Source organism: Anabaena sp. WFMT (assembly GCF_051781005.1).
Lineage (GTDB): Bacteria > Cyanobacteriota > Cyanobacteriia > Cyanobacteriales > Nostocaceae > Anabaena.
In genome coordinates, this window is the sequence record NZ_JBPWOA010000037.1 from 115,343 (window position 1) to 173,013 (window position 57,671).

Sequence of the window (57,671 nt, forward strand, 5' to 3'; positions counted from 1 at the left end):
CCCTAAAATTTTATAAGCACGATCAATTCTATCTTTCTCTACTTGTGTCTTTGGTGGATTTTGTGCTTTTTGATTTGTATTTGTTTGTTGCTGTTTCCCTGGAGATTTCATATTAGCTTTCATTTGCGCTATTTCTTGATCAAGTTCCCAAGCACGAAATTTAGCCTCTGTTTCTGCGGGATTTGGTGGAGGTGTATAAACCTGCTGACGTGGTAGTTCTACTTTGACTTGAGGAGTATTTGGTTCAGGTGGAGTATAAACCTGTTGAGGGGGTGGTTCTACTTTCTTTTCTGTGTATGTATACTTGCTACTGTTTCCTTGAGGTGGTGTTTGAGTATTTGCAGGTTTAGGAGTTTCTTTATAAGGTTGATATTTAGTTTGAATATTTACTTTTTCTAATTCTGTCAATAACTGATTAAATCCATTTTGTAATTGTTTTATATCTTCACGTTTTTGACTAATTTCACGCGGTTCTTGACTAACTTGAAAGTTAATGACTTTCACAGCTTTTTGTTCATATTCAGCTAAAATAGATAAACCCTGACTGCTAAAACTAGATAAATAATTTTCAGCCGCAGCTATACAAATTGTCGCTACCTGTTGATGATAAGTTTCTTTAGCTGATTGTTCTTCAGCATTTTGAATATTTTGATTTAATAAATAAGAAATACTCCCAACTACAGCAGCACCTACAGGGCCACCTAATAGCCAACCAATACCACCACCTACAGCAATAGAACCAGGATCTGTTATATCATTGGTATTATTTTGTTTTGCAGGTAGAGTTATTTGGGGTGTAGTGGGAAATGGTATTTTTAAATCTTCTGGTCTTTCTGATTTGAAGAATTCATAAGCTTGATATAGCCATTTTATCACTGCTAACTGCAATTCGGTTAAGTCTTTTTTTAAAGTTCCTATTTGCCAAGATTGCAAATTATTTTCTGCTAATGCAACAGCAATATCACTTTGGTATTTAGCCAATAAATTTGGTAAATACAACCATTTTTTTAATTCATAAACACTAGTATTAAAACCTTGTTTAATTAGGTCTTTAGCTTTTTGTTTAATATCATTTTTAGCATTTTCTTTATCATCAAATGATTTAATTTCACTAGCAATTTTATCAATTTTATCTGCTAATAAAGGTTGAATTTGCGAGGTAATACCCTGAATTCTTGGTAAACGTACACCACCAGTATTTTGCTGTAAAATTCCGACTATATTTTGTAAAGCTGTTTCAAAAGCTGCTAAACCGCTACTATTTGCAAGCGCAACATCACCTTTCAATCTAGCGCGTAAAGCGGGTAAAGCATCAACTCGATATAAATTACTAAAACCGGCAGGTAATTCGGAACGAAAACTTTCTGCTACGAATAATAAGCGATTTTGGACTTGTTTTTGTTCTTCTGGTTCTAGTAAATTGAGGAAATTAGCCACAAAAATAACTGTTTTAATTCCTCTATCTAATAACCAATCACGTAGGTTTTCCCGTTCACCTAAAGTCATTAGTTTACGCGCATCTAATAATTGTATAACTAAGTCTGTTTCTAATAACTTATCTCGGACTAAATTATCTTGTGCTTCTCTGTCATTTGTTCCCGGTAAATCAACAAATTCTATTCCTGTTTCTAAGAAGGGATGAGGACAAAAAACTTCAACAGATGCAACATCTTTTCGCATCTGTCTATTACCGTCAAGAATCGCAAATTTTTGTAAAATATCTGTGCCACTGCGGTAGATTTCTGTACCATCTACTAACATAATCCGAGTTCTGACATCACTACCATATTTAACAGTAATTGCTGCACCTGTGGTGGGAATTAAATCAATTGGTAAAGTTCGATTTCCCAACATTGCATTTAACAAAGTTGATTTACCATGATTAAAGGGGCCAAATACCGCAATCTGAAAATTAGGATTAGCGAGATGATTGGAAATTGTAATGACATCTTGATAAAGCTTAGATTTTTGATCTAAATTTATTAATTTACAGGTAGATTTAAGAGAATTTGTTATTTCTTGGTAAAGTTCATATTGTTTTTGCATATTTGTCTAAAATAATTCGATTCGCTTGGTGTTAGAGTGAAAAATCTTTAGTTTTTGTGTAGGTTGAGTTAAGCGACAGCGCAACAAAGTTTTAATCATGTTGGGTTTCCTTGCGTCAACCCAACCTACAATTGTCTATTTACTAGCTATAATAAGCTAACAAATTGCTGTATGCAGCTTCGATTTTTTGCAGTTGTTCTATGACACCTTCTTGTAAATTTTTCAGACGTTTGAACTCACTTTCACGGTTAATTTCCCGCGTTTCTTTCTGTTTGAGTAAATTATCTAATTCCGATTTGCGAGAAGTGATATCATCATTAATGCGTTGATTTACTTCTTTTTCGTAAGCATCAAAACATTCTTTGACTGCATCATAAACAATTGGAGCTTGTTCTTGTGCTACTTGCGGTAAATATTTAACTAACTCTTTTTTGGCAGTTTTAACTAACTCTTTCCGCGCTTGATCTGCTTGTAAAATTCCTACCCCCAAACCTAACAAAGCGAAGCCAATTGGCCCCAGAAAAATACCTGTGACTGCGGTAATTATTCCACCAACACCAATAACAGTAAAGTAGTTTAAAAGGATATTTTTCCAATCAAAACCTGCACCAGCTAAAGCTACACCAGCTAAGTTACCTCTCGATAAAGATAACAAACCCATTGCCCATTTTGCCCATCCAGGAGAGTTATCTTCTTCTGTGGTATTATTGGCATTGACTTTAACTGGTTGTCCTGTTAATTTTTCGTTGATTTGATTGGTGACTTGACTATAAGAAGCACCGTATTGAGCAGCGGAGCGAGATAATTCTTTAAAGGCTGAATTCATGTCTTTTTCAGCAGTTAAAGTCCAAGCTGAAAACTTATCTGTGATGTATTGTTCAAATGCTTTTTGTAATGCGATACTAAAAGCATCCCGTTTACCACTACTCAGAAAATCCAACAAGTTTAATTCTGGTTGATAGCGCAAGAAATCATTTTCAAAGGTGTTACCTAAGTTTAAAACATAGCTGCGAAATGATTCAGATACTGTTCGGGCTTGATTATCTCTGGTGTTGATAATTTCCTTTTGAAATTGATCACGGATATTGGTGAGTTTATTAAATTCAGGTTCAACTGAATCAATGCGGCTTTTTAATTCATCAACATCTTTATCAAGTAAAGGAATACGTCTATCAATCGCTTCACGGGTGTGGTTTACAGCTTGTCTAGCTAAGGTTCTGACTTGACGTAATTCTGCGATCGCTCTTTCTCTAGTCAAAAAGGTGTTCAGCGCCCCCATGAACTCAGGAAAGCCAGTCTGACTTAAATCAGCTTGAGGGTTCTTTAACCTGCGTCTCAGTGCTTGAATGGATGAAATCTCAAATACCCTTTCATCGTAGATATCCTGTCCATCTACAGAACAATATTCGGCTAAATTGGCTTTAAAAACCTGTCTGAGTCTATCTTCTGCTGCTGTTAACTCTTCCACATCATCAGGATCAATTAATGATTCTTTCACCTGATCCCAAGCATTAACTAAGAAGAAAACTGATAAACCTCTACCTTTGATATAATTCTCTAAATAACGTCTTTCACCTAAAGTACAAGGCTGAGAAGCACGCATCACAAACAAGATTGCATGACAGTTATTTACATAACCTAAAGATAACTCATTTCGTGCTTCCGTATCATTTAAGCCTGGACTATCAACAATTTCAATACCCTTTTCTAACAAAGTTAAAGGATACTCAACAACCGCATAATCAACATCAGGAAAAGCTTGTTTTTGCTCCTGTTCTAACTTCTTTGCTTCAGCCGGATCAATAGTATATTTATATTTAAAACTTTGAAAATCTAGCTGTTGGGGACTTTTGCCATTATTAAAATGAATGGTAACTTTTTTTTCTGCCCCATAGCGTAAAATTGTTAATACTGCTGTACAAGGATTTACATCACTGGGTAATAAATTCTCACCAATTAAGGCATTAAGAAACGTGCTTTTTCCTCGTTTCATATCACCCAAAACCAAAAGGCGAAATACACCGTTATTGAGATTTTTACTAGCTACAGTAATATCTTCAATGTCTCTTGCTAAACTAAGTTTACCTGATGAACTATCTCCAGCTAATTCCGCTTGATTAATTGTATCAGCAATTTTGCTCAAACAAATAGCAATCTCTGAACGTACTTGAGCAACACGCTCTAAATCATTGATAAACTTGTCAGTTCCAACTTGATAATTCATGGTGATGACACTTTATTTAGAGTTATTAACTTTGGATTCCAAAAAAAGCTTGTAAGTGAGAAAAGCCAAAGCGCCAAAAATAACAATTCCAGCTAAAACTGAAGCCACTCGCACTGCAACTAAGGTTGCAACAGCGAATCCAAACAGCTTTGCACCGAGAATTACTTTTCTCATCCAAGGCTTTTGAGAATTTTCGGGTTGATGTTTAACGGTTTGATAAACAGGTGCTTCATGAGGATTAATTTGATTGTCTATTTCCCGCAGTCGCATTTCAACTTTGCGTTGAAGTTCTCGATTGCGTTCATCTTGAGATGCCATCTGTATCCACCCCTTCTGGTCAATTCCTCCGTATTTTAACTCACTCTAATAATTGCAACCAACTGTAAAATTACCGCGTCAGCGTCAATGACTTGAACAGACGACCGCGAAAGAGTTACAGTAAATTGCAGATAAATGAAGTAAAGAATCTAAATTCAAAGCCAGTTTTACTCCTGACTTCTGACTCCTGACTCTTGCTGTATATTGCTTCATTTACTGAGATTCAATATTTTTGGGTGACTTTTCGGAAATTGTGGGTAAATTTCTCACCTAAAGCATTGTAAGGCATTGAGAATAGATTCACTTATGCGCCAAAATTTTGATAGAAAAGAATTCAAGTAAATTCAACATGGATATCAAACAAGGATTTGTCGGCACTATTGGTAACACACCACTGATTCGCTTAAATAGCTTCAGTGAAGAAACAGGCTGCGAAATCCTCGCCAAAGCTGAATTTCTCAATCCTGGTGGTTCCGTCAAAGACCGCGCTGCACTTTATATTATCGAAGACGCGGAAAAAAAAGGTTTACTCAAACCTGGTGGGACGGTAGTGGAAGGAACGGCAGGTAATACTGGCATTGGACTCGCGCATATTTGCAATGCCAAAGGTTACAAATGTCTGATTATTATTCCCAATACCCAATCTCAAGAAAAGATAGATGCAATGACCACCTTGGGTGCAGAAGTCCGTCCTGTTCCTGCTGTACCTTACAAAGACCCTAATAATTACGTCAAGCTATCGGGTAGAATTGCGGCGGAAATGGAAAATGCCATTTGGGCAAATCAGTTTGATAATTTAGCTAATCGTCTCGCCCATTATGAAACCACAGGCCGGGAAATTTGGGAACAGACAGACGGTAAAGTAGATGGTTGGGTTGCAGCAACTGGTACTGGTGGTACTTATGCTGGTGTAGCGATGTATCTGAAAGAAAAAAATCCAGCAGTAAAATGTGTTGTAGCTGATCCTTTAGGTAGTGGTTTATACAGTTATATCAAAACTGGCGAAATCAAGATGGAAGGCAATTCTATCACCGAAGGTATCGGTAATAGTCGGATTACAGGCAATATGGAAGGCGCACCTACTGATGATGCTATCCAAATAAATGATGCAGAAGCTTTACGTGTTGTTTACCAGTTGCTACGAAAAGATGGGCTATTAATGGGTGGTTCCACTGGGATTAATGTTGGTGCTGCTGTTGCTTTAGCGAAACAGTTGGGGCCAGGACATACTATTGTAACTATTTTGTGTGACAGTGGTTCTCGTTATCAGTCAAGAATATTTAACCGTGAATGGTTAGCAAGTAAAGGGTTGGTTATTAGTTAGGAATTTTATTACCTACAGCGTTTCTTGGTCGAATGCAATACAATCGAGGGCGGGGTTTCCCCGCCCCTACAGGCTTGGTGATGATAAATATTTGTAGTCAAAATGGCAATGCATAAATGTCAAACTTCCCAACTCAGAATCAACCTGATACTCCCAAGTGCGTACAAGTGTGCCAATATCGTACCTGTAGAAAACAAGGTGCAGCAGAAGTTTTAGCTGCTTTTCGCGCTTTATCAATTCCTGATGTGACAGTTACAGCTAGTGGCTGCTTAGGACAATGTGGTAATGGACCGATGGTGCTAGTGTTACCAGATATGGTCTGGTATGGCAGAGTTCAACCTCAAGAAGTTACTCGAATAGTGGAACAACATTTATTAGGTGGTCAAAAAGTTAAACATATGCTTTATTATCGTTTTCATCCCCAGGGATAAAACTCATTAAAACTATACTGATTCTGCACTCTTGTTCACTGAAGTGAGGAAACTGATGGACATTCAGCAGCTACGTCAATCTTTAAAAATGAAGTGGCTAAATTACTGCCAGGAAAATCGTCCTTGGCTGGTTGAAATGCGAATTTGGCACTCCTATGATGGTGTCAGACGACCTTCATCTGGTTATATTTTGGCCACTCTGTCTGTTTTGGAACCGCAGTTAAAGGAAATACTCCCTTTTATTCTGGATTTAAATAATGATCCTGATCAAATAGTCGCGGCTTTAGGTCTTCATTTTAATCCTGATGAGGAGTTAGGTTTATTAAAATCAGAGGATTCTGTGGCTAAAAACGAGATTGTCAGTAAGCCTCCTATGAAGACGCAGGTTGCAGATACGCCAAGACAAAAGGAACACAAACAGGTGTTATTGAAAATTACTACAGGTGTTGAAGAAAAGCGCCAACCTGTTTCGGTGGGTGCAGTAGCTACACCAGTTAATCACCATTCTCCACCAAAGCTGCCTTCTGGAATGAGACGGGAAGAAACAGTCAAGGGAACTGACAAGCCAGCTGCGCGATCGCATTCTCCCACCCAGTCATCACTGACAATAACTACCGCAGTTCCTACTCAAACCAAAGCTTTACCTTCTGTCCCCAAAGTGACTGAACCCAATCACAACGCTAAATTTATGAACATCCCAGTGAAAAAAGTTTCCAGTATTTCACCTACTCAAACTAATGCCCGCAGTTTACCTTCTTGGATAGATGAGTCTTGTCAGGGTGTAAAATGGCAACATGATGAAACAATTAACCGCAAATTGTAAATCGAGATTTTTACGCAATCCTACTGAAAGGAACTCCAAAAAATAAATTATCCAATTCCACCGAATCAAAACGACTTTTCCTCAACCTGCACCCTGCCTCTTATGGGTACTCGTGAGAAACAAATGGGACTGCAACTACTTCTCCCTCGGTTGCACCAACTTGCACCTTTAAGCCCACACCACCTGCTTTACTGCGAATATAACCTAGTCCAAAGTGACCATCAGGCGTTTCCGTGTAACTGGTGAGTTTACCGACTTTTTCATCTCCAATTGTCATCACGGTTCCTGGTTCAGCAGCAGCATCAAGACGGATTCCCCACAGGTATTGTTTTACACCTTTATAAGTATTTAATCTAGCAATGGTTTCTTGTCCGATGTAGCAACCTTTGTTAAAGGAAACTGTTTGCCATAGCCCTACTTCTAGGGGATTATAATCATCAGTGAGTTCAAAATCTGGTGCTGGACGACCTTGTAAGATTCGCAAAGTTTCCCAAGCGCGATCGCTCAATTCTACCGCACCCAATTCTAAAATTCGCTCCCACCACTTTTGTTTTTCAGCGATCGGTAAAATTAGGGTATATCCAGGTTCAGCCAAGCCACTACCCACAGCAAATATCGCACCATCAACCAAGATGTGGTTCCCATAAGGTTGACCGATAAGCGCCCCAGCACCAAGCTTTTCAATAATGCCGTTACTTTGAGTCCCAATTAAGCTCAGGATAGCTGTTTCTTCCGTTACATCGGTTAATACTACCTTGTCAGCAAAGAAGATATAGCGATCTAACCATTGCATCAAGAACTCACGACGGTTAGCCGAAACCAACAATAAAACAGCATCATCGAGAACATAACCAGTCACCAAATCAATTGTGCGGGCTGTGGATGTTAAAAATACCGTATCACAGCCTTCTCCTGGTTTGAGGCGTTGGAAATCATTAGTACTTTGTCCGTGTAAAAAGCGGAGACGATCAGCGTCAGAAATACGGATGATTCCCAAATGAGAGCGATGGCTACGCCCGCCGCAGGCATCGCTTACAGCAACCCCTTCCCTCGCTGCCTGGATAGCGGCTGCGTCTTTACCGTCAATTGCAGATGTTGGCATAGTAATGAAAACTTGCCCTATTCTAATGTTTTTGCCTGAAAAATCTTAGCAAATAAGGGTTTGTTGCTTCAACTTATTTTGAGATATAGCGGTATGCATTTGAATGAAATACATTATAGCCCCCTCATCGCTTGCGGGGAGGGGGTTGGGGGTGGGGTTCTTGTATCTCACTCAACCAAGAACCGCTATAGTCATTTATTCACCGAAAAAACACAAAATCACATACTCTATATAATTTTTGTCATCTGTCAAATTTAAGATATACCATTTAAAGGTTTGTTGTGAAATCCCCAGGAAATAGGTCAAATTAAAGATGTAAAAATCGCTTTTTTGGTGTTAAATGTTGAGTATTGCTCAAATTTCTGGAATTAAATCAACAGAAACCATAACTCTGTTGTCGTCATGATTTGTGTAGGAGTGAATGTGAATACTATGTTTATGCGTAAAAATCTTTTTTGCTTACCAAGTTTAACTGCGATCGCCATTTTAGGTAGTAGTTTATCCGCAACTGCTCAGACAACTCAACCATTTGCCACTGTAATGCCTGACAATCAGGTAAGTACCGAATTCCAGCTGCAAACCAACTTTCCTACAGAGGTAATAACCTCTACCGAAACTGGGGAGAACCTAATGTCTGACAGCCAATTGAGTGCAGAACCCACTGCAACCAAATTTGCTGAAGTACAGCAGTTTCCCGACGTTGTTACAGAAAAAACTTCTAATCGGACAATCATCCCCGTACCCGGAACAGTCGCCACATCATCAATCATGTTGACAGATGAAGGGACAGAACCTACTTCCGAACCATCTGCGGCTCAAGTAGCACAGCCCAACCAAATAGCACAATCGGATATTGATGTAGGAAGATCAACCCGTGGTGGTAGTAGCTATGTTGGACTTGCAGGTAACATCGGGTTAAGCGGTGGTACTTCATCCCTAGCCGATGGTAACTTCACAGTAATCAGCAAAATCGGTTTTACACGGTCTTTATCTGTCAGACCAGCAGTGATATTAGGGGATAATACGACCTTTCTCATTCCCATCACTTACGATTTTTCATTCCAGCAAATAGGAGATCCCTTTACCGAACGTCTACCCATTGCTCCTTATGTAGGAGTCGGTGCAGCCATTCAAACTGGAGATAACTCTGAAACGGCTGTCCTAGTAACTGGTGGTATTGATGTACCTCTAAATAATAGATTTACCGCCACAGCCGCTGTCAATGCAGGATTTTTCGATCAAACCGATATCGGCCTCTTGGTAGGAGTTGGTTACAACTTTGGCGGATTTTAAATAGCAGGAGTCAGGAGTCAGCCCTTCGACTTGTCTTCGACACACTACGTGAACGCTCAGGGCAAGGAGTCAGGAGTCAGGAGGAAGATCAATAAATCCTCCTCATCTCCCCCAAATTATTTGGGACTAACTTTATCAATCACCTTTATTTTGCCATCATCTCCCACTGTCCAAACATCGTAGACTCCAATGACATCGCCATTAGCATCAACATCTACGTTGCCACTAGCTCCTTGATAGTTAATTTTTTTACCCTCTTTTAGCAACTTCAGACCTTCACAGACATCTGTTACTTCTGTACCTTCTCCACCAGCTACTTCCCGGATTTTGCCAGCAATACCAACACCTGTATTTTCTTTAGCCGCTTGTGCTGCCAATGTTAACAAAGCAGCAGCATCCCAAGCTTGGGGTGCGTATTCTCCTGGGGAACCGCCTTTTTTCTCTTGCCAAAGTTTTTTGAAAGCTGCTAATGCTTTACCATCAGAACCAGGGACTGTACCAATCGCACTGGATAGAAGATATTTTCCATCAGGACTTTTACCTACTTGCTCAGGAAAACTATCTGACTTCACTCCATCTGTCAGCATAATTTGTACTCCTTTGGCTAAACCTTGTTGATAGGCAGCTTTGAGGAATAAACTACCTGTTTCGGCGTACATCACAGCTAGTACTGCATCTGGTTTACCCGCAAAAGTAGCACCCGCTTCAGTATCAAATGTTTGAGCTTTAGGGTCGTAGCGGACAGGTTTATCTTTATTAACTACGGTTCCACCTAGTTTTTCAAAGGTTTGGACAAATGCTTTTTCAAAACCTACGCCATAATCGTTGTTGATGACGACTGTAGAAACTCTTTTAAAACCTTTTTTCTTCGCAAGTTGGGCTAAAGCCAGTGCTTGGTAGGTATCTGGGGGAGCCGTCCGCGCCCAATATCCTTTAAAGTCACCTTTTTGGGCTTTGTCTGTAAATACGGGGCTGGTGCTACCAGGAGAAACCAGCATAACTTTATTAGGAGTGGCAACGGAAATAGCCGCAGTAGAAACGCTACTAGCAAAGGAACCAACTACACCAGCTACTTTATCCACAGTTGCTAATTTAGTCATGCCGGCAGCACCAGCTTTGGGGTCGGTTTGGTCGTCTACTTCTACTAAGGTGACTTTTTCGCCATTGACTCCACCGCAAGCGTTGACTGTATCAACAAGCAAGGGAACAGAACCAACCATTTGCTGGCCTATGGAAGCTAAGTCACCAGTTGTTGGTAACAAGCTGCCAATTTTCAGCCCTTTGCTGCTGCCAGATGTGCTGGTTGAGTTAACTGCTGGGGTCGCACTAGTTTCGTTGGGGGTTGGGTTGGTTGTGGTGGTATTTTCACAAGCAGCCATGAAAAAGCCGCTGGCTATAGTAACTACACTTAAGGTCAGGGAAACACTAATTTTAGACATATATCACTTTCAATGTTAGTCACTTCGTCACTCGCCTTTGGGTGAGTTAGAAGCTTGTTTTGGATCAAGCTAAATAATAACACCCCTCTGAAGGAGTATAATTGCCTAAGGAATATTAATATTTGTAAACGCACAAATACTTGATGTGTGTTAGTTAAAAACGGAGAGGGAGGGATTCGAACCCTCGGATGGACCTTACGATTCCATCAACAGATTAGCAATCTGCCGCTTTCGACCACTCAGCCACCTCTCCTGGTCATGGATACTAATAGTAGCAGATGTTTTGAGTTAAGTCAATATTTTTTTTGACCTTAGGCAAAAACCTATTTTTTCTTATCTCAATTTAGTAGTTTTAACCATTGTACGGACGGAGTTACCGCCCGTATCAAGTGTTAAAGTACTTGCGATCGCATCCAAGCCGCTGGCAGAGTACGGAATTTTTGCCATTGGGGGACGTAAGCACGCTGACTGAATACTTCATAATCATTGCGCTCAATCACATCTAGAATTTGCCCATACAGCATGGAGGCTGCCCAAACTGGCCAACGGGCATCGGGTGCTAGGTAAGAAATTCCCTGATCTGCCTGGATATAAAATTCACGGGCGCGAGCAATTTCAAAGCGCATGAGGGAACGCCAACGGTCATCTACGACACCTTTAAAGAAGTCTTCTTCGGTGTAGTTGAATTTGGCGAAGTCTTCTAGGGGAATGTAGATTCGCCCCCGTTTTGCGTCCTCACCAACATCCCGAAGAATATTAGTGAGTTGATTGGCAATTCCTAGAGCGATCGCTTCTGCTGTGGGAACATAAGGCTGTTGGTTTTGATGCCAAGGTGCTGTATAGACACTTTGATCTATACCCATAATTGCCGTTGACATTAAGCCGACAGTACCAGCAACACGGTAGCAGTAGAGGTATAAATCCTCAAAGGTTTCATAACGACTACGATATAAATCCATGCGCTGACCAGCAATCATATCCCGGAAAGGTTGAATGTCGATGGCAAAGCGTTGGAGAGTATCCACTAAAGCTACATCGTAGTTGTCCAAGGGGCAGCCCGCAAAAATTGAGTCCAGCTGCTTTTCCCATAGGTCTAGGGTTTCTGGGGTGGTGAGAGCAGATGCGGGCCCATCTACTAATTCATCTGTACGGCGACACCAAGCGTATATTGCCCAAACAGATTGACGCTTTGCCGGACTCATCAGCAATGTACCCAGGTAAAATGTCTTGGCATACTTAGCAGTGAGTTCCTGACAAAGTTTGTAGGAATTGTCTACAGAGACCAGCGTTTTCATGCGCGGGGGGGAATCAGGCAGTTGCAGCATTCGTTGCGGGCGGTCGAGTTAGCGTTTGCAGGTGGGAAGAGTTTGCTACCGGTGGCGCTATGGCTCCTTTGTCGCCACGCGAGCTATCAAAGATCGCCTGCGCTGTTAGCTTACCAGAAAGTACGGCACCTTCCATACTGGCTAGGTAGCGTTGCATGGTGTAATCCCCAGTCAGATAGAAGTTAGAAATGGGGGTTTTCTGTGAGGGACGGTGCTGTTGACGACCTGGGGTGGCTTTGTAAACTGAACGTGGTGTTTTCACGACGTGATATTTCAGCAGCTTGGTTGGGTTGTCTACCCCAAAATGTTGAGGGAAGAGTTTTTCCAACTCGGTAATCGTGGCAGCGACAATCTCTTCTTCAGACTTGGAAATCCAATCTTTAGCCGGTGCTAGAACTAATTCCAGCATAGAACGGTCAGGATTGGCATATTCACGGCAGGTATTACTCATATCAGCATATACGCTGAGGAGGGGCGATCGCGAAAATAGCAGATGATCAATATCTGTTAATTTGCGGTCAAACCATAAATGTACATTAATGACTGGTACACCTTCCAACCCATTTAGCTGTTGGAAAAACTCCATTTGCTGCCAAGGTGTAGGCAAAATCACCTTTAACGGGTCAACAGGCATGGCAGATACATAGGCATCTGCTGTAAATATTTCATCTTCTGCCCCATCTAAGCCCCGCAGTAAGAATCCTTTTACTGTACCGTCTTCGTTAAGTAAAATCTCTTTCAAAGGCGCATTCAGCCGTACCTCACCACCACGTTCAGTGATGTAATCTATGATTGGCTGACACAATCTCTCTGTGGGTGAACCATCCAAGAAGGCCATTTTAGAGCCGTTTTTCTCTTGGAGAAAGCGATTCAGGGCTGTAAGGAGGACGGTGGCAGATATTTCATCGGGGTCAATGAAGTTCAACGCTTTTGACATGGCGATGAAAACTTCTTTTTCTACCCGTGGAGGAATATTTTGCTTTTGCAGCCACTCCCGCCATGAATATTTGTCCATTTCTTCAACATACTGTTGCCCTTTGAGGATGGCTGGGAGTAAACCAATTCCGAAACTGATTTTTTCCGGCCATGTCAGCATATCGTTGTTTCTCAAAATTGCCACTACACCATTGATAGGGGCTGGCAAGTCAGGGAAATCAAAGCGGCTGTAAGTACCTGGTGCATCCGGTTGGTTGAAGATCATTGTGTGTTCTTTCCACTGCAACCGATCTTCAATGTTCAGTTCTTTGAATAACTGCAACATATTGGGGTACGCCCCAAAGAAGATATGCAGACCCGTTTCGTACCAGTCGCCATCAGCATCTTTCCACGCTGCCACTTTGCCCCCTACTACATCTCGGCGTTCCAAGACAATGGGAGTGTGTCCTAAATCTGTGAGATATTTGGCGCAGGAAAGTCCTGCTAAACCAGCACCCGCGATAGCTACGCTGCACTTCGTGTTCGCTACTCGCATTTAAACCTACTGCTTTTCAATATTTCTTAACCGTTTTCTCGTTCTCATTATATGTTGCAATCCGTTACATTTGGCATCACTTCCTGAAAAGGCTGAGGAATTAGAGACCAAAAGATAAAGTAGAGAGGATTTAATTTTCTTTTGGTCAGCCGATTATGCACACATCTCAGCAGTCGCACAGCTTTGGTAATCACCTGATTCTCGGTATTTCTGGTACAATTCTCAGCGATGATGATAAGCGGGCGCTCAATGAGCTAAAACCAGTGGGAGTGATTTTTTTCGCCAAAAATTTTCTTGATGGTGTACCTTATCCGATTTGGTTAGAAAGCTTCCAGCAGTTAATTGACCAAGTTCGCCAATATACTGAACGTGACTTGATGTTTACTACATTAGACCATGAAGGCGGACGGGTTGTGCGGACACCTTCACCTATTACCCGTTTTCCTCATGCTTATTTATTACAAAGACGCGCATATGAAGTAGCAAAAGCCACGGCTATAGAACTTAAATCACTGGGAATTAATCTTTCTTGGTCTCCTGTTGCAGATATTTTCTCCAATCCTCACAACCCGATTATTGGATCTCGTGCTTTTGGGACTACCCCCGCAACTGCTAGTCAAGGTGCGCGGGAATATTACCGAGGATTGCGGGAGGAGGGCATTTTAGGTGCTGCTAAACACTTTCCTGGACATGGAGATACTAGTACAGATTCTCATCTAGAGTTACCAATATTAAATTTAAGTTTAGAAGATTTACAAAATCGGGAACTGATACCTTTTCAAACATTGATTCAGGAACAGGTTCCGTTAATTATGACAGCCCATATTTTGTTTCCTCAAATAGATCCTGATGTACCAGCAACATTATCCAAGACTATCTTAAATAATATTTTGCGGGATGAACTCGGTTTTCAAGGTGTGATTGTTTCTGATGATTTAGATATGAAAGCCGTTTCGGAAATGTTTATGCAGTCGGGAACTATAGTGCGTGCATTTAATGCTGGTTGTGATTTATTTATAGTTTCTCGAAATATTAATTCTTCTGCTTTAGCAAGAACATATAAAATGGCGGAAGACTTTACTAATTCGTTGCGTAATGGTAGCTTAGATACAAAAGTAGTAGAAATTTCTCGGCAGCGAGTTGATAATTTATTGAAATCAACTCCCCAATATTCAGTTTATCAACTTGATCAAGAAACTTTGGTCAAGAATGCAGAGTTAGCAATTAGTTGTAATTTTTAGAATCAACAGCAATCATAACTAGTTTTTGTTTTTCAGGGGAGTAAAGCTGATTCCTTTAAGAAATCAGCTTTATTATATTATGTTGGCACTTATTGCAAATGAATTAGATTAATATCTAAATTCATTATTTAGTGGTTGAATCTTGATAAGAAAAGCCAGATTTAAGTAACTAAATCACTTTGGCTATTTTTTCCAGCCTTGGTATTGAGCTAACATCGCTTCTTTGTCGGTTATTTCACCTATTCCTGGAGGAGCGAGATAAGCAAGACCTAATGCTTGGAGATATTTGCTTTGATTAAACTTAGTTTCACCGTTTTCATCGCTTTGTTCTTGCCCACCTTGATCTTGACCGCCTTTAATGTTAGCAGATGCTTCAGCACTAAGTTCAGTCAACAATTCTTGGATTTCGATTTTTTCGGAAAATAACATCAATTTTCTCCTAAATACACCTGGAGCATAACGTTAGTTGAGAACTAATTTGTAATTACTCAACTAATCACTTGCTTATTTGTATAGTAGAGTCCATTATTTTTGATTACCTCCGAATGCTCAGAATTGACTTAGGTAGTAATTGAGATATAGTTAATCTGTTTCAAGTTATTGACAATTAAATGATAATTCCCTGACATACCTAACGAAAATATCTAGTTTAGAGCAAACTCATACAAGCATATTTATCAATAAGCTAGTTAATCACAAATCAGTTGATAAATATAATTTAAAATCTTGAAACTGTTGTGTAGCAATGCTTTGCACACTTACGCTTAATCAAGCCATTTTTTCAGATATACGTAATAATCGTAAATAAAAAGTTATTTAATTAACGATTAGCTATAAAAAATATATCTTTCGTAATAGAATTAAGCATTGGTAAACAAAAAGATATTTGACAAGGATTTTCACTCTCTATAGTATTATTTTTCAGAAACATCTGAGCCTAAAGTATTACTTTCTAGGTTGTATTTACTCTGTTATAATGAAAATAAATGTACTATTATACTTAAATGTACTATTATACTTATTTAGTTACTGAACAATAAGACACGAAAGATGTTTGAACGTTATGAACAGCAAGAGAATATTATATTTCATGGTGATGCTGGCAGCATTTTATCAAATCATATTCCTTCAGAATCAGTAGATTTAATTTTTGTCGATCCTCCCTATAACATAGGTAAGAAATTTGGTAATTTCTATGATAAATGGGAATCTGAAGAAGAATATGTAAATTGGTCATACAAATGGCTGGATGATTGTATTCGCATCCTCAAACCAAATGGCACAATTTATGTAATGACAAGTACACAAGCAATGCCTTATTTTGATCTTTACTTGAGAAAGAAATTAACTATTCTCAGTCGGATAATATGGCATTATGATAGTTCTGGAGTTCAAGCCACAAAATACTTTGGTTCAATGTATGAACCCATCCTTTATTGTGTTAAAGACAAAAATAACTATATTTTTAATGCAGATGATATCAAAATAGAAGCTAAAACAGGCGCACAACGTAAATTAATTGATTACAGAAAATCAGTCCCAACTCCGTATAAAACTGAAAAAGTCCCTGGGAATGCTTGGTATTTTCCTCGTGTGAGATATCGTATGGAGGAATACGAAAATCACCCTTCACAAAAACCAGAATCATTGTTAGAAAGAATAATTTTAGCAAGTAGTCATGAAGGAGGTGTAATACTTGATCCTTTTGCTGGAACTTTTACAACTGCTTCTGTTGCTAAACGATTAGGCAGAAAATCTATAAGTATTGAACTACAAGAAGAATATCTAAAAATTGGTTTAAGGCGGGTTTTAGGAATGCAAGAATATAAAGGAGAAAGACTTTTTCAACCACAAAAAAAACATCATATCAAAAACAAAAATGGTAAAAAACTAGATTTAGAGTTTATATAGAGAAATATTTTTTTGATAAAGTCAGGACTGATGCAAGATGTGACCGAAAACCTGATTCTTACTCTCAGTTGCTCTGATAACATTGGCTAAAATGAGCCAAACTAGGCAATGTTTGGAAGACATAAATTGTTAAAACATCCTCTAAGAGTAAGCCACAAAATAAATGATCCTGTTTTGTCATGCTGAGTGTAGCAAAGCGAAACGAAGCATCTCGGAGGATTCTTCACTACACTTCGTTCCGTATGGCTAACGCCACACTTCGTGAACAGAATGACATTGGGCATTTCTTTTTGTGGAGTTCTCTAAAAATACTTCAAATACCGTGACTTTTGCCAATTACCCAATTGCGCCGGAAAAATCTTGCTAATGCAGATTCTTCCAATGATAAATAAATCGGTCTACCATGTGGACAGGTACGGGGATTACGTGTACGTTGCCAATCATTTAGTAATGTTTGCATTTCTGCTAAACTCATGGGTGTGCCGTTACGAATAGCACTACGACAAGCGACTGCAACTTGGGCTGTTTGTAAATCACCTCCCCAACTTAGTTCTAAAAGTGCTTCGGCGCTGTCTTCACGTTGTTGTAACATTGCGGGAATGTTGCGAACTGCCCAAATTTGTTCTCCAAATGGTTCAATATCTAAATTAATGCGTTGTAATTGGGAAACTTGTGTGGGAGATAATTGATAAAGAATTATTGGGGTTTCAACTGGTAAAATTTGCCAGTTATCACATAATTGCTCATATAAAACTCGTTCATGGGCAATGTGTTGTTCGACTAACCACATTCCGCCTGAATGTTCGGCGACAATATAAGTATTGCTGACTTGGGCAACTGCTTTTAAATAGTGCTGATTATTCTCTTGATTTTGATTTTTAGATTGAAAATTGTAATCGCCTTTTGTTTCTGCAACTTTAAGTAATTTACTAACTCTTGTAGTGTGAATAGATTCTTTGATATTAGCTTCAGAAATATGTAAGGCTTGATTGATTGCTTGGGTAATTTGTTCTTGCCAATAACTGAGTTCGTTGAGGTAAATTTCTGATTTAGCGGGGTTGCGGTTCCAGTTGATTTGGTCAGGAGAGATGGCCAGATGCAAAAAACAAACGGGATAGCGATCGCGCGGTAATGTCTTGTGAAATGCTGAAAGTATGGTTTGCTCTAGTTCTGGTGACTTAATCAGTCTGCCATTAATCGCTACTTTTACCCAATCAGGACGATGACGATGACACCTATCTGGTAAACCGATTACTAATGTAGAGGCAGGGGAATTTTGACTGGGGAGAGGGAAATGGATTTCTTCTAAATCACCTTGTCGCACTTGGGGGAGAATTTGCGGTATTAATTGCCCAACAGTTGCAGCAGGACACAGAGTAAACCATTCCCGGTCATTTTGCCAGACTTGGTAAGTGACATGAGGATGACAGAGGGCGATTTGTTGAATTACACTCTGCACGGCTTTCATTTGCTGTGCTGGGTTGGGTAAACCTTGACGACGGGGGAGACACTTAGCAAATAAATTATCAACTGTCACCACTGTACCAGGTGCGATCGCAGTTACTTCTACTTTGACAACTTCTCCTCCATTCCCATAACTCACCCTCCAGCCTTCTGTTCCCCCCAGAGGACGACTGAGAATTTCCAAATCTGCCAGAGTTGTTAAGCTATGTAACGCTTCACCACGAAACCCTAAACTAGTAATTTTCCACAAATCTGCCGGTGAATATATCTTACTGGTGCTGTGGGCTGTTGCTGCTTGTTGCAAATCATCTAGGTTCATACCCCAACCATTATCTGCTACACGCACTCGCCATTGCTGCGGCCATAGAGAAACCACAATCCTTGTAGCACCAGCATCTAAGGAATTTTCCACCAATTCCCGCACCACAGAGGTTAAAGAGTCAATTACCTCTCCAGCCGTGATTAAATATACAACTTCTGTTGGTAAGGCTTGAATAGTAGATGCCATAAACTCTAGTTTAGCCCCGCAGTCAATCATTCAATAGATTAAAAGAATTTTGTTAATATCTCAAAAGAAATTTTGATTAATTGTAAAGAAAACCCATTATCAGCAAGATATTTGATAGATTGCTGATGAGGTGATAAGCGGAACCAGCTTATGAGTATTTTAGTTGCTGATGTTCATGATTTAAAGTCACGTCTAGAATGGGGTCAACCTGGATTGACAATTATAGATGTGCGCGATCGCAATACCTACAATCACGGCCATATCACTGGGGCAATATCAATACCCCTAGATGACTTGGCATCTCGTGCTAAATCTGCGCTACATACACAACGCCAAATCTATGTTTATGGCGAACATGACGCTCATGCAGCCCATGCAGCCCAAACATTACGAACGGCTGGCTTTACTGATGTATCTGAACTCCAAGGTGGTCTGACAGCTTGGATGACAGTTGGTGGCGCTACAGAAGGGGTGTAAAACTAAGACCTAACACCCAGAACAATAGACATCTGGTGAAAATTAAATATGCGTCTTCCAGAACCCTTGTCAAAAAATTCCATCGGTAGGGATTCTCATATCTACATTCTTTTCCACCAGATGTCTAATTACAGATTATTCTCAACGGGGACGCACAGCGCTAAAAAAATGCGTTCAAATCCCAAATCCTTCACTTTGTTCAGGACGCTTCACGTTTTAAATCAACACATCTGAAAACTATTGACATACTGCTTCGAGTCAACCAAACTAGCAACCGCAGAAACTAACTCATCTAAATTAACTGGCTTGGAAAGGTGTTTCTGAAAACCAGCCTTCAATGTATATTCTTGATCTTCGGCTGAAGCCCAACCTGTCATAGCAATAGCTGGAAACCACCTTCCTTGTAATGCCTCTAAATTTCTAACTTTAGGTAGTAACGAATAGCCATTTTCATCTGGTAGAGAGATGTCGCTAATGAAGATGTCAGGTTTGAATTTGGATATTATTTCTATAGCCTCATGGGCAGAAGCAACAGATATAATTTCTGCCCCTTCCAATTCAAATAATAAAGTCAGTATTTGCCTGGTATCACTGTCATCATCAACAACCAGTAGTCGTAAGTTATCAAGATGGATAGATTGGTTATACATGAATTTACCTATATTTATTTTTAACAGCTTGATTTGTAAAAATAAAGAGACAAAAAAGTATTTACTCCTTTATCTTATGCAAGCTAAATATTAGCTGTCTGTCCGGTTTCGTACATAGAAGCTGAAAATATTCAATCGCAATTATGTTGAGGTAAATTGCCTAGTAACCGCGCATACTCATTTTTGATTACTTGATAACACTCACAGGAACTCGCCTCTAAAGCTTCTCGGTTGAGGATCTTAATATTACCACGATGGTAATTAATCATTCCTGCTTTACTAAGGGTATGGGCTGCCACTGTCACACCAGACCGACGGACACCTAACATCTGAGAGATAAATTCTTGAGTTAGAGGAAATTCATCTAAATTTAGACGGTCAGAAACGGTTAATAACCATCGAGAAAGTCTCTCTTCTAAAGTATGTAGTCGGTTACAAGCCGCACACTGTGCAACTTCAAGGTAGACAGTTTTTACATAGCGTAATAGTAGTTCTTGAATTGCTCCTCCACGATCAAATTCGATTTTAACTATATCTGCATCAATTCGCAACGCATTACCTGGAACTTGGACAATTGCGTTGAGATTTGTGATGTTATCTCCCAAAATTACGGGTATACCCACCATCCCTTCACGACTGACTAAACCAACTTCTACTGATGAGCCATTGTCCATAACACAAAGTATAGAAATAATAGCGCTGTCAGGAAAATAGACGTATTTAATTTGTTCTTCTGCTTCGTAAATAATTTGCCCAGATGAGAGCGAAACAAGTTCTAAATGTGGAGCAAGAAGCTCAAAATTAGAGCGAGGTAAAGCATCAAGCAGCTTATTTTTTGACTTTAGGGAATTATAATCTAATAACATGATATAGCGTTTCCCAGTCTAATGAAGTACACTGATTAAGATAAGGCTGTGCATCTACTTAATGGTAAAAATGAAAGCATATTCTCTCGACTTTCGCCAAAAAATATTTGATACATACTTAGAAAGTGGAATATCACAACGTCAATTAGCAAAAAGATTTCGTGTAAGTTTAAGTTTTGTGGAGAAATTACTAAAGCAATATAGAGAAACACAAAGTATTGCTCCTAAACTGAGGACAGAACAAACTCCTACAAAGCTAAATTCTGAACAACTTAATATTCTCCAAGAAATAGTTGAAGCCAAGAATGATGCTACTTTATCAGAAATTCGCTTAATTATTCAAGAAAGAACAGGAATAACAATTGGTATATCTACAGTAGACCGGATGTTACAGAAGATGGAAATTAGCTTAAAAAAAAACATTGCACGCCTCGGAGAAAGAGACTGAAAGAGTTCAATCGTTAAGAGTACAATTCTGGCTTCAACTTCAGGGTATACCTGCTGAAAACCTTATATTTCTTGATGAATCGGGAGCTAATCTATCTTTAATAAGACACTCGGCTCGTGCTAAGAAAGGTAAAAGAGCGCATGGTTCACGACCTCAAAAACGTTGCAAAAATGTCTCTATAATTGGTGCGATTGCTCTCAAAGGTGTGATTAGTCAATACAGTATTTTAGGTGCAACTGATGGACTGACATTTGAGGCTTATATTTCTCAAAAATTAGTTCCAAATCTGTGGGAAGGTGCTTACGTAATCATGGATAATTGTTCAATTCATAAAGGTGAAGAGATTGAAAAATTAATCAAATCTGCTGGAGCTAAATTGATTTATTTGCCTCCATATTCTCCTGATTTTTCTCCAATAGAGAATTGTTGGTCAAAAATTAAAAATCTACTACGTTCTCTCGGTGCTAGAAGTTATCCAGACTTAGCAAAAGCAATTGAAACTGCTTTTAGTCAAATCTCATTAAATGATATTTATAATTGGTTTACCCACTGTTGCTACTGTACCTCACTAGACTGAGAAAGGCTATAATTCTCCTTATTTTAGCTGTCTTTAGAAAAGGCAACCCAAGGCATAAAGAGAGAAAATCCGCATTTAGCCCTAATGTCAAAAGATGTATTCTCTAAAGTGATCTTTTTAACGGAAATCTTTCACACCAACATATTACCTATCTTTATTATAGATAATCTAGTTGACAAATTGCTGATTTCATCAAATATAGCTTAAATCAAAGAAATTTATACCTTCAATGTTCAAAACTTCTATTTATCTCTTGTCGTTCTATTGATAGATTTATTTTAATCAGGAATTATGTCTTTTTTAATTTCAAATTTCTGCTTTTTAAGCAAGCAATACATCCTTTTATTTTTACGAATTAATCAGGATTGGGATATATAAATTATAACATTTATAACTAAGTCACTTATAATGGATAAAACAAAGAAAAACAGTGGATATGCCCAAATAAAAATCCCCCGCATTCAAGAAGAGGATAATCAAAAGTTGTAATATTCAAATAGAGTCTTACATTGCCAACATCTTATCTGCTTCAGGTTTCAACAACCTATTTAATAAAGATGCCGGACGTTGAGTATAAGGCCAAGCAAATGCATGACGAAAAGCTGCATCTTGACAAGCTTGTAATTGAGCAAAATTGATAATGTCGTAAGTCAAGAGATTTTCATACTCAAACGGTAGTCGCATATTGTGCAAACCAGCATTATCTGTACATATGGCAATATCTACACCTGCTTCAAAACAACGGTCAAAAACTAACTTCAGTTGCCGGATATCCTGTAAAGTTCCTGTTTTCAGGTAAGTTGTGGGACAAACTTCTAAACATTGTCCCTGTTGAGCTACATCTTTAAGTAATTCTGGATATAGTAGGGGAATTTGGATACCGTGACCAATTCGCATTAAATAGGGTAAAAGTACTGGATAGCAACCATCTGTAGTTTCATAAAGATGTCCTGTGGTCTTGATATCCAGAGAATGGGCGTAATTATATAAACTAATCCATTCTTCCATGCGTTCAGCATAATAGCGATCGCCCCCCGCGACATCTATCGCACAGACATATTCTCGATTTTGCGCTGCTAAATCCACAATTGCCTTATTTACTTCATAAGGTAAACGGGAGTGCATACAAAGAATTTGACTAGTGACAATGGGATATTCAGGTAAATGGCTAGATTTGCCCACAATATCTACAATTTCAGTCATTTTATCAATTCTTGCCGCTTGATTTAGATGCTCAGGTGTCCGCAAGTAGGGAGTATAACGCAGTTCTAAATAAGCCAAGTTTTCAAAGATATAAGCACCGCGCAGCAAGCGATAGATAAAGTAAGGTAAAGTCTCTACAGTTTGCACACTTTCTACTAAGGTGTGTAATTCGAGATATTCATCTAAAGTGTTGCGGGGACGTGTGTAAAATTCTTCAAATTCTGGATATTCAGCAAAACGAGAAATTAAATCTTTAGCATGGCGCTCAAAGTACCGCCACAACACACGGGGAACGACTGAACCCCCCAAGTGTCTATGTAACTCAGCGTATAAGGCCATAGTGGTAATTTTTAGATAAAAATTTCATTAATTGTAACAAAATTTATAAATAAAAAAATTTATGTCTAAAGCAGAAGCAGATATTGCTGGGCTAAAGAAGCAACTGTTTTCACTGATAAATTAATAGCTAGAGGAATAGCGATCGCGCCCTTGTTGTTTAGAATTGTATAAAGCTTTGTCTGCTAAGGCAATTAATGTATCCGGCTTCACTTCCATACTGGGTATCAGTGCCGCAATTCCCAAACTGACTGTGACGATATCCTTGATATCAGACTTGACATGAGGAATAGCCAGATCATGAATTATTTGCTGAATTCTAGATGCTACCTTTATCCCTCCCTCTAAATCCGTCTTGGGTAGAAGTACCGTAAATTCCTCTCCACCGTAACGAGCTACCAAGTCTGAAGGACGATTTACATCAAAATGACGAACTAATTGATACACCGATTGGGCAATTTGTAACAAGCAATCATCACCTGCAAGATGCCCATAATAGTCATTGTAGTATTTGAAGTAATCAATATCGAAAATAATCAGGGAAAGTGGCTGCTGTACTTGTGCTAGTTCTTCCCATTCCTGTAGCAACCGATCATTAAAACAACGACGGTTAGCCACCTGAGTTAAACCATCCAAATTTGCCAGTATTTCCAGTCTTTGATTTGCCTGTTGAAGAGCAAGTTCAATTTCTTTTCGCGTAGTGATATCGCGGATAGTAATAGCAAAACCATCACCTAATTTTACAGCCACAAAGTGAAACCAGGAAGACTCACCTGATGGATAGTAAAAATCTCTTTCTAGAGGCTCTGCTGTTTCTACAATCTCAACAAATTGATCAAAGAGTTCTGGCTCAATATGATTGAGAAATTTCCTTAATACCAATTTACCAATTAAATCTTCCCGACTACGTTCAAAGACTCTAGCAATAACAGGATTTACAACCAAACAGCGAAAATCCTCAATATCTCCTGTAGCGGGATTCCGAACAGCTTGCATAGCTGCAATACCATCCAGAGAACTATTTAAAATACTAGCTAATAAAGCCCGAGAATGATGAAGCACCTCTTCTGCTTCTCTGCGGTTATTAACTTCTTTTTGTAACAGGCGTTGCTGACGTTGAATAATTAATTGGTTTTCCAAGCGTGCGACTACTTCTTCAATTTGAAAAGGTTTTGTAATGTAATCTATACCACCTGAGTTAAAAGCAATGACTTTATCAAAAACATCATCTAAAGCACTAATAAAAATGACGGGAATATGCCGTAAATCTTCATCAGCTTTTAGACATTGACATACTTGATAGCCATCCATTTCTGGCATTTTAATATCTAGTAAGATGACATCTGGTTGCTTTATTTTCACCGTCTTTAGTGCCATTCGCCCACTAGTGACGCTGCGAACAGTGTAGCCGAGTTTCACCAGTAAATCGCTGAGTAATTGTAAGTTCTCTGGAATGTCATCGACTAGGAGAATGTTACCTTTGTTTTCAGGTTGAGAATCAAGATTCATTGGTTATCAAGGGTTCGGCTAAATCAACCAACTGTTCAAATTTAAATTTACCGGTGAGTTTTGTTAGTAATTGTGCTAACTGAACTTCTGTTTTTGGAATTTCTCCTACAAGTTGCAAAACGAGGTTAGTATTGGCCTCAAGTGCAGCATCATATAGTTGGTTAATCCATTTTCCAGGCATACAGGTTAAATTTTCCGATGTTAAGGGGCTTTCTGTGTAATCTTCTGGATTAGCAAACAAACTTTCTGCAAAGATGTATCTTACACCAAGATGTTTAGCAAGAGCGTCAAAAGTTGTATTTTCAGCAAAAGGTGTGGGGAAAAGTCATCAAAACCAGCTGAGAGCGCGCTTTCTCTTCTTATAAAACACCTGCTGTGAAAGCTATCACAGGGGTAGCATTACCTTTGGTAGTGGATTTGATGTACTTGGTTTCGTCACCGTCCATAACAGGCATTTTCATATCCATCCAAATTACGTGGGGGTTCAGCGCTAGGATTTTGAAGCTAGGCTGGGAGCAATTTCCATCCAGCGTTGTTCTCCTTCTGCACTATTAGTAATCACGCTTTCACCCAATTTCGTCTGAAATATAAAATTAGTAGGGTGCGTCAGATTCAAGGATAGATTGATTAATCATCTCTAAATCATCGGGGTGAAAAATCTGAAAAATGGGTGTTGCGTCTTCTTTCACTTCTTCTGGAGTAATCCCATAAATCTCTTTCATAGCATTACTAGAATATGGAAAAAATTTGTGAGATTTGCCTACGTCACTATTCATGATTTATTAAAGGCTCAACTAAATCAGCTAATTTTTCAAATTCAAATATCCGAGCAAGTTTTGTTAAAGATTGAATTAAAAAAGTTTCTGTAATCGGAAGTTCCTTAGTTAATTCTATGACATGGTTGGTATTTGCTTCTAAAACAGCTTCATAGAATTTATTAATCCACTCTTGATCCATACACTTGAGATGATCAGATGTTAAATGATTTTCCTCTATATGTTCTGAATTTTCAGAATTAGTTTCAGCAAATATATATTTGACACCCAGATGTTTAGCAAGTGCTTCAAAAATTGTATGTTCTGAAAAAGGTTTACGCAGAAAATCATCACAACCAGCAGACAGTACTATAGCTTTCTCTTCTTCTAAAACGCTGGCTGTGAGGGCAATTACGGCTGTAGCATTGCCTTTGGTTGTGGATTTGATGTGTTTTGTGGCTTCGTACCCGTCCATAATTGGCATCCTCATATCCATCCAAATTAAATGAGGTTCCCATTCATCCCAAATTGCGATCGCTTCTTGTCCGTTACTAGCTTCTTTGATCTCAAATCCCAAAGGACTAAGAAGTTTAAACAACAGTTGTCGATTAATAGGCTTATCATCAACTGTGAGAATTCTGTATGTAGGCTGTCCAGGAGCAATATCTAGCACACGCTGCCGCCCTTCTGTACTATGGCTGATTGTTTCTTGACCCAATTTTGCCTGAATATAAAATTGGAAAGTTGTACCTTTTCCTAATTGACTTTCAACGGAAATATCCCCCCCCATCAGTTGTACAAATTTCCGACTGATTGCTAAACCTAAACCAGTTCCTTCTTGCATCTCTCGCCCTGCCTGTGCTTGAATAAAGGCATCAAAGAGTTTTGGTAGTTCCGTCCGTGCAATACCTACACCAGTATCACGAAGGCGGAAATTGAGGGTAATAACATCTTCTGTGTCTTCATCATCTTTATTCTCTTTATCTACACTCAAGACAATTGATCCATGGAGAGTGAATTTGATGGCATTAGAGAGTAAATTAATTAAAACCTGACGTAGTTTAACTTCATCGGTGCAGATATAGTGGGGGACATTTTGAGTCCGCTCGAATATTAGTTCTAATCCAGCATCGCTTGCTCGCAAATGCAACATATCTTCTAAATCATCGAGCAAGCGATAAAAGTTAAAGTCGTGTAAATTTAGGGTTGCTTTACCAGCTTCGATTTTTGATAAATCGAGAATATGATTAATGAGAGTTAGTAAGTAGTCACCACTCCGATAAATAATACCTGCATTTTCATACTGGTCAGGGGGGAGATTATTAGCCCGTAACATCAATTGCGAAAACCCAATAACTGCATTGAGGGGTGTTCGCAATTCATGACTCATATTGGCAATAAATGCACTTTTTGCCTGATTAGCAGCTTCGGCTTTGGTAGCTAGTTCCTGTGCTTTAGCTTCGCTTTCTTGTAGATCCCTGGTGCGTTCAAAAACTCGGTTTTCTAGATCGGAGTTGGCGTTTTGCAAGCGAATTTCTGCACAGCGATTTTCTGCAACAATTGCCAGTACAGCCATGATAGTCATAGCAATCACGCCAATGAATATTTGTAGTAACAATAGAGAATTACTTTGTACGGCTACTTTGTAAAAAACCCCCATTTTGTAGCCGGTAGTAATGGCAGCAATCATGGCGATGATGGTCACTAGTAAAGTGGTTATTTTCGCGCCAAAACGAAAGGCAGACCAAAGTAATGGAGGCAAGAGGAGATATTCTACAGGTTGGCTTTTAACCAGGGCTAGATAGGCAACAATTGTCAAGCTGGTTATGGCAATTAACACCTCCCGGTATTGGCAAAATTTGACTCTCGAATCTCGTAATGAGCGCCCCCAAGCCAACACTAGGGGAGTAAAGACCAAAATTCCTACTACATCGCCAATCCACCAATTAGAGAAAACTTGCAACCAATCACTCCAAGCTTTGAACCCACCCAAACAAACTACGAATACACCGATCAGTGATTGAACAATTGACCCGGTAAACAGGGTACAAACGATGAAAATCACTACATGATTGACTTGTTTAAGGGGATAGCTTGTACCAGTCAAGCGTAGGATCAGTGTCACGGAGATCAGTGAGCCGATGGTTGTGCCAATCGCCGACCAGGGAGACAATAAGTTGAAATCAACATTGATATAGTTACTACATAATGCCCCTAAAAATATACCTAACCAGCGCGATCGCCCCCAAATTAACAAAAACCCAACTGCTAATCCCGCAGCAGGCCACACGGGCGAACCGTACAGAGACATAGGTATCTTGTTAATTACCACCCAAGAACTTAGATGATAGGTAATTGCAATGACCAAAATCTGAGCCAACCAACGGGTACTTTTAATGTCAAGTCCTAGATAATTAAGAGTTCGGGATAACCTTACAGACATTTCAATAATTCGTAAATTGGAAATAGTAGGCAGACAGTAATTCATTTTTCCCATCTTCCCATCACCAAATACCAAATACCAGTTACCAAATACCAATTAACCAATTTCTTGACAAAAGGCATCAAATCTGTTAACAATTATAGTTTGTGGAAACTTTACCATTTAATATAATCTCTTGGCTAACGTCATTGTCATAGGCGCTCAATGGGGCGACGAAGGAAAAGGTAAAATAACTGACTTACTCAGCCGCTCCGCAGATGTGGTGGTACGTTACCAAGGGGGAGTTAACGCTGGACACACAATCGTAGTCCAAGGTCAGACGTTTAAGCTGCACTTAATTCCCTCTGGTATTCTGTATCCAGATACTGAGTGTATTATCGGCTGTGGGACAGTCATAGATCCACAGGTGCTGATAAAGGAACTAGAACAACTAGAAAAACTCAATATTTCCACTGCTAATCTGCTGATATCTCAGACTGCTCACGTTACCATGCCTTACCATCGGTTGATTGACCAGGCATCGGAGGAGCGACGGGGAACTCATAAAATCGGCACTACTGGGAGAGGAATTGGTCCAACCTACGCTGATAAATCTGAGCGGACAGGTATCAGGGTTTTGGATTTGATGAACCCAGATGAACTCCGTGAGCAGTTGGAGTGGACGATCAATTATAAAAACGTCATTTTAGAAAAGCTGTATAATCTGCCACCTTTAGATCCTCAAGCAGTAATTGCGGATTATTTAGGGTATGCAGAACGCTTGCGTCCTTATGTTGTCGATACTTCGCTGAAAATATACGATGCGATTCTTCGACGACGCAATATTTTGTTTGAAGGCGCACAAGGTACACTGCTCGATTTAGATCATGGAACTTATCCTTATGTCACTTCCTCTAATCCCGTAGCGGGGGGAGCCTGCGTTGGTACTGGAGTAGGGCCAACAATGATAGATCGGGTAATTGGGGTGTCAAAAGCCTATACAACACGAGTTGGTGAAGGGCCTTTTCCCACCGAACTGCACGGAGCAATGGGAGAATTGTTGTGCGATCGCGGTGCGGAATTTGGGACAACAACAGGCAGAAAGCGCCGCTGTGGTTGGTTTGATGCGGTCATTGGTCGCTATGCAGTCCGTATTAATGGGATGGATTGTATCGCTATTACCAAACTTGATGTTCTCGATGAATTAGAGGAAATCAATGTTTGTGTTGCCTATGATATAGATGGTGAACGGTGTGAACACTTCCCCACCAGCGCTCGTCAGTTCGCCCGTTGTCGTCCCATCTACAAAACCTTACCAGGATGGCAAGTGTCAACAACTGAGTGCCGTTCTTTGGAAGAATTGCCAAAGCAAGCACTAGACTATCTTAAATTCTTAGCTGAATTAATGGAAGTCCCCATTGCGATCGTCTCCTTAGGAGCCAGCCGCGATCAAACCATAATTGTAGAAGACCCAATCCACGGACCAAAACGCGCTCTATTACAACCAGATGGAACACCAGTTTCTTTACCTTAGTACTGAGTACCGAGTACCGAGTACCGAGTACCGAGTATTGAGTATTGAGTACTGAGTGCTGAGTTGACAACTAACCACTAACAACTAACAACTACTATGGCTATTACAGTCGAATCTAAAAAGCGTCCAGAAGGTAGCAAACCAAAGGCTTTGCGTCGTTCGGGCTTAATACCAGCTAATTTGTACGGTCACAACGGTATTGAATCAATTTCTCTAGTACTTGATGCTAAGGTCGTTGAACGCCTGCTCAAACAAGCTGCTCCTAATAAAACCGAAATTGAACTCAGCATCCCAGAATTGGAGTGGAATGGTAAAACCGTGCTTCGTGAAGTTCAGATTCACCCAGCTAAGGGTACACCATACCACTTGAGTTTTTTTGTTGCTAAAAACTAAAGCTTAGGTGTCAATTCTTGCTTTTATATCACTGATTTTTTTTCATAATTGCTGATTAAACCAGGTTAACCCCTGGTTTTTTTGTTAAGCTATCAGCGTCAATATCTAAGTCCAAAATTACCACTGCGGATGCTTGTATGCATTTAGCTATATTTGTCTGCGGTTAAAAATTAAACATCATGTTATGCAAAATGAAGATAGGTTGTATTATTTACAGTAAATTAAACAGCCTCATACCAATTTTGGATTTGAGATTTTGGCTGAACCTAGAGTTTAACAGCCGTTAACCTTTACTGTTCCCGGAATCTCTTCCAACTTAACTTGGTATAATTATTTTTCCCAATTCAAGATCCAACATCCAATACTGATATCAATCCTATGACAGAAGCCACTCTGCCAGCTTTAATTCAACAAATGTTACAACCAGGATTTTATCCCCATGCGGTGACAGAACCCATTCAACTGATTCAAACTCATGTTTCTTATGTGTTGCTAACTGGTGATTATGCCTACAAGCTCAAGAAACCAGTAAATTTTGGTTTTTTAGATTACTCAACCTTAGAAAAGCGATCGCACTTTTGTCAGGAAGAATTGCGGTTAAATCAACGGGGAGCAGGTGAATTATATTTAGAAGTTGTACCTATCGCTTTGGTAAGTGAGCAATATCATCTTGGAGATACAGGAGAAACTGTTGAATATGCGCTAAAGATGCGTCAGTTTCCCCAAGAATCTCTGTTTAGTGAGCTTTTTGCCCAAGGTAAGTTAAATGAGATGCACTTGGAAGAATTGGGACGGGTAGTAGCCCAATACCATTCTCAAGCTCAAACGAATGATTACATTCGCAGTTTTGGAGAAGTCTCACAAGTGCAGTTGTCTATTAATGAGAATTACACACAAACTCAAAATTATATTGGTGGCCCTCAAACCCAAGAACAGTTTGCACAAACAAAAGAATATACTGATAACTTTTTTGCCCAACGTCCAGAATTATTTACTAGCAGAATTGCCAATAACTACATACGCGAATGTCATGGTGATTTGCATCTGAGAAATATTGCTCTGTGGCATGACAAAATTATGTTGTTTGACTGCATCGAGTTTAATGAGCCGTTTCGCTTCGTTGATGTCATGTATGATGTGGCGTTTACAGTCATGGATATAGAAGCACGAGGACGTAAAGATTTAGGTAATGCTTTCTTGAATGCTTATGCTGAACAAACTGGAGATTGGGAAGGTTTGCAAGTATTACCTTTGTATTTAAGCCGTCAAGCTTATGTCCGGGCTAAAGTGACATCTTTTTTATTAGATGATTCAAGTGTACCTGCAACTGTGAAAGAAGAAGCTGCAAATACAGCATCTGCATATTATCGGCAAGCTTGGGAATATACTAAACCTAAGCAGGGAAAAGTAATTTTGATGTCGGGTTTATCAGGTTCTGGCAAAAGTACGACAGCTAGATATTTAGCCCGTCAACTGGGAGCAGTTCATCTGCGTTCTGATGCTGTACGGAAACATTTGGCAGGAATTCCTTTGTTAGAACGTGGTGGTGATGAAATATATACACCCGAAATGACTGAGCAGACTTATGATAGGTTGTTGATACTGGGGATTATATTGGCTAATCAAGGTTGGAGTGTGATTTTAGATGCCAAATATGACCGCCAGCATTTACGAGAAAATGCGATCGCACAAACCCAACAATATCAATTACCTCTACAAATTATCCACTGCACAGCACCTCTAGAAGTATTGCAAGAGCGTCTTGTTAACCGCACTGGTGATATAGCTGATGCAACTGCTGATTTATTGGTATCCCAACTTAACCAAGCTGAACCCTTTACAGACAAAGAACAACCCTATATTAAAATATTGGATACAACTCAATCTCAAGAGGCACAATTACAAGCAATAATTCGTAATTCGTAATTCGTAATTAGGGAATAGATAAAAAGTGATTCTCCTCTATTCCCTGCTGTATCAATTACAAATTACTTTGACAGTTTAAACTTTGAGTTTTGAATTTATCTCGTTTTATCTCGTTCCTAGTCTCTGAATAGGAATGCTATCACAGAGGCTCTGCCTCTACTCTCATTGATAGCGACGCTATCAGCAAACCCTAAGAGGTTGTTTTAAAAGTTTTTGGCTGTGACTTTAGGAACTTATTGATCCCTCCTAACCCCATTTTTAAGGGGGACTTAGGAGGATATAAAATTCTTTGATACATTACTAAGAACTTTTCAAGCATCCTCTAAATTGACACCAATGAGTATTGCACTTTACTGACTTCTTCTGTATCAATTACTTTGACACTTTAAGTTTTGAATTTTAAATTTTTGCGCTATGGCACCTAACAAAAATATCCTCAGCGAAATATTATCATCTTCGCCAAATTTCTTTTCTCAACTGGTATTTGGTTTCATTTTAACTATTATTGCCAATTTTGCAGGAGCTTCTCTCATCCTGAGTTTGTTCATAGGGATTATGGGCGGCGTTACTTTAGGATGGTTCACAACAGTAAACGAAAATAACCCCCAGATACCAGATGTAGCTTCTAATGATGGCATAGATGCAGCTTTAAAATACTGGTTATTTTTTATGTTTAGCTGTTTATTTTTGGGTTATTCAGCACCAATCAGTATCTTATTTGGAGGAATTGCTGCTTTAGGTGGCGGTTGGATTATTGCTTGGTGGAGAAGTAAGGAAACAACTAGAACTCAGCTATTAGATGATATTTTAGAAACAAAAGAAGAAGATATTCAACAACCCAGTCAGAGGACAATTAAAAGGAATAAAAGATTATCTACTCGCCGTTATCGTCGCACTAGTGGAAGTTTCAATTTTCGGTTTTGGCAAAGAAGGTAATTAGAGACAGGGAGGATGAGGGAGATGGGGAGGTTAATAACAAATTACCAATTACCCAATTACGAATTACGAATTACGAATTATGAATTATGTTTTTATATCTTTCTAAACTACTGCCACTGTTTTTTTATCCTTTAGGATTAGCTAGTATAAGCTTGATAGTGGCTTTGGTGACTTTATGGAAACGTCCACGTATTGCAGCGATCGCAATAAGTCTATCTTTAATTTTATTACTCCTGTGCAGTAATGCCTGGGTTGCTAAGTCTTTGGTGCGATCGCTAGAATGGCAAAATATCCCCCTTGCTCAAATACCCAACGCCCAAGCTATCGTGGTACTAGGTGGTGCGACAAAATCAGGTGTGTGGCCTCGTCCAACTGTGGATTTAAGTGAATCTGGAGATAGGGTCATTTATGCGGCTCAACTCTATCGGCAAAAAAAAGCGCCTACAATTATCTTAAGTGGCGGTCGCATTGATTGGCGCGGTAGTGGTTCCCCAGAGTCAACAGATATGGCAACTATCCTGACATCTATTGGCATACCAGCCGAAGTAATAATTCAAGAACCAGATTCTTTAAATACTTATGAAAATGCTGTAAATGTCCGTAAAATCCTGGAATCTCGTGACATCAAGCAGGTATTATTAATAACTTCTGCAATGCATATGCCGCGATCGCTCAAAATCTTTCAACGTCAAGGCATTGATGTAATTCCTGCACCAACCGACTTTCTAGTTAGCAAAGGCGAATTTCAAGAACTCACCAACACTCCCAAAGCTGCCATACTAAATTTATTACCTGATACCAATAATTTGCACCAATTTACCAACGCCTTAAAAGAATATATTGGTAGTTTTATCTACCGTTTACGAGGCTGGATATAGATGCTTACTTAGTGAAAACAAATCAATTCAAAAATTAATTACCAATTACCAATTACCCATTACCAATGAGTAAAGAATTACCATTTATTGTCCCATCACCTCAATCAGAAGTTGACGAAACCTTTAGCAGCTACCAAACAACCCACCAGTTTTATCATGAAGTTCAAACACGTTCTGAATTTGAGCTTCATTGCCAATGGTATTACAAAACCGCAGCCCAAAATCGCCGAGACTTAGAAAAAATGCGCGGCGAACTGAATATTATGCAGTGGTTTTGTCGCCGCTAAAGAATTACAGTATATTGCCAATAAATGAGGCTTCGCCGTGAGCGTCAGCGGCTCGAGTGAGCCTTCGCCGAACTCCGATAGCTTGCGTGGCGTAGCCATACGGTAAAAACTGAAAATCAAAAGCCAAACCTCAAGCGGATTTCACTCCTGACTCCTCCCGGATTTAAATAACTTCTAATTCATCCTCGCGTAAATGAGCTTTAAATTTTTTACTAAACTGGACTAAAAGCGGAAAATTAGCACTCACAGGTCTACCTTGCCATTGGGTGACAATCTTCTCAATTTCGCCTTCTGTACCTTTGAGATCAAAAGCCTGGCTGCGATGCTCAGGGTGATGATAAACTATAACCGACTCTTTAACGCGGACGCGATCGCCAACTTTCATAACATTATTTATACCTAGCTTTTGCTCTTCCACAACTATCTCCACAGCCATGACTCATTGTATCTATTGAAGGTAGACGATTACTGTTACCAAGAGTCAGATGGCCATCTTCAGCGCCAAGCGGACTCAATGACTAAAATTGCCTCGCCTGGTTGATTTTACCATATCTCGGCAATGGCGAAATATTTAGCTTATTTGCGTTCAGGGCAGATTGTTTGTACATTTTGGGGAAGTTGCCGACAAATCTGCCCAAAAGATTGGGGATGTAGTTGCAACCAAGCAAATAAACCCAGACCTGTACACCCTAGCAGCACAGCCAATAACCCTCCCAACATCACCAGACGCTTACCCACATTTGTTTGTTTGACTGGAGTGGGTGTTGATTCTTCAGTCAGATCCAAATTCAACAAAGCTTGTGAACTGTCTGCCAATTCTACTTCTGGAACTTCTATTTCTGAAGTTTCAATTTCTGGTGCTGTTATTTCTAATTCCTCTGTTTCTACAGGTTCTAAAACCATTGGTGCAGGTGTAATTGGCACCAAATATGCTTGGGAGATCCGGCAAAGAGTCAGCACAACTGATGTATTATCTTGACCATTTTTTTCATTTGCCAGCTTTACCCATTTCTGGGCAGCATCTTCCACAGACAGCCTACCTGTTAATACTGGAGTAGCGTAATCACGCCAAGATTTTTCTACCCAATTATGATCACTTAAACCATCGGAACAAAGTAACAAAATTCCATCTTCTTCTAAAATAAATCGCTGGATGGAAAAGTGCAGAGATTCGGCTTCTTTAGTTCCTAATGCTTGGGTAAGGGCATTAGCATTGGGTGTTTGAATTGCTTGACGATATAAACTCTGTCCAAGCTGGACTTCCCGCGTTGCCAAATCATCATCTATTGTTAATAATTGGCAATAGTTGGGAGTTATCCAATAAGCACGACTATCACCAACATTAGCTAAATAAAGTTCATGGGTATTGTCTGATTCCCACCCAGCATTTGTAACAATTCGTTGCGGTAATTGTATCGCCATGACTAAAGTCGTCGCCATGCGTTCTCTACCTTGGCGGTTTTGTTCGTCATTGCGTGACCAAATCATATTATTCACTACTCGCAAGCTGGCTTCTAGTTGTTGCTGCAACAAATCAGGTGAAATTACTTCTTTTTGTTCTGCTACATCTTTTAGCCAAGCACGGATTTGCAACTTCAGTGATTGCACTGCCAATTGACTCGCAACTTCGCCACCTTCATGTCCGTCAATGCCATCACAAACAATTGATAATTTGGCCTGTAAATATTTATCTACATCACTAGAATTACTGGGGTAGCAGGCATCCTCATTATGTTTCATAATAGGGCCTGTATTTGTCACTCCTGCGATTGTTTGCATTAATGGCAATTCTGCTGCTGATGCTAACAACAGTTCATTGAGTTGATTGCTAATTGTTGCTAAATCTACCTGACTGTGGCACATTTTTTGGATGATGTTGCCTAAGCCTGTAGCAATTTCTGCTTTTGCCACTAATACCCATGACAGCCAAGATTCACCCAAATCTTGTAAAGTTAGTTTTTCTGATGTTTGGTGCAGTTCTAAAAGGCGTACACACCAACCTTGCACAAGTAAGTTTTTTGGTGATAGCAAGCTTGCGGCTACTCCCAATTCTGATAAAGGTGTCCACAGTTGGAGAATTTGCCATAGCCAGTACAGTTGTCTAACTGCCTTTGCTTCTTCCCAAACTTCGGTAATGATGGGGTAGAGATTTCCTATTTCATCTATAGGTGCATTTTCTAACAACAGAATATCATGGGTGTCTTCTGTTGAAGAACTAGTAAAGCCGTAGGGTTGAGGGATGTGTAAGCGTTGTGAATATAATTTTAGGTAGGGAATAACTTCTGGGGGTAATTCTGAGGGTATTTCTGGTGGTAGTGCCGGTTGAGTATCTAGCCAAATCTGCTGTGTAATTACTTCATATCTATCTGCAATCTTGGTGTGAGGGAGTGTTTTTGCGGTTACTGGGCCAGTTGCCCAAACATAGCGGTAAGTTAGAGGAGTTAGACAACTGGCACAAACTTTATCTCCCACAGAGTTAATCGGTTGATTACAGTCTGGATTTGGACAATGAATGATTTGTTGAGTAGAAAGCATAATGTATAAATTATAAAGAATAAATTTACGTTAAATTAATGTGTTAATGGACGGAACGCTAGAATAGACTATATTTTATAACCTCGGTTATGGCTTGTTACTTAAATTTAATCAAAAATTGGTTGTTCGAGATAGCAAGTTTTGATTTCGGTAAATTGTCAGTGTCTGATTGTATCTAACTTTAGATATAGCGGTTCTCGGTTGAGTGAGATACAAGAACCCCACCCCCAACCCCCTCCCCGCAAGCGATGAGGGGGCTATGATGTATTTCATTCAAATGCATACCGCCATATGGATTTGTTAATTGAATGAGGTGTCTAGGATGACGCTATGCCAACTTTTACTGTAATTTGGCTACTGGCAGGATCGGTTCTGTGTTTAATGGAACTTTTTCTACCTACAGCTTTTGTGGAATTCATGATGGGAATTAGTGCCTTTGTCGTGGCGCTATTGTCTTACTTGGGTTTGGGGAATGTATGGCTGCAAGTTGTTATTTGGCTGTTGTTTTCTAGTCTGCTGGTTGTTTTTTCCCGCAGGTTTCTGCAACCACAGCGACTCAAGTCAAAAATTACTGATGCAGTGATAGGAGAAACTCTAACAGAAATTCCGGTGGGACAAACAGGTCGGGTACTATACGAGGGAAATTCTTGGCGAGCAAGATGTGATGATGACAAACTCAGCGTACCACCATATCAAAGAGTTTATGTCGTTAGACGAGAAGGGACAACGTTGATTGTGATGCCAGAAAATATTTTGCATTCGTAGTTCTGAATTTACTCACTACTCAGGAGAGTTATCAAAATGAATGAGTTTTTATTGTTACTTGCTTTAACGTTTGGTGGCGGTACTGTGATATTCAAGTCGGTGAGGGTGATTAATCAGGGTGATGAAGTCTTGGTGCAAAGTTTGGGTCGTTATAAGGAGAAACTGGGACCTGGCTTAAAATTTATTAATCCTTTTTTAGATAGCATTGTTTACAAACAAACTATTAGAGAAAAGGTTTTAGATATTCCGCCACAACAATGTATTACTCGTGACAATGTTTCTATCAGTGTTGATGCGGTTGTTTACTGGAGAATTGTTGATTTGGAGAAAGCTTACTATAAGGTAGAGAATCTCCAGGCGGCAATGGTGAACTTGGTGCTGACGCAAATTCGCTCGGAAATGGGACAATTGGAGTTGGATCAAACTTTTACTGCCCGCACCCAAATTAATGAATTGTTGTTAAGGGAATTAGATATTTCTACTGATCCTTGGGGTGTTAAAGTTACGCGGGTGGAATTGAGAGATATTGTCCCGTCTAAGGCAGTGCAAGAATCAATGGAGATGCAAATGACGGCGGAAAGGCGGAAACGTGCCTTAATTTTAACTTCTGAGGGCGATCGCGAATCTGCTGTTAATAGTGCGAGAGGTAAGGCTGATGCCCAGCTTTTAGATGCAGAAGCCCGTCAAAAATCGGTGGTTTTGCAAGCGGAAGCAGAACAAAAGGCGATTGTATTAAAGGCGCAAGCGGAACGCCAACAACAGGTTCTCAGGGCGCAAGCGATCGCAGAATCAGCAGAAATCATTTCCCAGAAAATCAAAAACAATCCAGATGCATACAAAGCGGTGGAAGTGATGTTTGCTTTAGGTTATCTGGATATGGGCGCAACAATTGGTAAAAGCGATAGTAGCAAGGTGATGTTTATTGATCCGCGCACTATTCCCGCTGCTTTTGAGGGTATGCGCTCTATTGTCTCCGATGTACCCACTGACTCTAATCCCCTATTTGGTAGAGAAATTCCCAGAGATAATAACCGCGCCAGTTAAAAGAGGGAACGGGGGAGATGAGGGAGATCAGGAGGTTAATAACCCAATTACGAATTACGTAGCTTGCTTCCGCGTAGCGGTATTACGAATTACGAATTATCAATTTCTTGATTTATCTGGCATTGGTTACACAAGCCAAAAAATTCTAGGGTGTGGTAAAACACTTTAAATTTATGGCTGGACTGTAATTCGATTTCTAGTTCATGGACGGGACATTGATGAATTGGTATGGAGATACCGCATTGTAGGCAAGTTAGGTGATGTTTATCTTGCTGGGTTAGGCTGTAGAGGGCTTCACCGTTAGCTAAAGTCCGTACTTGTACTTTACCTTCAAGTTTGAGGGCTTCCAGTGAACGGTATACCGTTGCTAAACCCATGTTTTGACTACGGTTACGTAGTTCTATGTACATATCTTGTGCGGAAATACCTTGTTTAATGTTTTTTAGCAGGGTTAAAATCCGGTCTTGACTGCGGGTGCGTATGGCTCTCATACCAATTTTATTTTAGATTTTAGATTGGGAATATATTGGTATCATAGATAGCTATGAAAAACTAGCATCTGTGATCACACGTTTTTTATTGACTAACTGATAGATTAACTCTAGCGGCTGTGTGATTATATTTTCACCCAGTGGGGGCAAAAAGTTATAGTATAGCGATCGCAGCATTCAGCAAAAAGCCTAATGCAAAGGAAGTATCTAGCTAAAGTTTTCGTAACGCTTCGTCCTTCGGTCTTAGACCCCGCTGGTGTGGCTGTACAATCTGGCCTGAAGCAAATGGGATTCGACAACGTTGAACAAGTGCGTATTGGCAAGTACATGGAAGTCACTATTATCTCACCTGATGAGACGAAAGCGCGTCAAGACATGAATCAAATATGTGACCAAATGTTAGCAAATCCAGTGATAGAAAATTATCGCTTTGATTTGATTGAAGTTGAATCACAAACCGGAGTGTTCTGAAGTAGGTAATGGGTAATAGGTAATTGGTAATGGGTAATAGGTAAAAACTTTTGCCTTCTCTAATTTCCTGTTCCCTGTTCCCTGCGATGCACTGAGCTTGTCGAAGTGTTCCCTGTACCCTGTTCCCTTATAACCAATGAAATTCGGTGTTTTAGTTTTTCCAGGGTCTAATTGCGATCGCGACGTTGCTTATGTCACTAGAGACTTGCTAGGACAGCCAACGCGTATGATTTGGCATCAAGATACTGATATTAGTGATATAGATGTGGTGATTGTCCCTGGTGGCTTTAGCTATGGGGATTATTTGCGTTGTGGTGCGATCGCTCGTTTTTCGCCTGTGATGCAACAAGTGATTGAACACGCGCAAAAAGGTAAGTTTGTCTTGGGTATCTGCAACGGTTTTCAGGTATTAACTGAGGCTGGATTATTACCTGGGGCATTAGCTAGAAATCAAGATTTGCATTTTATCTGCGATCGTTCTCCCCTCAAAGTTGAGCGTAATAATTTACCTTGGACTCAAGGTTATGCAGAGGGTGAAATTATCACTTTACCCATTGCTCACGGAGAAGGGAGATTTTATGCTGATAAAAAGACTTTAGCAGAAATTGAAGATAACGGGCAAGTTTTATTTCGCTACCACGGGGAAAATCCCAATGGTTCATTAAACAGCATTGCCGGGATTTGTAATCTTCAAGGTAATGTTTTAGGAATGATGCCACATCCAGAAAGAGCAGCAGATAAAGCGTTAGGTAATAGCGATGGTTTGCGGTTGTTTCAGGGTTTGTTGGAGAAAGTTGCAGCTTTGGTGTAACTTTATATATTTTCAAAAGCGTAGGGTGGGTAATTCTCACCCTATTTAATAAATATTCAAATTTATATATTAGGTTTTGTGATTTCAACCCAATAAATACCATTAATGAATAATCAAACTATCTTTATTCATTTCTAAAAAATCGTAAGTCCTGAATAACTCAACTATTTGGGAAATATTTTGTAAAAAAAGTTGTTCAATTTGCTTATTATTAATATTACCTGTTGTTACTAAAAGTAGTTTATAAGGTTCTTGTTTGATTAAGAAAGAATCTAAAAAATCCTTATCTTTTGTAATCACAATTCTCTGTTCTAAAATTGATAAGTTATTAATTTCCGAATCAGGAGTAGAATTTTTTAAAGGCAGATTTTTTGTATGCATAACATCATATCCCAAGTTTTCTAATAAATTGGCGATGCGGATTGGTAATTGAGCATCAATTAAGAATTTAATGAAATTAATTGCACAATACTTTTAACTTGAGTTAGTTGAGTTGCAAAAGAGAGAACTGCTAAAATGTCTTCATACTCTAAATCATCATAATCTTCTAAAATCTCATCAGTGGTCATTCCTGAACTCAACAGTTCTAAAATCATTTCTACGGGGTAGCGTAATCCCCGAATGCAAGGTTTACCATGACAAATATCATTGTTAATTGTTATTCTATCTAATGCTGATTTATTCATAATATTTAGATATAGGAATCCTACTAAACTAACTATACATTATTTTGTTGGGTTAGGTTGTTAGAAATTATGGGTTTCATACAATACTTCAATACTTTCAAGAAACTTACCTGAGATATCTAATGTCCCGCAAACCACGCAACCTCAAGCCAGAATATTGCTACCACATCACAACTCGCTGTAATAACCGTGAATTTCGTCTCACTCGTAATGAATGCCGAGAGGTGTTTATTTACGCTATCAAAAAAGCTTTAGATAAGTTTGGGTTTAAGCTTTATGCGTTGTGCATTATGAGTAATCATGTTCATTACATGATAGAACCGAAAAAGTCTGAAGACCTGCCTAAAATTATGCACTGGTTAAATTGGTACACTGCTATGTGTTTTAACCGAATGCTAAACCGTACAGGACATTTTTGGGAAAAGCGATATCACAGTAGCGAGTTTGAGAAGACTGATCACAAAAGAGCGAGGTATCGGAAACCTAACCTCGTAGGAAAGTAGGTAAAAAGAAATGTTTATGATTGGCTGAAAGCTTTATAGGTTACAATTTACAAGTCTCTGTGCGAGATAAGAGTACCCCTCTTCCTCACTTTTCACACTTCCCTTCTCGTTTCCAATCAACGCTACAAAACCAAAAATATTTTTTTGGAATTTTTTGTAGGTGGTTGGAGTTGGTAAATATTTGGTAGGTAAGGTAAAAGGTAGGTGTCCCACAGGGGCTTTTATACTATAATTTTCGCTTGACCACTCTAATGCCCGTTCCATTTTTCCCCAGTCTTTCCCTTGTGCTTCATAGATACGCTTTTGGACACTAAAACCAAAGCGACCGTCACTATATTGTACCCAAAGTTGGTCAATCGTACGGAGATCAGAACAGGGAAATTTCTCAATATCTTCAATACTTAAGTAACCTTGACTTTCTCGGTTAGCTACCTTGAGCATCATTTTAGCTGTTTCTTCATCCGCCTCGCGCCAATTTCCAGCAGCTAAGTGTTCTAATAGTTGTCTGTATTGTTGTGGACATTGGTCTTTGACAATTCTAATTCCTTCTCCATTATTTCTGTTTTCCTGAGTCCAGCAAGTGAGATGTTTTTCATCTCGTGCTGGATACTGTTTCGCTTCTGCTTCTGTTGGTAATCTATAACGAATAAAATTGTTGTCAAAATTAGAATTTAAACTCAACCAAGCACAAAACCGATTAGCAGCTTGAAAACTCATTCCAGTCACAGATTGAGTAAGAGAAAGACTTGTTGAATTAGTTGGTAAAAAGTCTTGCTCAATAGTATTTGTACCAAAAGTATCTTTGATAAACTGCTGATACTCTGCCCAAGTAAGATAACTTTGATCTATTTCTTGAGTTTCATTAATTCGCAATAGGCTATTTAACCTTCTAGCTAACTTAACCTGTGCTGCTATTTGAGCAATTTTTGGATCTTGAGATGTTAATCCAGCTTCGAGAATATTTTCAAGTTGATTCTGTGTTTGTGGAGTTATTTTCTTACTTTCTTTCAAACAATCATAAGCCAAAGTTAAAGAGGCAACAGTTTGATTTTGTAAAGCTGCTTGAATCAAATTTGTGGCATCACTTTGAGCAGCATAAAGGCGAATTGTTTCCGCCCACCAAGAATTACAAAAGTTATCAATTAATATTTTTTCTTGCTGCAACTCTTTGACTTCAGCAGCAGCTAAATATTCCTGAAAACTCAAATGAGCAAATTCAAGTTTGCCTTGTTCTTTTTCGACTATTAAACCACTAACATCTTTAACTTGTTCTAAAAATTCTGCTGGCGTTAACGTAATATTAGCTATTTTTTGTAGTTCACTAGCAATTAAATTCTCAACTTCTGCTGGTTCAAAAGTGCGAGTTTCCCTTTTCATCAAATCCAGTGCTAAAACTTGTAATACTGATTTATTTTGTTCAGATGTCAGAGGCGCTTTAATTTTCTTAGCTGCTTGTCGCGTTCCCAAAAGTAAATCACAAATTTTCTGATACAGTTCCACCCTACGTCCTGGTAATGCACTGCCGCTATAATGAACAGTAGCAATCATTGTCACCAAAAGCGGATTTGTTGCCATATCAGCAATAGCACGATTATTAATAATTCGCTCAATTAAATCTTCTGCATTTTTCTTAGCTTCTGCCTTTACTGCTTGATTATTTTTGCCGGCGCGACTTCTAATTTCAGTTTGCAGATACCAGCTATTAATAAATAGCTTCATTTGTTCTAAAGAGAAAGGTAGAACTTTAAGAATAATTTCTACTTCATCTACAGGCGCACTGCTATAACCATAAGGACGAGAAGTAATGATAAAAGCTGTCTTTAGATAGCTTTCCATTTGCTTATTTACCCATTTACTTACCTGCGAACGTTCATTACTATCAGCAACTTCATCCAGTCCATCCAACATCACTAAACATTTGCCATTTTTTAACTGTTGATTAAACCAGTCTGTTTGTGGGTTGAGTTCAGCAAAAGCAGGTTGAGTTTTCAGGTGATTGGTAATTAATTCTGGCAGAGTAGGAGGTTGTGGACTAGTAATTTCTTCGCGGATATCGCGCAGGTACAATAATACTGGTAAGAATTTGGGTGATTTATATTTGCCATGACTATTTTTTGCATCTGCTAGACTCAAAGGAAAATATTTATATAAATACGGTTAAATACGTATTTACAAAAGAATATACACTAACCTATACATGAAAATGGTAATTTTTCGGTTTTATTCAGAAATGACTGATTAAATTCAAAACAGTCTAAACTCTTCCTAATTCCTTCTTCCCTCTTCCTTCGCGTTCTTCGCTTCTTCGCGGTTCATTTAATCCGTATTCTTAGTGGGAAGGGACTAAAAATCAGTTTTTGGGTTTACAAGCGAAGCGGAAGTATACCGCAGATGCAGAGGCAGAGAAACTTATTTGCGATCGCTATCTGGGTTAATATATAAGAAACGTCTTAATTTTTCATAAAGTTTAATAATCTATCACTGGCAAAACAAACGATGGCAGCAGACTATCCAAACATTGATATTGCGCCATTTATCGATCACTCCCTCCTGTTACCAACTACTACCCCAGAACAGGTTGAGCAATGGTGTGAAGAAGCATACAGGTTTAACTTTGCGACAGTTTGCATACAACCCTGTTATGTTAGGCAAGCAGTTGAACTCCTCCACAACAAAAACCCCAAAGTCTGTACAGTCATAGGCTTTCCGACAGGTTCGACAACTTCAGCAGTTAAGTTCTATGAAGCTCAAGAAGCATTGGAAAATGGTGCATCTGAGTTAGATGTCATGATTAACTTGGGCTGGTTGAAAGCTGGAAAAACCGAAGAAGTTCACCGGGAAATTGCTACAATTTGTGAAGTAGCTGGGCAATGTGTCAAGGTAATTTTAGAAACTAGCCTACTCACAGACCCGGAGAAAAGAATAGCAGCAGAACTAGCTATGGATGCCGGTGCGGCTTTCTTGAAAACTAGTACAGGTTGGAATGGTGGTGCAACTGTGGCTGATGTGCAAATGTTGAAAGAAATCGCAAAGGATCGGGTAGGAATTAAAGCATCAGGGGGTATTCGCACCCACAACGATGCCCTCGACTTAATCATGGCAGGTGCTACAAGATTAGGCACATCTCGCGGTATAGATTTGCTCCGCCAGCGTAATCACGTAGAAAAGGGAAAAAGTGAGTAGTCAGACAATTTTGGATTTTAGATTTTGGATTTTGGATTAATTCCACAGATAAATCCCCAGGCTTGTACCATCAAGTAATCACTGGTCATTAGAATTGTCAATTGTCATTTATTTTGCTAATGACTAAATAAATAATGAGTAGAACCTACAAAGCAACTGGCATTAATCTCAAAACCCAAGCACTGGGAGAGTCAGATAAGATAGTGACAATTTTAACCAAGGAATTTGGGTTAATTCGGGCGGTTGCTCCTGGGGCGCGTAAACATAACTCCAGCTTGGGTGGGAGAATTGGGATTTTTGTAGTTAATGAATTACTGATTTCCCAAGGAAAAAGCCTAGGAAATGCTACGCCAACACTCGATAAAATTACTCAAGCGCAAACTATAAAAACTTATCCAGGTCTAACTAAAGACTTGGGAAAATTAGCTGCTAGTCAATATTTAGCTGAAATTGTCCTCTGTCAGGCTTTAAGCGAACTACCCCAAACAGAACTTTATGAGTTACTAGATGAACATCTCCAGCGATTAGAAGCCTTACCCAAGAGCCAAGGATTCGCTGTTGTCGCACATTTGGCGCATGGAGTCTTTCAATTTTTAGCTTTAGCAGGACTCACACCTCAAGTCCAAGTTTGTTGCTTAACTCAGCTTCCTGTCACCCCAGACTGGACAAATCCCAACTGGCAGGTAGGATTTAGTGTGCCGACAGGAGGGATAATTAGCTTAGAGGCTTGGAAAAGCTTACGCTCAGAAAGGGAAAAAGGAAAACGGGAAGATGGAGAGAAAGGGAAGAGAAGTTTTTCCAATCCCCAAACCCCAGGCTATGAAACGGTTGTCCATCAACAAGACATCCCCACAATTTCTAATCGTCTGAATGCGAAAGAACTGTTTATGCTTCAATATTTGTCGCAAACAGAGATAATGCAAATAGAGGCAGCCTCAGATTATGGCTGGTTATCTATTGAGCAGATTTTGCGACAGTACACTCAGTATCATTTGGGTCGTCCTATTCGCTCTGCTACCTTGATTGATTCTTATTTTGCCGCCAACCATGATGCAATCGTCTGATTTGGATAAAAAAATCCTGCCTCTGTCACCCAGTCAAGCTAAAAACAATAGGGTATCAGAGAAGACAACACCCAATCAGCCAAGTGCTGTTTCCCAACCTGACCTTAATTCAATCAATAGCCAAGAAATATCCCGAACAGATGTTTCTCAGGACAAAGATGGAAATGTAGAAGTTTCATCTACTAATGTACCTACACCATTAGAACCACAAGTTCAAACCAATGGCAAAGGTAATTCTACCCAAGAAACTCTAAAAGTAGTAACCCAACCAGAAACAGAAACATCACAATTGAATGGATCTGGTTTAGATGGGGGGAATACATCAAGTACTATTCAAAAACAAGGGTTTTTTCCTGTATTAAAAAACCCGAATTTCCTCGCACTTTGGGGTGGGCAAGTTTTTTGTCAGCTGGCTGATAAAGTATATCTGGTGCTGATGATTGCTTTGATTAATACCCAGTTTCAAAAGGGTGATCAGAGTATCAGTGGTTGGGTATCGGCGTTAATGATGGTTTTTACCATTCCCGCAGTCCTGTTTGGTTCTGTGGCTGGTGTGTTTGTAGACCGCTGGTCGAAAAAAGTTGTCTTGGTAGCAACTAATGTTTGGCGGGGTATTCTCGTGTTGGCAATTCCCTTGCTGTTGTGGTTAACCCATGATTGGCAACCTGTGGGAGTTCTGCCTGTGGGGTTTTTGATTATCTTGGGTGTGACTTTTTTAGTTTCTACGTTGACACAGTTTTTTGCACCAGCAGAACAAGCAGCAATTCCTTTGGTGGTGGCAGAAGAGCATTTACTTTCGGCTAATTCTCTGTACACAACCACGATGATGGCATCGCTAATTATCGGGTTTGCTGTGGGGGAACCGCTGTTGGCATTAGCTGATGGACTGTGGCTAAAACTGGTAGGTAGTGGTGGAATGGGTAAAGAAATTTTAGTCGGTGGCAGTTATGCGATCGCAGGATTAATTTTACTCCTACTCAACACTAAAGAAATACCCCATCCCCCAGAAACTGAATTTCCTCACGTTTTCTCTGACTTGCGAGACGGTTTCCTTTACCTCAAAGAAAATCATCACATCCGTAATGCTCTCATACAACTCGTTATCCTATTTTCTGTCTTTGCAGCTTTAACAGTTATCGCTGTTCGCATGGCAGAAATTATCCCCAACATGAAAGCCTCACAATTCGGCTTTTTACTCGCATCAGGGGGCGTTGGCATTGCTGCTGGGGCGACAATTATCGGTCAATTTGGTCAACGCTTTTCCTATAGGCAACTTAGCCTTTGGGGTTGTCTAGGTATGGCAGCATCTTTGATTGGTTTGGGAGTATTCACAACTCAACTATGGATAGTGTTGTTTTTATTGTCTCTTGTCGGTCTCTTTGGGGCTTTGGTAGGTATCCCCATGCAAACTGCTATTCAAACAGAAACCCCTCCAGAAATGCGTGGCAAAGTGTTTGGCCTGCAAAATAATGTCATTAACATTGCCCTTTCTCTACCCTTAGCATTAGCTGGCGTAGCTGAAACCTTTTTTGGCTTACAGGCAGTCTTTTTAGGATTAGCTGTAATTGTCTTTTCAGGAGGTATATTAACTTGGTATAACTCCCGTGATTAGTTATCAGGCTGAAAATCATCTATAACTTAGTGAAACAGTTGGTTTTCGTGCTAAACTTAATCCAGCGAAAATTCATGTAATACTTGCTGGGAATTACCCAAGATTATCCTGATTAAGTTGTTATCAATTTAGCTAATTAACAACTTGCAAGCAGCATTGAATAAAGCCATAAAATCATTTGTTTGTTGGCTTAAATATAAGCTTTTAAACGATGCTATGGCTGCTATTCATCATGATATAGCAGGGAAAAGAAACAGATTTGAAAGACCCTTGGTGTCTGTAGCGTAGCGTAAGCCATATTTAATGATAACGGTATGTTCTCATTCAACTGACAACCGCTATAAAATCTTCAGCAAGGATTACAGAATAAAACAGCTAAGTATAAAAAACAAATAATTTAAACTAAACCCGCTTTTATTCACAGCTAATCAAAGAATGCGTATAGCCTGGATTGGAAAAAAAACGCCCTTTTGCGGCAATGTCACTTACAGTCGAGAAATTACCAATGCTTTGCTAGATAGGGGACATCAAGTTAGCTTTCTTCACTTTGCCCAAGAAGAATCTCAACCCCAAAACTGGCCTAATTGTCAAGAAGTTTCCTTACCCTTCATTTATAAGTCTCAAGTTTATACTATTCCCACTTTTAAAGCGACTAAGGTTTTAACTGAGTCATTGCGGGAAATCAAGCCAGATATAGTTCATGCTTCTTTAACTCTGTCAACACTAGATTTTGTTTTACCAGAAATTTGCCAAGAATTAAACTTGCCTTTAGTTGCTACTTTCCACACTCCATTCGCTGGCAAAGGGGCAAAATTAATATCCGGCACACAAATTTTAGCTTATCAGCTATACGCACCTTTTTTAGATCACTATGATCGGGTAATTGTTTTTTCCCAAATTCAACGGGAATTATTAGCACGTATGGGAGTCAGGGAAGAAAAACTGGCTGTGATTCCCAACGGTGTTGATACTGTTAAGTATTCTCCAGGTATTTCTAAAATCAAAGCAGAATTTGGGGCTGAACGCCTGTTTGTGTATCAAGGGCGTATCGCAACGGAGAAAAATGTTGAACCCCTGCTACGTGCTTGGAAGCAGTCGGATATGGGAGTTAATAGTAAATTATTGATTGTGGGCGATGGCCCGTTAAAACCTTCCTTAGAGCCATTTTATGGACAGGAAGATGGCATCATCTGGTTAGGATTTATCGCAGATGAAAATCGGCGCATTGAAATCTTAAGGGGTGCTGATGTATTTATTTTGCCCTCTTTGGTAGAGGGTTTGTCTTTATCTCTGCTGGAGGCCATGTCCTGTGGTTTAGCTTGTTTAGCTACGGATGTAGGTGCAGATGGGGAAGTATTGGAAAAGGGTGCAGGTGTCATTATTAGCACTAAAACAGTGCGATCGCAACTCAGAACTCTTTTACCACTGTTCCAAGATCATCCGGAGTTAACAACTTTATTAGGCCAAAAAGCGAGAAATCGAGTATTAGAGCGTTATACTCTCAGTGATAATATCACCCGTTTAGAAGAACTTTATACTAAAATATTGGCACAGCAACCTTTAACAATCAGTTGGGGTACTTAAAAATAAAAACTTTTCAATCTTTATCTTCCCAACAAGGGAAGGCACTTCAATTTGTGTAAGTAGCGCAACCATTCCCCTAGCAACTTTTTTATTTTTGACTTCACGGCAGGACTAACGACATTTTGGCAGAAATGAATTATGCAGATACGAATATTCACTAATATAACTAAGAAATGTAAATTAAATAAAGTACAACTTTTAATTTATGTAATCTAATGTTGGGTTACACTTTCGCCTTACCCAACCTAATAAATAATTGTAAGTTAATATATCCACGTTCCTAAAGGTCGTAGTACATCATGAAAATAATGCTAATGGGATATTATGGTTATAGAAATATAGGTGATGATCTATTCGTCAAACATTTAACTAATTTTTTTAGCAAAAAAGAAGTTGTTGAAAGAGTATTTTTAATTTGTAATGACAACTATTATCAAATCACCAGCAAAAAGATTTCTCTTTTTCGTCATTTCCAATTATCAAAAATTAAAAGATTATTTCTTTTATGGCAAAGTGACTGCGTAGTCTGGGGAGGTGGTACTTTAGGATTAAGCAGTGTACCCAAAAATTTATCGACTCTGCAAACTTTAGCTAAATTATTAGGTAAGCGGTTTTGTTTTCTAGGCATAGGCTTAGAAAGTATGAATGCAGGAGAAAAGCAGGATGTAACTAATTTTTTCAAACAAGCAGATTTGTTATATGTTAGAGATAATAATTCCTATGAATTGGTAAAAGAAAAGCTGAAATTTACTAATTCTTTTTGTCTAGGTGGTGACTTAGCATTTTTAGATTTAAGTTATTATGAAGAATTTATTCATCGAAATAAAACGGCAAATTCTTTAAGTAATATATCCTTCTCTGGCAAACATTGGTGGGGTGATAGTAGAGCCGAATTTTATGCCCAGCAATTAATCCCACTAATCGAAAAATACAACTCTGTGATCCATTTACTACCAGGACATATGGGTAGTGAACAGAATGATAATAAATTCCATGAATTACTGAAAAAACATTTACCTGTCCAAAATTGCCAACTACATTCATGGGATAAACCAGAAGATTTTTTGCAAATTCTGAGTCAAATGGATTTTCACTTTGGCAATCGTCTTCATTCTATAATACTGGCAGATATATTAGGAGTTCCTAATATAGGAATATCTGCTGATCCTTCCAAAATCAGTAACTATATAAATAAAACAGAAATGTTATCTAAAGAAAGAATAGCAGATTTTATGGAGCCATTAACCATAGAACGTATTGAAAAGATATTTCAAGAATACAAAAGACCGGAAGAATTTATTATCAACGAATCAAAAACATCTCAAGAAAGTTTAGAAAGAATTTTTCATATCTAAAGTACAGTTATCATTGAGCCTAAATACCCCGTCTCTTTTGAGCGAGGTATTTGTCATTTCTGTACCCTAGCTATGCGATTAGCTAATAGGTTTATTTGATTCTTCCCCTTGCACCTATAAGCCTATTTCCGCTTTCCAGATGCTTTCGCTGCTTTTTTCGCTGCTTTTTCTGCTTCTATAGCTGCTAATTTAGCTTGTTCTTTCTCTTCAGCAATTTTGTTGAGATAGTAATGGTAATCACCCAAATAAACGCGGAATTCACCATCACGAATTTCGACAATTTTGTTAGCTACCTGAGAGATAAAATAACGGTCGTGGGATACTACAATTGCTGTCCCATCATAGTTTTGCAAAGATTCTTCCAACATTTCTTTAGCTGGAATGTCTAAGTGGTTTGTCGGCTCATCCAGAATAAGTAAATTCGCTGGACGTAAAAGCATTTTTGCCAATGCTAAACGAGCTTTTTCTCCCCCACTTAAAGCTGCAACTTTCTTAAATACTGTGTCACCAGCAAACAAAAAGCGTCCTAACAGTGTACGGACTTCTTCGTTTGTCCAGTCGGGAACTTCATCATGGATAGTTTCCATGACGGTTTTATTTAAGTCTAAGGCTTCGGCTTGGTTTTGTTCAAAGTAACCAGGAATAACGTTGTGATCACCTAATTTGACGATTCCTTCTGTGGGTGGTTCTGCACCCATAATAATTTTCAACAGGGTGGATTTGCCTGCACCGTTGGGACCGAGAAAGGCAATTCTATCTCCCCTTTCAATTAGAAGATTTGCTGCCAAAAATAAAATTTTATCTCCATAGATATGGGTTAAATCTTTAATTTCTACCACTTCCCGTCCGCTGCGGGGTGCAGGGGGAAATCGGAAATGTAAAGTTCTCACACCGGCAATAGGTGCTTCGATGCGTTCAATTTTATCTAGTTGTTTTTCCCGGCTTTTGGCTTGGGTACTGCGGGTTGCACTAGCGCGGAATCTATCTACAAAGGTTTGCTGTTTTTCTATTTCTTTCTGCTGACGTTCAAAGGCGCTCAGTTGTGCTGATTGATTTTCAGCTTTTTGCTGCAAGTAGGATGAGTAATTACCGAGATAAGTGGAAGAAACACCGCGTTCAGTTTCCACGATTTGGGTGCAGAGACGATCAAGAAATTCCCGGTCATGGGAAACTATGACCATTGGCGTAATCAGCCCTCTGAGGTAATTTTCTAACCACTCGATGGTTTCTAAGTCTAAGTGGTTTGTCGGTTCATCCAGTAGTAATAAGTCTGGCTTTTGCAACAGGATTTTACCTAAACTCATTCGCATTTGCCAACCACCTGAGAAAGCGCTGACTAAGCGATCGCTATCTTCAACCTGAAAACCCATTTCTGGCAAGATTTTACCAATGCGTGCGTCTAAGTTATAGCCATCCAATGCTTCAAACTGTCTCTGCAAGCGATCTAACTTGTGGATTAGTTCATCCAATTCCTCTGGATTAGCTGTTTCCATCTCTTGCGGTACATGAGCTAAAGCCATCTGGACATCGTTGGCTTCTTGGAACACAGTCCAAAATTCTTCTCTAACTGTACGGGTAGGATCTACTTCAAACTCTTGATTGAGATAAGCTATGTGTAAGCTGTTAGGACGAATGATTTCGCCGCTGGTGGGTTCTATTTCCCCAGAGATGATTTTCAGTTGAGTCGATTTTCCCGCACCGTTAACGCCTACTAAGCCAATGCGATCGCCTGGTTTGACTTCCCAGTTGATATCTTTAAGAACTTCGCCTGTAGGATAAATTTTACTAATATGTTCAAGTCGCAGCATGAAATGTCTCTCAGGTAGGGGATAGGTAGTTGGGGAGGAAAAGCTAACGCCGTATTGTATTTAATCTTAACAAAATTTAACTACAAATTTACATACCAGATTCTTCTTAATTCCTGAGCATCGAGGGAAAAGTTTTGCTTGTTATTAATCATACAGCAGAATTCAGCAGTTCAGAAGTAAAACAAGCTGTTTCTTAGGTGTTTAACCCGGATTCTGCATTCCATTTATCGTTAGCATTCAGCACACAGCAGTCAACAACCGGAGAAAACTCAATCAGTCGATAACAATGAGCGCTCTCATCAAGGCTGATGGTTTATTAGAATTAATTATCCTCAATATTGGACTTTAAGAAAACATAATTTACCATCTTTTATGGGTTATTATGGTGAATTTCGTAATTATTACTACCCTCATGCCATAATCATTAGTATCTAGTTTGTTACAGTGTAAAACTATCTATAAATACCTACCTCTGCCGAGACAAACAGAATATCAAATTATTCCTCATTTGCAAATCAACCCTTAAATTACCAATTAATCTTGCTGAGATTGAATTATTGACTGTTTCTACCAAATACTATATGCACAACCTAAATTTAATGGAAATTTAACTTCTATTCGTGATATTTAAGCTTAATGCTTCTCAAAATTCCCTAAAAAGACTCAGAAACTGTTTACCTTAAGATAGCTAACGCATAAGTTATCTTGCGATTAAAAATGTAATTAAACACCATGCTTTTTTAGTGCTGATATAAGGTCAGCAACAATAATTAACATTACAAATGAATAGAAATGCACCTGTATTGTCTCTAACAAGGTTGACATTTTGCCGTCATTTAAAGAATCATCTTAGGGAACCCGGATAGTCTGTTGAGAGGAAACTATGCACACAGTTATTCTAGTCCTGGTTGAGGTGCTAATTGTGATTGGAATGTCACGGTTAGTAGGATTGGCATTTCGATCAATTAAGCAGCCATTGGTAATTGGCGAGATTATCGCCGGAATTATGCTCGGACCATCTTTATTTGGTTTAATTGCACCCCATATAGCAGCTACCCTGTTTCCACCAGAAACCATTCCTTTTCTGAATGTTTTATCTCAGATAGGACTGATATTTTTCATGTTTTTGATTGGTTTGGAGCTAAATCCAAAATATCTCAGCGGTAACTTAAAAGCCGCCATTCTGATTTCTAATATCAGCATTATTGTTCCTTTTTCTCTGGCAGCGATTTTATCTTTGCTGCTTTATCCTCTAGTTGCCAACGAGGCTGTCTCATTTACTGCTTTTACCTTATTTTTAGGTGCAACTATGTCGATTACAGCTTTTCCTGTATTGGCAAGAATTATTACTGAGAACAATTTACAGCAAACACGTTTGGGGACATTAGCCTTAACTTGTGCCGCAGTTGATGATGTAACAGCCTGGTGTATTTTGGCAGTTGCGATCGCAGTCGCTCGTAATGGTAGCATCGATCAAAAAGCTATCCTCACTATTTTTGCCAGCTTAATCTACATAATCTTCATGTTCACAGTCGGGCGTTGGTTTCTCAAACGCCTGAGTACCCATTACCGTCGAACTGGACGTTTGAGCCAATTTGTTGTGGCTTTAATTTATATGGGAGTTGTTGCTTCTGCTCTCATGACTGAATTTATCGGTATTCACCTAATTTTTGGAGCATTTTTATTAGGAGCATTAATGCCCAAGAATGCAGAATTAGTTAGAGAATTAGCGATAAAAACTGAAGATTTTGTCTTAATATTTCTCCTACCAATATTTTTTGCATACAGCGGTTTAAGGACACAAATTGGTTTAATCAACCGTCCTGAATTGTGGCTATTATGCGGATTAATTTTAGGAGTAGCAATTTTAGGTAAATATAGTGGTACTTATATAGCTGCTCGCCTCAGTGGCATTAACAAACGAGAAGCATCAGCCCTCGGTTGGTTAATGAATACTCGCGGTTTAACCGAATTAATTGTTTTGAATATTGGTTTAGAGTTGGGTGTAATTTCGCCATTGCTATTTACCATGCTGGTACTGATGGCTTTGGTAACAACATTTATGACATCCCCATTACTAGAATGGACATATCCAAAACGCTTAATCAAATTAGACATAGTAGAACCAAAACCAGAACAGAAAATAGAGCCAGAAGTGACAGAAAGTATTGAATCTTTCGTTACCCCCTACCGCATTTTAGTACCCGTAGCTAACCCGACAACTCAAAAAGGTTTGGTACAGTTAGCAGTAGCATTGGCTCTCAATTATCGACAGCCAGCGGTGATCAATCCTCTCAGCCTAATTGAGTTAGAAGAAAACTATGGTTTTGAAAGTACCCCAACTGAAGCTAACCGATTAATTGCCGAGCGTCACCATCAGTTAGAAGAATTAATTGATACTTTAGAACCGCCAATCATCAGATCATATATACATCCCATTGTTCGCATATCGAGCAACGTTGCTAGAGAAACAGCACAGATAGCCCAAATCGAACAACCTGATTTAATTCTTGTCGGATGGCATCGTCCAGCTTTTAGTAACAATCGTTTAGGTGGTAGAGTGGGGCAAATTCTCATTAGCGCACCAGTAGATGTAGCTGTATTCGTAGATCGAGGAAGCGATCGCTTAGAAAGTTTGCTAGTTCCCTACTCCGCAAATATCCATGATGATTTAGCCCTCATACTAGCCCTCAGACTGCTAATTAACTGTGATACTTGCATATTGCAGATTTTACAAGTTTTAACCGGAAATCAAACCCAAGATGAATTAAGTTATGAACTGCACTCGATGATTGAGCAATTACCAGCTAGTGTAAGCGATCGCATAGAAATCAAAACCGTTACCTCTCCAGAACCAATGCAAGTTGTAGTTGCAGCATCAGAAAATGTTGATTTAACCATTGCCGGTACTAGTCGCGCTTGGGGAATTGAAAAACAAACTCTAGGACGATACACAGATGAACTAGCAATAAAATGTCGTTCTTCACTACTCATTACCCGTCGTTACAGTCAAGTTACCTCTCATCTCAGTTCCCTACTACCAGAAGTTAACACCCATGAAGTAATTCGTAATTAACTAAGTCGGCACGATCAAACCTTTTACACCACCTTCCGCACCCTACTAATATGCTGTCCCAAAAGCCTGAAGTAATCAATTATCATTGATTTTTATATCATATCCAATTTGTATAGTGTGTAAGTTCTAAAATCAACAAAATTCCCATAACTTTAGAATTTACCGCTTTACCTCAAACAGATCAAATACCAAGTTAAATAGCCATTAAAACATGAAAAATCAACTCAGAACTCCACCACACATTTTCCGAATTAGCTTATTTGGCCTATCTGCTGCAATTATCCTCAATACTAGCATTAGCCTCGCTGCACCACTCGCCAAACTCAATAAATGGCAATTTAACCCCAAAACACAGCAACTAGAAATCACACTTTCCTCAGCCACAATACCTGAGTATTTCTATCTTCCTCAACCCCCGCGTTTAGTAGTCGATTTACCTAATACCCAATTAGGCAACGTTGACACCCAAAAAAACTATACTGGTGGAAAAATTCAAAAAATTCGCGTTTCCCAATTTAGCCCTAATATTACCCGCATAGTCATAGATTTAGAACCAGGAAGTTTTGTCGATGCCAACCAGGTAAAACTTCAGCCTAATTCCCTAAAAAACCCCACTCGCTGGGTATTAAGCCCCACTATCTCTCATAATAGCACTTCTTCACAATCACCCTTTCCACTTTCCCCAACTAATCAGCTATCTCCTCCCCCTTTGAACACTCTCCCACCACCATCCACCAACTTACCCCTCAACCAGCAACCTTTTGTAATTGTACCGCCCCTCAACTCTCAACAATCCAACTTAATTATTCTCCCAGCTAATTCTTCCGAGAATAACAACATCATTACAGTCCCTAATTCTTTACCCAATATTCCTAATCCAGAAAACTATTTAGAACAAGTTTACAATATTCCTATAATTGAGTTTGGCCAACCGCTTCCTATACAAAAACAATAGATTCATAGTTGCTAATAATATAGACAAATATCTACTTGATAACCTTTTGCGGTGTAATACCAGGTGATTGGGAATAGAAGACATCTGGTAAAAAAGAATGTAGAGACGTTCTATGGAATGTCTCTACAAGGGTTGTGGAAAACGCATATTTAAATTCGGTCAATATCTAATGGGAAACATAGCAACCCATTACCCAAAAGCTAAAACTAAAATCTTTCTGTATCCTGAGATTGACCAACTGCTCCTGGTTGAGATAAGAAGAAATTTTGAGCAGATTCATTTTGGTATATACACCTAATGTCCGGCTTCTCACTGTCTAAGTTACCTGTAAAGCCAAAAGTATTCAGGCGATTTTTACATTCTCTTACCTGATCTGATGATACGAGTTTTTTATTCTCTAAAATTGCCCAGTTATTTTGGCGGATAACGCATCCAGGACGTATATTAGGCTGGGCTACATAGACATTAAAAGGATTAAGAGTTACAAATAGTCTGGCATCCATCACCATTGCACTGGCTCCATACTGGACGCAAATTTCAGGGTTTGGTGCTTTAGTATCAATAAACTCACGAGAAGCTACGTTAGATGGACTCAACGTGCTTGTAGAACTAAAAGCAATCCCAATCCCAATTCCCAAAATCAACACCCCTCCCAAAATTGCAATAGTAGTGAAGTTAAATAAAGGGGATTGGAAAGCAGGGGGTTTAGAAGTAGTAGCTGATCTACCAGTAGATTTACGTCTCATTTTTGCTTGTTCACCTTCACGCAAAATTGGCAAGGAGTTGTTTACTTTCTCCTCACTTCAGTATAGTAGTCGTTCCTTCAAATTTGATGGACTCCGAAAGCGTAGAAGAATCAAACAAAAATAAACGCAGTTGCAATACTGGATAGTACTGGTAGTTATTTTGAGAGTCTAGGGGGATATTTGACTATTCCTCTTAAGCAAGTTTTAAAGAATCCCCATGTGTATACCTGATCATCAGACTTCGCCAACAGACAGCAAAGTGTCAATCAATAGCAACCTGCGGTGAGCGGATAGCTATTGATGATCAATCAGTTGTTAGCAAAAAAAGCCTGAGTTAAACCCAGGAAATTTTGGTGTTTTCTGTTATTCTTTATTTAAGATGTTTCTGGGTATACCTGAAAATTAACCCTCAGAATACCCAGTAATTGAAACTCAAGACAGTTATTGGTGTTTAGCCGACACTGATAACTGTTGTTTTTAACCTTTTCTTTGTTACTGTCAACCCTAGACTACCAAGAGCGAAAAGCCCCAATAATGTACTCGATTCGGGAACTTTTGTTTGGTGGACTGATTGATTTATCAACGAGATACTTGCAAATCCTTGATTACCTACTAAAGCAATATCTTTAGTAACAGATATTTTCTTCTGGGGGGGCAATACATCTTTAATTACCGAATCAAACGGCGAAACTGATGTAGCCAGTAAATTCACTGACCCAATACCAGGATCAAGCAAATCAACTTTATCAACAATGGTAATGAAAGCATTACCTGTCACCCCATAGGCGAGAAGTTCTAAATCAACCTTGTCAATCCATTGATCAGGATCAAGGACTGTGACATCATATTGAAAAGTTGTGTC

51 protein-coding genes and 1 tRNA gene (2 of these 52 running past the window's edge) are annotated in these 57,671 nt (G+C 39.2%); 26 read left to right on the forward strand and 26 right to left on the reverse strand.

Annotated elements, in window-relative coordinates; translation table 11 throughout:
• The 3 genes from ACSQ6I_RS24095 to ACSQ6I_RS24105 all read right to left on the reverse strand — a co-directional run.
• Positions 1 to 2,046: the 5' portion of a dynamin family protein gene (locus tag ACSQ6I_RS24095; protein WP_438892772.1), read on the reverse strand. Its footprint begins 162 nt before the window's first position; 2,046 of the gene's 2,208 nt are visible here — the first part of the coding sequence; it begins with the start codon at positions 2,044 to 2,046; the stop codon falls past the left edge of the window.
• Positions 2,047 to 2,188: 142 nt separating this feature from the next.
• A complete protein-coding gene (locus ACSQ6I_RS24100) occupies positions 2,189 to 4,270 on the reverse strand; it encodes a dynamin family protein (protein ID WP_438892773.1) in 2,082 nt (693 codons plus the stop codon).
• 12 nt (positions 4,271 to 4,282) lie between these two features.
• The gene (locus tag ACSQ6I_RS24105; RefSeq protein ID WP_438892774.1) at positions 4,283 to 4,588 is read right to left on the reverse strand and encodes a hypothetical protein; all 306 of its coding nucleotides are present in this window, start codon (positions 4,586 to 4,588) and stop codon (positions 4,283 to 4,285) included.
• A gap of 349 nt (positions 4,589 to 4,937) precedes the next feature.
• Here ACSQ6I_RS24105 and ACSQ6I_RS24110 point away from each other — a divergent pair, with 349 nt between their 5' ends.
• The 3 genes from ACSQ6I_RS24110 (at position 4,938) to ACSQ6I_RS24120 (ending at position 7,166) form a co-directional block, all read left to right on the forward strand.
• Positions 4,938 to 5,912: a cysteine synthase A gene (locus tag ACSQ6I_RS24110; protein WP_438892775.1), complete on the forward strand. Its 975-nt coding sequence runs from the start codon at positions 4,938 to 4,940 to the stop codon at positions 5,910 to 5,912.
• 116 nt (positions 5,913 to 6,028) lie between these two features.
• Positions 6,029 to 6,343 carry a (2Fe-2S) ferredoxin domain-containing protein gene (locus ACSQ6I_RS24115; RefSeq protein ID WP_438892776.1) on the forward strand — a complete coding sequence of 105 codons (315 nt, stop codon included), beginning with the start codon at positions 6,029 to 6,031 and terminating at the stop codon, positions 6,341 to 6,343.
• Between the two features lie 55 nt (positions 6,344 to 6,398).
• Positions 6,399 to 7,166 (forward strand): DUF5331 domain-containing protein, encoded by a 768-nt coding sequence (locus ACSQ6I_RS24120; RefSeq protein ID WP_438892777.1) that lies wholly within the window; start codon positions 6,399 to 6,401, stop codon positions 7,164 to 7,166.
• Positions 7,167 to 7,266: 100 nt separating this feature from the next.
• On the opposite strand, the gene ygfZ is transcribed toward ACSQ6I_RS24120, so the two are convergent.
• Positions 7,267 to 8,268, reverse strand: a complete 1,002-nt coding sequence (gene ygfZ / locus ACSQ6I_RS24125) for a CAF17-like 4Fe-4S cluster assembly/insertion protein YgfZ (protein WP_438892778.1) — start codon at positions 8,266 to 8,268, stop codon at positions 7,267 to 7,269.
• A 432-nt stretch (positions 8,269 to 8,700) separates the two neighbouring features.
• Between ygfZ and ACSQ6I_RS24130 the strand changes: the two genes are divergently transcribed.
• On the forward strand, positions 8,701 to 9,561 hold the full coding sequence (locus tag ACSQ6I_RS24130; RefSeq protein ID WP_438892820.1) for a hypothetical protein: 861 nt from the start codon (positions 8,701 to 8,703) through the stop codon (positions 9,559 to 9,561).
• 116 nt (positions 9,562 to 9,677) lie between these two features.
• On the opposite strand, the gene ACSQ6I_RS24135 is transcribed toward ACSQ6I_RS24130, so the two are convergent.
• The 4 genes from ACSQ6I_RS24135 to pds all read right to left on the reverse strand — a co-directional run bounded on the left by ACSQ6I_RS24135 (position 9,678) and on the right by pds (position 13,796).
• Positions 9,678 to 11,000 carry an ABC transporter substrate-binding protein gene (locus tag ACSQ6I_RS24135; protein ID WP_438892779.1) on the reverse strand — a complete coding sequence of 441 codons (1,323 nt, stop codon included), beginning with the start codon at positions 10,998 to 11,000 and terminating at the stop codon, positions 9,678 to 9,680.
• Positions 11,001 to 11,161: 161 nt separating this feature from the next.
• A tRNA-Ser gene (locus tag ACSQ6I_RS24140) sits at positions 11,162 to 11,253 on the reverse strand.
• Between the two features lie 139 nt (positions 11,254 to 11,392).
• Positions 11,393 to 12,325, reverse strand: a complete 933-nt coding sequence (gene crtB, locus ACSQ6I_RS24145) for a 15-cis-phytoene synthase CrtB (RefSeq protein ID WP_438892780.1) — start codon at positions 12,323 to 12,325, stop codon at positions 11,393 to 11,395.
• Positions 12,309 to 13,796, reverse strand: coding sequence for a 15-cis-phytoene desaturase (pds, locus tag ACSQ6I_RS24150; RefSeq protein ID WP_438892781.1), 1,488 nt, complete (start codon positions 13,794 to 13,796; stop codon positions 12,309 to 12,311). Before pds ends, crtB begins: the two co-directional genes overlap by 17 nt.
• Positions 13,797 to 13,951: 155 nt before the next feature.
• Here pds and nagZ point away from each other — a divergent pair, with 155 nt between their 5' ends.
• Positions 13,952 to 15,037: a beta-N-acetylhexosaminidase gene (gene nagZ / locus ACSQ6I_RS24155; RefSeq protein ID WP_438892782.1), complete on the forward strand. Its 1,086-nt coding sequence runs from the start codon at positions 13,952 to 13,954 to the stop codon at positions 15,035 to 15,037.
• Between the two features lie 183 nt (positions 15,038 to 15,220).
• Here the strand turns inward: nagZ and ACSQ6I_RS24160 are convergent, their stop codons facing one another.
• Complete coding sequence (locus ACSQ6I_RS24160; RefSeq protein WP_438892783.1) at positions 15,221 to 15,466, reverse strand: hypothetical protein; 246 nt, start codon at positions 15,464 to 15,466, stop codon at positions 15,221 to 15,223.
• A gap of 621 nt (positions 15,467 to 16,087) precedes the next feature.
• On the opposite strand from ACSQ6I_RS24160, the gene yhdJ reads away from it, so the two are divergent.
• On the forward strand, positions 16,088 to 16,948 hold the full coding sequence (gene yhdJ / locus ACSQ6I_RS24165; RefSeq protein ID WP_438892784.1) for an adenine-specific DNA-methyltransferase: 861 nt from the start codon (positions 16,088 to 16,090) through the stop codon (positions 16,946 to 16,948).
• A 313-nt stretch (positions 16,949 to 17,261) separates the two neighbouring features.
• Here yhdJ and mutL read toward each other — a convergent pair whose 3' ends face one another.
• Positions 17,262 to 18,920: a DNA mismatch repair endonuclease MutL gene (gene mutL / locus ACSQ6I_RS24170; RefSeq protein ID WP_438892785.1), complete on the reverse strand. Its 1,659-nt coding sequence runs from the start codon at positions 18,918 to 18,920 to the stop codon at positions 17,262 to 17,264.
• A 150-nt stretch (positions 18,921 to 19,070) separates the two neighbouring features.
• Between mutL and ACSQ6I_RS24175 the strand changes: the two genes are divergently transcribed.
• On the forward strand, positions 19,071 to 19,397 hold the full coding sequence (locus ACSQ6I_RS24175) for a rhodanese-like domain-containing protein (protein ID WP_438892786.1): 327 nt from the start codon (positions 19,071 to 19,073) through the stop codon (positions 19,395 to 19,397).
• A 221-nt stretch (positions 19,398 to 19,618) separates the two neighbouring features.
• Here the strand turns inward: ACSQ6I_RS24175 and ACSQ6I_RS24180 are convergent, their stop codons facing one another.
• Both ACSQ6I_RS24180 and ACSQ6I_RS24185 read right to left on the reverse strand, forming a co-directional pair.
• Positions 19,619 to 20,047 carry a response regulator gene (locus ACSQ6I_RS24180; protein ID WP_438892787.1) on the reverse strand — a complete coding sequence of 143 codons (429 nt, stop codon included), beginning with the start codon at positions 20,045 to 20,047 and terminating at the stop codon, positions 19,619 to 19,621.
• A gap of 131 nt (positions 20,048 to 20,178) precedes the next feature.
• Positions 20,179 to 20,913, reverse strand: coding sequence for a Crp/Fnr family transcriptional regulator (locus tag ACSQ6I_RS24185; protein WP_438892788.1), 735 nt, complete (start codon positions 20,911 to 20,913; stop codon positions 20,179 to 20,181).
• Positions 20,914 to 20,983: 70 nt separating this feature from the next.
• Between ACSQ6I_RS24185 and ACSQ6I_RS24190 the strand changes: the two genes are divergently transcribed.
• Positions 20,984 to 21,938 (forward strand): IS630 family transposase gene (locus ACSQ6I_RS24190; protein ID WP_438892789.1). Its coding sequence is split into 2 segments (ribosomal slippage): positions 20,984 to 21,327 and positions 21,326 to 21,938, totalling 957 coding nucleotides; the frame shifts between segments, so codons are not numbered across the junction.
• A 504-nt stretch (positions 21,939 to 22,442) separates the two neighbouring features.
• On the opposite strand, the gene ACSQ6I_RS24195 is transcribed toward ACSQ6I_RS24190, so the two are convergent.
• The 5 genes from ACSQ6I_RS24195 to ACSQ6I_RS24215 form a co-directional block, all read right to left on the reverse strand.
• Positions 22,443 to 23,480 (reverse strand): adenosine deaminase, encoded by a 1,038-nt coding sequence (locus ACSQ6I_RS24195; protein ID WP_438892790.1) that lies wholly within the window; start codon positions 23,478 to 23,480, stop codon positions 22,443 to 22,445.
• A gap of 120 nt (positions 23,481 to 23,600) precedes the next feature.
• Positions 23,601 to 24,986 (reverse strand): diguanylate cyclase domain-containing protein, encoded by a 1,386-nt coding sequence (locus ACSQ6I_RS24200; RefSeq protein WP_438892791.1) that lies wholly within the window; start codon positions 24,984 to 24,986, stop codon positions 23,601 to 23,603.
• Entirely contained in the window at positions 24,976 to 25,227 is a 252-nt protein-coding gene (locus ACSQ6I_RS24205; RefSeq protein ID WP_438892792.1) for a hypothetical protein, read from the reverse strand. Before ACSQ6I_RS24205 ends, ACSQ6I_RS24200 begins: the two co-directional genes overlap by 11 nt.
• A 352-nt stretch (positions 25,228 to 25,579) precedes the next feature.
• The gene (locus ACSQ6I_RS24210) at positions 25,580 to 25,762 is read right to left on the reverse strand and encodes a PAS domain-containing protein (RefSeq protein WP_438892793.1); all 183 of its coding nucleotides are present in this window, start codon (positions 25,760 to 25,762) and stop codon (positions 25,580 to 25,582) included.
• Entirely contained in the window at positions 25,755 to 28,229 is a 2,475-nt protein-coding gene (locus ACSQ6I_RS24215; RefSeq protein ID WP_438892794.1) for an MASE1 domain-containing protein, read from the reverse strand. Before ACSQ6I_RS24215 ends, ACSQ6I_RS24210 begins: the two co-directional genes overlap by 8 nt.
• Positions 28,230 to 28,359: 130 nt before the next feature.
• Here ACSQ6I_RS24215 and ACSQ6I_RS24220 point away from each other — a divergent pair, with 130 nt between their 5' ends.
• From ACSQ6I_RS24220 to ACSQ6I_RS24245, 6 genes are all read left to right on the forward strand, one after another.
• Positions 28,360 to 29,697: an adenylosuccinate synthase gene (locus tag ACSQ6I_RS24220; RefSeq protein WP_438892795.1), complete on the forward strand. Its 1,338-nt coding sequence runs from the start codon at positions 28,360 to 28,362 to the stop codon at positions 29,695 to 29,697.
• A gap of 96 nt (positions 29,698 to 29,793) precedes the next feature.
• Positions 29,794 to 30,090, forward strand: coding sequence for a 50S ribosomal protein L25 (rplY, locus tag ACSQ6I_RS24225; RefSeq protein WP_438892796.1), 297 nt, complete (start codon positions 29,794 to 29,796; stop codon positions 30,088 to 30,090).
• Between the two features lie 378 nt (positions 30,091 to 30,468).
• Complete coding sequence (locus ACSQ6I_RS24230) at positions 30,469 to 32,016, forward strand: AAA family ATPase (RefSeq protein WP_438892797.1); 1,548 nt, start codon at positions 30,469 to 30,471, stop codon at positions 32,014 to 32,016.
• Positions 32,017 to 32,430: 414 nt separating this feature from the next.
• Positions 32,431 to 32,952: a hypothetical protein gene (locus ACSQ6I_RS24235; RefSeq protein WP_438892798.1), complete on the forward strand. Its 522-nt coding sequence runs from the start codon at positions 32,431 to 32,433 to the stop codon at positions 32,950 to 32,952.
• Between the two features lie 89 nt (positions 32,953 to 33,041).
• Complete coding sequence (locus ACSQ6I_RS24240) at positions 33,042 to 33,833, forward strand: YdcF family protein (RefSeq protein WP_438892799.1); 792 nt, start codon at positions 33,042 to 33,044, stop codon at positions 33,831 to 33,833.
• A 65-nt stretch (positions 33,834 to 33,898) separates the two neighbouring features.
• Entirely contained in the window at positions 33,899 to 34,120 is a 222-nt protein-coding gene (locus ACSQ6I_RS24245) for a hypothetical protein (protein WP_015215887.1), read from the forward strand.
• A 163-nt stretch (positions 34,121 to 34,283) separates the two neighbouring features.
• Here the strand turns inward: ACSQ6I_RS24245 and ACSQ6I_RS24250 are convergent, their stop codons facing one another.
• Both ACSQ6I_RS24250 and ACSQ6I_RS24255 read right to left on the reverse strand, forming a co-directional pair.
• Complete coding sequence (locus ACSQ6I_RS24250; RefSeq protein ID WP_438892800.1) at positions 34,284 to 34,556, reverse strand: ferredoxin-thioredoxin reductase variable chain; 273 nt, start codon at positions 34,554 to 34,556, stop codon at positions 34,284 to 34,286.
• A 140-nt stretch (positions 34,557 to 34,696) separates the two neighbouring features.
• Positions 34,697 to 36,655, reverse strand: coding sequence for a PP2C family protein-serine/threonine phosphatase (locus ACSQ6I_RS24255; RefSeq protein WP_438892801.1), 1,959 nt, complete (start codon positions 36,653 to 36,655; stop codon positions 34,697 to 34,699).
• A 330-nt stretch (positions 36,656 to 36,985) separates the two neighbouring features.
• Between ACSQ6I_RS24255 and ACSQ6I_RS24260 the strand changes: the two genes are divergently transcribed.
• Both ACSQ6I_RS24260 and ACSQ6I_RS24265 read left to right on the forward strand, forming a co-directional pair.
• Entirely contained in the window at positions 36,986 to 37,420 is a 435-nt protein-coding gene (locus ACSQ6I_RS24260; protein WP_015215890.1) for an NfeD family protein, read from the forward strand.
• A gap of 36 nt (positions 37,421 to 37,456) precedes the next feature.
• Positions 37,457 to 38,464 (forward strand): SPFH domain-containing protein, encoded by a 1,008-nt coding sequence (locus ACSQ6I_RS24265; RefSeq protein WP_438892802.1) that lies wholly within the window; start codon positions 37,457 to 37,459, stop codon positions 38,462 to 38,464.
• Between the two features lie 89 nt (positions 38,465 to 38,553).
• Here the strand turns inward: ACSQ6I_RS24265 and ACSQ6I_RS24270 are convergent, their stop codons facing one another.
• Positions 38,554 to 38,955: a Fur family transcriptional regulator gene (locus ACSQ6I_RS24270; RefSeq protein WP_438892803.1), complete on the reverse strand. Its 402-nt coding sequence runs from the start codon at positions 38,953 to 38,955 to the stop codon at positions 38,554 to 38,556.
• Positions 38,956 to 39,147: 192 nt separating this feature from the next.
• On the opposite strand from ACSQ6I_RS24270, the gene purS reads away from it, so the two are divergent.
• Positions 39,148 to 39,426 carry a phosphoribosylformylglycinamidine synthase subunit PurS gene (purS, locus tag ACSQ6I_RS24275; RefSeq protein WP_015215893.1) on the forward strand — a complete coding sequence of 93 codons (279 nt, stop codon included), beginning with the start codon at positions 39,148 to 39,150 and terminating at the stop codon, positions 39,424 to 39,426.
• A gap of 136 nt (positions 39,427 to 39,562) precedes the next feature.
• Positions 39,563 to 40,237, forward strand: a complete 675-nt coding sequence (purQ, locus tag ACSQ6I_RS24280) for a phosphoribosylformylglycinamidine synthase subunit PurQ (protein WP_438892804.1) — start codon at positions 39,563 to 39,565, stop codon at positions 40,235 to 40,237.
• 102 nt (positions 40,238 to 40,339) lie between these two features.
• Here purQ and ACSQ6I_RS24285 read toward each other — a convergent pair whose 3' ends face one another.
• The gene (locus tag ACSQ6I_RS24285; protein ID WP_438892805.1) at positions 40,340 to 40,633 is read right to left on the reverse strand and encodes a DUF5615 family PIN-like protein; all 294 of its coding nucleotides are present in this window, start codon (positions 40,631 to 40,633) and stop codon (positions 40,340 to 40,342) included.
• A gap of 44 nt (positions 40,634 to 40,677) precedes the next feature.
• Complete coding sequence (locus ACSQ6I_RS24290; RefSeq protein WP_438892806.1) at positions 40,678 to 40,923, reverse strand: DUF433 domain-containing protein; 246 nt, start codon at positions 40,921 to 40,923, stop codon at positions 40,678 to 40,680.
• Between the two features lie 122 nt (positions 40,924 to 41,045).
• On the opposite strand from ACSQ6I_RS24290, the gene ACSQ6I_RS24295 reads away from it, so the two are divergent.
• Complete coding sequence (locus ACSQ6I_RS24295) at positions 41,046 to 41,426, forward strand: transposase (RefSeq protein WP_438892807.1); 381 nt, start codon at positions 41,046 to 41,048, stop codon at positions 41,424 to 41,426.
• A 33-nt stretch (positions 41,427 to 41,459) separates the two neighbouring features.
• Here the strand turns inward: ACSQ6I_RS24295 and ACSQ6I_RS24300 are convergent, their stop codons facing one another.
• Positions 41,460 to 43,559, reverse strand: a complete 2,100-nt coding sequence (locus tag ACSQ6I_RS24300) for a GUN4 domain-containing protein (RefSeq protein WP_438892808.1) — start codon at positions 43,557 to 43,559, stop codon at positions 41,460 to 41,462.
• A gap of 363 nt (positions 43,560 to 43,922) precedes the next feature.
• Between ACSQ6I_RS24300 and deoC the strand changes: the two genes are divergently transcribed.
• The 5 genes from deoC to ACSQ6I_RS24325 all read left to right on the forward strand — a co-directional run bounded on the left by deoC (position 43,923) and on the right by ACSQ6I_RS24325 (position 50,224).
• Positions 43,923 to 44,609, forward strand: a complete 687-nt coding sequence (deoC, locus tag ACSQ6I_RS24305; RefSeq protein ID WP_438892809.1) for a deoxyribose-phosphate aldolase — start codon at positions 43,923 to 43,925, stop codon at positions 44,607 to 44,609.
• Positions 44,610 to 44,743: 134 nt separating this feature from the next.
• Positions 44,744 to 45,673, forward strand: a complete 930-nt coding sequence (gene recO / locus ACSQ6I_RS24310) for a DNA repair protein RecO (protein WP_438892810.1) — start codon at positions 44,744 to 44,746, stop codon at positions 45,671 to 45,673.
• On the forward strand, positions 45,660 to 47,285 hold the full coding sequence (locus tag ACSQ6I_RS24315; protein WP_438892821.1) for an MFS transporter: 1,626 nt from the start codon (positions 45,660 to 45,662) through the stop codon (positions 47,283 to 47,285). The genes recO and ACSQ6I_RS24315 overlap by 14 nt, the downstream gene beginning before the upstream one ends.
• A 435-nt stretch (positions 47,286 to 47,720) precedes the next feature.
• Entirely contained in the window at positions 47,721 to 48,869 is a 1,149-nt protein-coding gene (locus ACSQ6I_RS24320; RefSeq protein ID WP_438892811.1) for a glycosyltransferase family 4 protein, read from the forward strand.
• Positions 48,870 to 49,168: 299 nt separating this feature from the next.
• The gene (locus ACSQ6I_RS24325; RefSeq protein WP_438892812.1) at positions 49,169 to 50,224 is read left to right on the forward strand and encodes a polysaccharide pyruvyl transferase family protein; all 1,056 of its coding nucleotides are present in this window, start codon (positions 49,169 to 49,171) and stop codon (positions 50,222 to 50,224) included.
• A 122-nt stretch (positions 50,225 to 50,346) separates the two neighbouring features.
• On the opposite strand, the gene ACSQ6I_RS24330 is transcribed toward ACSQ6I_RS24325, so the two are convergent.
• Complete coding sequence (locus ACSQ6I_RS24330; protein ID WP_438892813.1) at positions 50,347 to 52,032, reverse strand: ABC-F family ATP-binding cassette domain-containing protein; 1,686 nt, start codon at positions 52,030 to 52,032, stop codon at positions 50,347 to 50,349.
• 883 nt (positions 52,033 to 52,915) lie between these two features.
• Between ACSQ6I_RS24330 and ACSQ6I_RS24335 the strand changes: the two genes are divergently transcribed.
• Positions 52,916 to 55,108 carry a cation:proton antiporter gene (locus ACSQ6I_RS24335; protein ID WP_438892814.1) on the forward strand — a complete coding sequence of 731 codons (2,193 nt, stop codon included), beginning with the start codon at positions 52,916 to 52,918 and terminating at the stop codon, positions 55,106 to 55,108.
• Positions 55,109 to 55,319: 211 nt separating this feature from the next.
• Positions 55,320 to 56,063: an AMIN domain-containing protein gene (locus ACSQ6I_RS24340; RefSeq protein WP_438892815.1), complete on the forward strand. Its 744-nt coding sequence runs from the start codon at positions 55,320 to 55,322 to the stop codon at positions 56,061 to 56,063.
• A gap of 206 nt (positions 56,064 to 56,269) precedes the next feature.
• Here ACSQ6I_RS24340 and ACSQ6I_RS24345 read toward each other — a convergent pair whose 3' ends face one another.
• Together ACSQ6I_RS24345 and ACSQ6I_RS24350 are read right to left on the reverse strand one after the other, a co-directional pair.
• Positions 56,270 to 56,809: a DUF3172 domain-containing protein gene (locus ACSQ6I_RS24345; RefSeq protein ID WP_438892816.1), complete on the reverse strand. Its 540-nt coding sequence runs from the start codon at positions 56,807 to 56,809 to the stop codon at positions 56,270 to 56,272.
• Positions 56,810 to 57,260: 451 nt separating this feature from the next.
• On the reverse strand, positions 57,261 to 57,671 hold the 3' portion of the coding sequence (locus ACSQ6I_RS24350) for a PEP-CTERM sorting domain-containing protein (protein ID WP_438892817.1). Its footprint extends 315 nt past the window's final position; the window shows 411 of its 726 coding nt (coding positions 316-726); its start codon lies off the right edge, out of view; the stop codon is at positions 57,261 to 57,263.

Bases quoted from the DNA above. Each gene is read 5' to 3' on its own strand.
- ACSQ6I_RS24100 (WP_438892773.1), bottom strand. From the start codon at position 4,270: ATGAATTATCAAGTTGGAACTGACAAGTTTATCAATGATTTAGAGCGT.
- ACSQ6I_RS24105 (WP_438892774.1), bottom strand. From the start codon at position 4,588: ATGGCATCTCAAGATGAACGCAATCGAGAACTTCAACGCAAAGTTGAA.
- ACSQ6I_RS24110 (WP_438892775.1), top strand. From the start codon at position 4,938: ATGGATATCAAACAAGGATTTGTCGGCACTATTGGTAACACACCACTG.
- ACSQ6I_RS24115 (WP_438892776.1), top strand. From the start codon at position 6,029: ATGTCAAACTTCCCAACTCAGAATCAACCTGATACTCCCAAGTGCGTA.
- ACSQ6I_RS24120 (WP_438892777.1), top strand. From the start codon at position 6,399: ATGGACATTCAGCAGCTACGTCAATCTTTAAAAATGAAGTGGCTAAAT.
- ygfZ (WP_438892778.1), bottom strand. From the start codon at position 8,268: ATGCCAACATCTGCAATTGACGGTAAAGACGCAGCCGCTATCCAGGCA.
- ACSQ6I_RS24130 (WP_438892820.1), top strand. From the start codon at position 8,701: ATGTTTATGCGTAAAAATCTTTTTTGCTTACCAAGTTTAACTGCGATC.
- ACSQ6I_RS24135 (WP_438892779.1), bottom strand. From the start codon at position 11,000: ATGTCTAAAATTAGTGTTTCCCTGACCTTAAGTGTAGTTACTATAGCC.
- crtB (WP_438892780.1), bottom strand. From the start codon at position 12,325: ATGCTGCAACTGCCTGATTCCCCCCCGCGCATGAAAACGCTGGTCTCT.
- pds (WP_438892781.1), bottom strand. From the start codon at position 13,796: ATGCGAGTAGCGAACACGAAGTGCAGCGTAGCTATCGCGGGTGCTGGT.
- nagZ (WP_438892782.1), top strand. From the start codon at position 13,952: ATGCACACATCTCAGCAGTCGCACAGCTTTGGTAATCACCTGATTCTC.
- ACSQ6I_RS24160 (WP_438892783.1), bottom strand. From the start codon at position 15,466: ATGTTATTTTCCGAAAAAATCGAAATCCAAGAATTGTTGACTGAACTT.
- yhdJ (WP_438892784.1), top strand. From the start codon at position 16,088: ATGTTTGAACGTTATGAACAGCAAGAGAATATTATATTTCATGGTGAT.
- mutL (WP_438892785.1), bottom strand. From the start codon at position 18,920: ATGGCATCTACTATTCAAGCCTTACCAACAGAAGTTGTATATTTAATC.
- ACSQ6I_RS24175 (WP_438892786.1), top strand. From the start codon at position 19,071: ATGAGTATTTTAGTTGCTGATGTTCATGATTTAAAGTCACGTCTAGAA.
- ACSQ6I_RS24180 (WP_438892787.1), bottom strand. From the start codon at position 20,047: ATGTATAACCAATCTATCCATCTTGATAACTTACGACTACTGGTTGTT.
- ACSQ6I_RS24185 (WP_438892788.1), bottom strand. From the start codon at position 20,913: ATGTTATTAGATTATAATTCCCTAAAGTCAAAAAATAAGCTGCTTGAT.
- ACSQ6I_RS24195 (WP_438892790.1), bottom strand. From the start codon at position 23,480: ATGGCCTTATACGCTGAGTTACATAGACACTTGGGGGGTTCAGTCGTT.
- ACSQ6I_RS24200 (WP_438892791.1), bottom strand. From the start codon at position 24,986: ATGAATCTTGATTCTCAACCTGAAAACAAAGGTAACATTCTCCTAGTC.
- ACSQ6I_RS24210 (WP_438892793.1), bottom strand. From the start codon at position 25,762: ATGAATAGTGACGTAGGCAAATCTCACAAATTTTTTCCATATTCTAGT.
- ACSQ6I_RS24215 (WP_438892794.1), bottom strand. From the start codon at position 28,229: ATGAATTACTGTCTGCCTACTATTTCCAATTTACGAATTATTGAAATG.
- rplY (WP_438892796.1), top strand. From the start codon at position 29,794: ATGGCTATTACAGTCGAATCTAAAAAGCGTCCAGAAGGTAGCAAACCA.
- ACSQ6I_RS24230 (WP_438892797.1), top strand. From the start codon at position 30,469: ATGACAGAAGCCACTCTGCCAGCTTTAATTCAACAAATGTTACAACCA.
- ACSQ6I_RS24235 (WP_438892798.1), top strand. From the start codon at position 32,431: ATGGCACCTAACAAAAATATCCTCAGCGAAATATTATCATCTTCGCCA.
- ACSQ6I_RS24240 (WP_438892799.1), top strand. From the start codon at position 33,042: ATGTTTTTATATCTTTCTAAACTACTGCCACTGTTTTTTTATCCTTTA.
- ACSQ6I_RS24245 (WP_015215887.1), top strand. From the start codon at position 33,899: ATGAGTAAAGAATTACCATTTATTGTCCCATCACCTCAATCAGAAGTT.
- ACSQ6I_RS24250 (WP_438892800.1), bottom strand. From the start codon at position 34,556: ATGGCTGTGGAGATAGTTGTGGAAGAGCAAAAGCTAGGTATAAATAAT.
- ACSQ6I_RS24255 (WP_438892801.1), bottom strand. From the start codon at position 36,655: ATGCTTTCTACTCAACAAATCATTCATTGTCCAAATCCAGACTGTAAT.
- ACSQ6I_RS24260 (WP_015215890.1), top strand. From the start codon at position 36,986: ATGCCAACTTTTACTGTAATTTGGCTACTGGCAGGATCGGTTCTGTGT.
- ACSQ6I_RS24265 (WP_438892802.1), top strand. From the start codon at position 37,457: ATGAATGAGTTTTTATTGTTACTTGCTTTAACGTTTGGTGGCGGTACT.
- ACSQ6I_RS24270 (WP_438892803.1), bottom strand. From the start codon at position 38,955: ATGAGAGCCATACGCACCCGCAGTCAAGACCGGATTTTAACCCTGCTA.
- purS (WP_015215893.1), top strand. From the start codon at position 39,148: ATGCAAAGGAAGTATCTAGCTAAAGTTTTCGTAACGCTTCGTCCTTCG.
- purQ (WP_438892804.1), top strand. From the start codon at position 39,563: ATGAAATTCGGTGTTTTAGTTTTTCCAGGGTCTAATTGCGATCGCGAC.
- ACSQ6I_RS24290 (WP_438892806.1), bottom strand. From the start codon at position 40,923: ATGAATAAATCAGCATTAGATAGAATAACAATTAACAATGATATTTGT.
- ACSQ6I_RS24295 (WP_438892807.1), top strand. From the start codon at position 41,046: ATGTCCCGCAAACCACGCAACCTCAAGCCAGAATATTGCTACCACATC.
- deoC (WP_438892809.1), top strand. From the start codon at position 43,923: ATGGCAGCAGACTATCCAAACATTGATATTGCGCCATTTATCGATCAC.
- recO (WP_438892810.1), top strand. From the start codon at position 44,744: ATGAGTAGAACCTACAAAGCAACTGGCATTAATCTCAAAACCCAAGCA.
- ACSQ6I_RS24315 (WP_438892821.1), top strand. From the start codon at position 45,660: ATGCAATCGTCTGATTTGGATAAAAAAATCCTGCCTCTGTCACCCAGT.
- ACSQ6I_RS24320 (WP_438892811.1), top strand. From the start codon at position 47,721: ATGCGTATAGCCTGGATTGGAAAAAAAACGCCCTTTTGCGGCAATGTC.
- ACSQ6I_RS24325 (WP_438892812.1), top strand. From the start codon at position 49,169: ATGAAAATAATGCTAATGGGATATTATGGTTATAGAAATATAGGTGAT.
- ACSQ6I_RS24330 (WP_438892813.1), bottom strand. From the start codon at position 52,032: ATGCTGCGACTTGAACATATTAGTAAAATTTATCCTACAGGCGAAGTT.
- ACSQ6I_RS24335 (WP_438892814.1), top strand. From the start codon at position 52,916: ATGCACACAGTTATTCTAGTCCTGGTTGAGGTGCTAATTGTGATTGGA.
- ACSQ6I_RS24340 (WP_438892815.1), top strand. From the start codon at position 55,320: ATGAAAAATCAACTCAGAACTCCACCACACATTTTCCGAATTAGCTTA.
- ACSQ6I_RS24345 (WP_438892816.1), bottom strand. From the start codon at position 56,809: ATGAGACGTAAATCTACTGGTAGATCAGCTACTACTTCTAAACCCCCT.